Source organism: Pseudomonas sp. GL-B-12 (assembly GCF_019955895.1).
In the GTDB taxonomy this organism is placed as follows: domain Bacteria; phylum Pseudomonadota; class Gammaproteobacteria; order Pseudomonadales; family Pseudomonadaceae; genus Aquipseudomonas.
In genome coordinates, this window is record NZ_JAHBCX010000044.1 from 228,562 (window position 1) to 272,984 (window position 44,423).

Genomic DNA, 44,423 nt, shown 5'->3' on the forward strand with positions numbered 1-44,423 from the left:
GGTGCGCGACAGGATCAACTGCGGGCCGCGGTTCTCGGTGCGGATTTCCTTGAGCAGCGCACGCAGACGCACGCCAACCCGGAAAGTTTCGCGAGAAATGATGTCTTCACGGGCCAGCAACGCTTCAGCGTTGTTGCCCAGATCAACGATCACGTTGTCGCGGGTGACTTTTTTCACGGTGCCGGAGATGATTTCACCCAGGCGTTCGCGGTAAGCGTCAACAACCTGAGCGCGCTCGGCTTCGCGAACTTTCTGCACAATGACTTGCTTGGCAGTCTGTGCAGCAATGCGGCCGAACTCGATGGACTCGATTTTCTCTTCTACGACATCACCGACCTTGGCGCCAGGATGCGTTTCAGCAACCTTGCTCGGCCAGGTTTCGATGGCCGGATCGTCCAGGTCTGCTTCTTCGACGACCGTCCAGCGACGGAATGTCTCGTATGCACCCGTGTGGCGATTGATTTCCACACGCAGATCAACTTCGTCTTCGAAACGCTTTTTGGTAGCAGTGGCCAGAGCCAGCTCCAGCGCTTCAAAAATAACGTTTGCCGGTACGCCCTTTTCATTGGATACCGACTCAACAACCAGCAGTACTTCTTTGCTCATCGTACGCCTCGCCTTTCGCAAGCCATTGGATCCGCGGGATCCGCAGTATCTGGCACGCCTCAGTCAAAACTGGGAATAATGTTGGCCTTGTCGATCATATCGATCGGCAACAGGAACTCATGGTCTTCTACCTGCACCACGACATCCTGCTCTTCTACGCCGCGCAGAAGGCCCTGAAAGTTGCGTCGTCCTTCAAAAGGCGAGCGCAGCTTGATCTTCACTTGTTCACCGGCAAATTTTGCAAACTGCTCAAGAGTGAACAGCGGGCGTTCCATGCCAGGCGAGGAAACTTCAAGGGTGTATTCAACGGAGATTGGATCTTCAACATCCAGCACACCGCTGATCTGACGGCTGACGATGGCGCAATCGTCCACCAGCACGCCGCCTTCTTTATCGATATAAACGCGCAACATCGAGTGACGACCCTGAGCCGAAAACTCGATACCCCAGCATTCATAGCCTAGGGCCACGACCACCGGGGCCAGCAAGGCCTGCAACTCTTCTAGCTTGCTCGACACCTGAACCCCCTAGTGCATGTATGTGCATGCTATGCAAAATAAAAAAATGGGCGAAACGCCCATCCTTGAAACGCCGTTGAACAGCGGCGTTGAAAGTGTCCAGCTAACAAAAAGCCCCTGAAAAGGGGCTCCTTAAACTGGTTGCGGGGGCCGGATTTGAACCGACGACCTTCGGGTTATGAGCCCGACGAGCTACCAGACTGCTCCACCCCGCGACAAAGCTGGGGCGGAAGTATACGACCGATCCCCTACAGGGTCAATGTAACCTTCCACCTGCAAGAAAGCCCGCAACAGCGGGCTCTCCTGACTAATTGGTACCGAGAAGGGGACTCGAACCCCTACACCCTATGGGCACAACCACCTCAAGGTTGCGTGTCTACCAATTCCACCACCTCGGCAATACTACGTTTAAAACCCTTCTTACTTCTGCTCTTGAGCTGGAGGCACGTCAGTCGCTGGAGTAGCCGACTTTTGCTCTTGAAGCACCGGGACATCATCAGAAGCCGGTTGCTGCTTTGGAACTTCCAGTACCGCTGGATTTGGGAGACCTACTTGAGTCAGCTGGTGAGCCTTCTCTTTAGCAAAGTAACCTAACCCCAAGCTGGTTATGAAAAAACCTGCGGCAAGTATAGCAGTAAACTTACTAAGAAAGGTAGAGGAACCTTGGCTTCCGAACACAGTATTTGAAGCACCTGCTCCGAAAGACGCGCCAGCATCCGCACCTTTACCCTGCTGCAGCAAAACCAGAGCTACTACGCCCAATGCACCCAGCAGATGAAAAACGACTACGACTGTTTCCAGCATTTTTTCAGTTTCCCGCGGCGCGACAAATCGCACCGAACTCATCTGCATTCAGGGAAGCCCCACCAATGAGACCCCCATCGATATCCGGCATGCCGAACAGTTCGACCGCATTGGCCGCCTTCACGCTGCCGCCGTATAGAAGCCGCACACCTTGTGCGACCTCAGAATTCTCTGCCGCCAACTGGGCGCGAATGGCTGCGTGCACATCCTGCGCCTGTTGTGGCGTTGCAGTCAGCCCGGTGCCAATGGCCCAGACCGGTTCGTAAGCGATCACTGCCTTGGCAAAGGCACCGACACCCAGCTCCTCAATGATACTGCCCAGCTGACGCGAGACAACCTCAAGAGTCTTTCCGGCTTCACGCTGCTCAAGGGTTTCCCCTATGCACAACACCGGAATCAAGCCACATGCCTGTGCCGCTGCGAACTTGCGGATCAGCATTCCGTCCTGCTCGCCCATAATCTGGCGGCGTTCGGAGTGCCCGACAAGCACCAGGGAACAACCTGCATCCACCAACTGACTCGGTGCAACTTCACCGGTCAACGCACCTTGTCCGGATTCCACCGCAGAATTCTGCGCGCCGACCGAAATCGACTTTCCTTCCAGACCATCAATCACTTGATTGATATGCAGGCAAGGCGGGAATACCGCAACATCAACATCGCTCGGCAAGGCCAAGTCACGAAGGCCGTTGATCAGCTCAGCGACGCTGGCGCGGGTACCGTGCATCTTCCAGTTACCAGCTACCATAGGGCGACGCATGCTGTACCTCGTCGGTCAAAGTGGGCGCAGATGTTACCCAACACAATCATGGCTGGCAAGCCGAATTCAGGCAGAAACTTCAGTAACCAGTTTTGCCAGCTCTTCGGCGTAGCCACGAACCTGCGTTTCGTCTTCGCCTTCGACCATCACACGCACCAGCGGTTCGGTTCCGGACTTGCGCAACAGCACACGCCCCCGACCCGCCATGGCCTTGGTCACACGCTCGCTGGCTTCCTTGACCGACGGATGGTCGAGTGGGTTTGCGCCGCCACCGAAACGAACATTGATCAGCACCTGAGGGCATTTGCGCAGCGCCTGACGCGCTTCAGCCAAACCTTGCGCACGGGCTTTCAACGCCTTCAGTACCTGCAACGCGGCGATAATCGCATCACCAGTGGTGGTGTAATTGAAGCAAACGATATGACCCGAATTTTCGCCACCGACCAGCCAGTTGCGCTCCAGCAGATCAGCAATCACATAACGATCACCAACATTGGCGCGGACAAATGGAATCGCCAGGTCGGCCAAGGCCAACTCCAATCCCAGGTTGCTCATCAGTGTACCGACTACACCACCCTGCAGCTTGTCTCGCTCATGCAGGTCGCGAGCAATGATGAACAGCAACTCATCACCATCGACGATGGCCCCCGTGTGATCCACCATCAACACCCGGTCACCATCACCATCGAAGGCGATACCCAGATCGGCGTGTTCAGCCAGCACAGCGGCCTGCAGTTGCCCCATATGGGTCGAGCCGCAGTTATCATTGATATTCAAACCGTTGGGCTGCGCGGACAAGACCACGACTTCGGCACCCAACTCACGAAACACACTCGGCGCCACTTTATAGGTCGCACCATGGGCGCAGTCGATCACAATCTTGAGACCGGTAAAGCTGGTACCGGTCGGCACACTGCTCTTGCAGAATTCGATATACCGACCCGACGCATCATTGATTCGCGACACCTTGCCGATCTTGCTCGACTCAACCACAGTCATTGGCGTATCGAGCAACTCTTCGATCATATGCTCGACTTCATCCGGCAGCTTGGTGCCATTGCCGGAGAAGAACTTGATGCCATTGTCATCATGCGGATTGTGCGACGCACTGATCACGATGCCAGCTTCGGCATGAAAGGTACGCGTCAGGTAGGCAATAGCCGGGGTCGGCATAGGCCCAAGGAGCATCACATCAGCACCTGCCGACGTCAGCCCTGCCTCAAGCGCAGACTCGAACATGTAGCCGGAGATCCGGGTGTCCTTACCTACCAATACCTTGCAGGCGCCCATCTTGCGGAACGCCATACCTGCAGCCCAGCCGAGCTTGAGCATGAAATCAGGAGTAATCGGGTATTCACCGACACGCCCACGAATACCATCGGTGCCAAAATATTTTTTGCTCATAAGTGCTCCATCATTCTTATTCGGCTGATTCCACTGCGGCGATCATCCGCACCACATCCATTGTTTCGGCTACATCATGGACGCGCAATATACGCGCACCCTTCACCGAAGCCAGCGCCGCGAGCGCCAAACCACCATACAGTCGGTCCCCCACCGGACGATTCAACGCCTGACCAATCATGCTCTTTCGCGAAACCCCGACCAACAGGGGTCGCCCCAAGGCATGCAGGGTTTCCATATGTTTGAACAAACTCAGATTGTGCTGCAAGGTTTTGGCGAAGCCAAAGCCGGGGTCAAGAATGATCCGCTCAGCCGCAATTCCCGCCAATGAACACTGATGCATGCGTTCGGCGAGAAACTCACCGACTTCCCTTGTAACGTCCTGATACTGCGGATTGTCCTGCATATAGCCTGGCTCTCCCAGCATATGCATCAGGCAAACCGGTAGCCCGGTGGCCGCCGCAGCATCCAGGGCACCATCGCGACGCAACGAACGCACGTCATTGATCAACCCGGCACCCAGACGTGCAGTTTCACGCATGACGGCTGGCGTGGAGGTGTCGACCGAGATGATGACATCCAGTTCGCGACTGATGCGCTCGACAATGGGCGCTACGCGCTCCAACTCCTCCAGTGGCGACACCGCCCTGGCACCTGGACGGGTAGATTCGCCACCGACATCGATCAGCGTCGCGCCGGCTGCCACCATGGCTTCGGCGTGGCGCATGGCCGCGTCGAGCTGGCTGTATTGGCCACCATCGGAGAAAGAATCAGGAGTGACATTGAGAATACCCATGACATGCGTCTGGGCCAAATCAAGAACCCGGTTGCCGCAAGGCAACCGGGTCGAGGACTGAACAGAAGTCATTTCAAACCTTATACGTCAGCAGCAGGACCACCGATCGGTGTTTCCGGACGCTCATCCTGCACCACCGGAGGGGTGCCGGAAGTACCCGTGCCACCCGACCAGTCGCGTGGCTCGCGAGGCGTACGACCCGCCATGATGTCGTCGATCTGCTCGGCATCGATCGTTTCGTACTTCATCAAGGCATCGGCCATCGCATCGAGCTTGTCACGGTTGTCCGTGAGAATCTGCTTCGCCGTGCCGTAGCACTGATCGATGATGCTGCGCACTTCGGAGTCGATCAGCTTGGCTGTCTCACCAGAGAAGCTTGCACTCTGACCGCCACCGCCGCGACCGAGGAACACTTCACCCTCTTCTTCGGCATACATCAACGGACCGAGTTTTTCCGAAAGACCCCACTTGGTCACCATGTTCCGCGCAATCTGGCTGGCGCGCATGATGTCGTTGGAGGCACCGGTGGTCACGCCATCGAAGCCAAGGGTCATTTCTTCAGCGATACGACCGCCGTACAACGAGCAGATCTGACTGATCAACGCACGCTTGGACAGGCTGTAACGATCTTCTTCCGGCAGGAACATGGTCACACCCAGCGCACGACCGCGCGGGATGATCGACACCTTGTACACCGGATCATGCTCAGGCACGACACGCCCCACAATGGCGTGACCCGCTTCGTGATAAGCCGTGTTCTGTTTTTCTTTCTCGGACATGACCATGGATTTGCGCTCGGCGCCCATCATGATTTTGTCTTTGGCCAGTTCGAATTCTTTCATCTCGACGATGCGCTTGCCGGCGCGGGCAGCGAACAACGACGCCTCGTTCACCAGGTTGGCCAGGTCAGCACCGGAGAAGCCTGGAGTACCACGAGCGATCACGGCCGGAGCAACGTCGTCGCCCATCGGCACTTTGCGCATGTGGACCTTGAGAATCTGTTCGCGACCACGGATGTCCGGCAGACCGACTACAACCTGACGGTCGAAACGGCCCGGACGCAGCAGCGCAGGGTCCAGTACATCAGGACGGTTGGTTGCGGCGATCACGATGATGCCGTCATTCATTTCGAAGCCGTCCATCTCGACCAGCAACTGGTTGAGCGTCTGCTCGCGCTCGTCGTGACCACCACCCATGCCAGCACCACGATGGCGACCGACCGCATCGATTTCGTCGATGAAGATGATGCATGGAGCGTGTTTCTTGGCCTGTTCGAACATGTCGCGAACACGGCTGGCACCCACACCGACGAACATTTCGACGAAGTCGGAGCCAGAAATGGTGAAGAACGGCACTTTGGCTTCGCCGGCAATCGCCTTGGCAATCAAGGTTTTACCAGTACCAGGAGGACCGACCATCAGCACGCCACGAGGAATGCGGCCGCCCAAACGCTGGAACTTGCCCGGATCACGCAGGAATTCAACCAACTCGCCAACTTCTTCCTTGGCTTCGTCGCAACCGGCAACGTCAGCCAAAGTGGTTTTGACCTGATCTTCGGAGAGCAGGCGTGCCTTGCTCTTGCCGAAGCTCATCGGCCCACCCTTGCCACCTGCACCGCCCTGCATCTGCCGCATGAAGAACATGAACACGGCGATGATCACGAGGATCGGGAAGCTGGCGACCAGAAGCTGAGTCCAGATGCTTTGCTGTTCAGGCTGCTTGCCTTCGACCACGACGTGGTTATCCACCAGGTCACCGATCAGGCCGTTGTCCTGGATCGCCGGGCGAATGGTCTTGAAGCTGTCGCCATCGTTGCGCTTGCCGGTAATCACGTAGCCATCAACCGCCACGCGCTCGACCTTGCCATCCTTGACCTGCTGGATGAAGTCGGAATAGTTGAGGGTCTGCGGCTCGTTAGGGCTGGAGAAGTTGTTCATCACCGTCACCAGGACAGCCGCGATGATCAACCACAGGATCAGATTCTTTGCCATATCGTTCAATTAACTACCCTCTGAAGCAAGCTCCGCTACTGACGCGCGCTTCGCATGATATTCACCGGCCTAACTTACTACATTACCTACGACTTGGCAGGCGCCGTCTGTAACCCTTTGTGAAACACTTCCTACACAATATTCGCTAATTCTGACAAGGCGTAATACAAAAATCCTATCACCCCGATCGAAAATTCACTCAACCCTCACTGCGTCCGCGGAAACCGCGGCCCAGCAGGTACTGCTCGCGAGAACGGTCGCGCGACGAGGTCGGCTTGCGCATCTGCACCTTCTCGAACTGCTGGCGAACGCTCTTGTGGAACTCGTCGAAGCCTTCACCCTGGAAGATCTTGATCAAAAAATCACCACCGGGCTTAAGCACCCGAGTCGAGAGATCCAGTGCCAACTCGCACAGGAACATCGCTCGCGGCATGTCTACGGCCGGTAATCCACTCATATTGGGGGCCATATCGGAAATCACAAGGTCTACTTCCTTATTTCCGACGGCATCGAGGATCTGAGCCAGCACAGCATCCTCGGTAAAGTCGCCCTGAATGAAGGTCACGTCCGGGATGCTGTCCATTTCCAGAATGTCAGAAGCGATCAGTGTGCCCTGTCCACCAATCAGACGACTGGTCACCTGGGACCACCCACCGGGGGCCGCACCAAGGTCGATTACGCTCATGCCCGGGCGGATCAGACGATCCTTTTCCTGGATCTCCAGCAGTTTGTAGCTGGCGCGGGAACGGTACCCGTCTTTCTGTGCCATTTTGACGAATGGGTCGTTGAAATGTTCTTTCAGCCAGTTAAGGCTTGTCTTGGAACGGGCCACGGGATACCTCGGAAATAAAACGGGTCGTGATTAACTGGGCGGTCCCGGACTCGCTCGGGTAAACTGGCCGCCGCTTTTTACAAGATCAGACGCAGGGGTCAGATTATGCCGCTCACTCAAGAGCAGAAGAAACAGTACAAATCCATTGGCCACCATCTGAAACCAGTTTTGATTGTGGCAGACAATGGTTTGACTGAAGGTGTGTTAGCCGAACTCGAACGCGCATTGGCGGATCACGAGCTGATCAAAATCAAGCTCAACATCCTCGATCGCGAATCGCGCCTGGCGTCCATTGCAGAGCTCTGCAAGGTCGGCAAAGCGGATCTGGTTCAGGTCATCGGCAAGATGGCACTGATCTACCGCAAGAACTTCAGCGTCAACAAGCAGCTGTCGAACGTCCATCGCTTCAAGTGATGGCAAGGGTCAAGGGTGTGCTTCGCGCACCCTGCCACTCCATCCCGGCACCGGCTGCAACACCAGCACCAGCCCGGAAAAGCCCAGAACAAGATAGCTGAACGCCTGCCAACGATCGGCATCCGGCCAGCCGAAACGCACCGCGAAGTACATCGCGCACGCATACAGCGCCATCAACAGCAGTTGCCCGCGAATATCCCGCCATAGACTGACAAGGCCCTCGGCCTTAACCAGCACCAAAGCCTGAAAAATCACACACGCCGTAGCGAATCCCACTACCAACGTATTGAGCGTGCCTGCGATTTCATCGATCAGCAGCGGCGCCAGGCCAATTCGTCCCAGCACCGGCAACAGACCGATTTGCAACAGCCACAAGCCGCCGACCCACAACATCTGGGTCAGCTGCCAAAGCATGGCGCCCGCACGAAACGGGCGCCAGCCTTCAGATGTGGCGAACTTCGACAATCTCGTACTCGATAACGCCGCCAGGCGTTTTCACGGCGACCACATCACCCTCTTCCTTGGCAATCAAGGCGCGGGCCAGTGGAGAGCCGACCGAAATTTTGCCGAGTTTGAAGTCAGCCTCATCCTCACCCACGATGTGGTATGTAACGCGCTCATCCGTCTCGACATTGGCAATCTCGACGGTGGTGCCGAAAATCACTTTGCCGGTATGAGGAATGCTCGTGACATCAATGATGACCTGATTCTGAATCCGGCCCTCGATGTCACGAATGCGCGCCTCGACCATACCCTGCTGCTCACGAGCAGCGTGGTATTCGGCGTTTTCCTTCAAATCACCCAACTCGCGGGCCGTACCGATGTCCTGGCTGAGCTTCGGACGAACGACCTTGGTCAGGTGAGTGTGCTCTTCTTCCAGGGCGCGAGCGCCCTGAACGGTCATGGGGTACTTCGTTATGCTCATGCCTTCAATCCTGCGTGTAGATCCTGCAAGCGGCGCACAGTCTTCTCGGGACCGAACTTCAGCGCTTCACAGATGGCTTCGCCAGCAGCAATGGTGGTGGTGCAGTAAATCTTGTGCTGCAGGGCATTACGACGAATGGAGTACGAATCAGCGATCGACTGACGACCTTCGGTGGTGTTGATGATCAGCGTGACTTCGTCATTCTTGATCATGTCGACCACGTGCGGACGACCTTCGGTCACCTTGTTCACACGGCGCACTTTCAGGCCTGCAGCCTCGATCAGCTTGGCAGTACCGGCAGTGGCGACCACTTCGAAGCCCAAGTTGATCAGATCACGGGCCACGCCCGCAACCAGTGGCTTGTCGTCGTCACGTACGCTGATGAACGCAGTACCGCCGGTCGGCAGCACTTCGCTGGCACCCATCTGGGCCTTGGCGAACGCTTCACCGAAGGTGTCGCCAACGCCCATCACTTCACCGGTCGACTTCATCTCTGGGCCGAGGATCGGGTCAACGCCAGGGAATTTGGCGAACGGGAACACCGCCTCTTTCACGCTGTAGAAGTTCGGGATGATTTCCTTGGTGAAGCCGATTTCCTTCAAGGTCTTACCGGCCATGACGCGAGCCGCGATCATTGCCAGGGAAACACCGATGCACTTGGACACGAACGGCACAGTACGGGAAGCGCGCGGGTTGACTTCGATGACGTAGATGTCGTCGCCTTGCAGCGCCAACTGAACGTTCATCAGGCCGACCACGCCCAGCTCCAGGGCCATTTTCTTGACCTGTTCGCGCATCTCGTCCTGGATGTGCGCAGGCAGCGAGTACGGCGGCAGCGAGCACGCGGAGTCACCGGAGTGAACACCGGCCTGCTCGATGTGCTGCATGATCGCGCCGATTACCACGTCCTTGCCGTCGCAAACCGCATCCACGTCCATTTCGATGGCGCAGTTGAGGAAGTGGTCCAGCAGCACCGGGCTGTCGTTGGACACTTGAACCGCTTCGCGCAGGTAGCGCTTGAGTTCTTCTTCTTCGTAGACGATTTCCATCGCACGGCCGCCCAGTACATAGGACGGACGCACTACCAGCGGATAACCGATCTTGCTGGCGGCACGAATCGCTTCGTCTTCGCTGCGCACGGTGGCGTTTGGCGGCTGACGCAGGTTCAGGCGCTGGACCATCTGCTGGAAGCGCTCACGGTCTTCGGCACGGTCGATGGCGTCAGGGCTGGTGCCGATGATCGGCACGCCGGCGGCTTCCAGGGCACGCGCCAGTTTCAGCGGAGTCTGGCCGCCGTACTGGACGATCACGCCTTTCGGCTTCTCGACGCGGACGATTTCCAGCACGTCTTCCAGGGTCACCGGTTCGAAGTACAGGCGATCGGAAGTGTCGTAGTCGGTGGAAACGGTTTCCGGGTTGCAGTTGACCATGATGGTCTCGTAGCCGTCATCGCGCAGGGCCAGTGCCGCGTGTACGCAGCAGTAGTCGAACTCGATGCCCTGGCCGATGCGGTTAGGACCGCCACCCAGGATCATGATCTTGTCGCGACCCGATGGCGCCGCCTCGCACTCTTCCTCGTACGTCGAGTAGAGGTAGGCAGTATCGGTGGCGAACTCGGCAGCGCAGGTGTCGACGCGCTTGTAGACCGGGAAGATTTCCAGCTTGTGACGGTGAGCGCGCAGGCTCTTCTCGGTCACACCCAGCAGCTTGGCCAGGCGCATATCGGAGAAGCCTTTGCGCTTGAGGCGGAACATCAGATCGTGGTCGATGCTGGTCAGACCCAGGGTCTTGACCTTCTCTTCTTCCTTGATCAGGTCTTCCATCTGCACCAGGAACCAAGGGTCGATCATGGTCATGCCGAAGATGTCTTCGACGGTCATGCCGGCGCGCATTGCGTCGGCCACGTACCAGATACGCTCGGCGCCCGGCACGGTCAGCTCGCGCTTGAGTACGCTCATGCTTTCCGGGTTGGCCAGATCAACCTTCTCGTCCAGACCGCAAACGCCCACTTCCAGACCGCGCAGGGCTTTCTGCAGGGATTCCTGGAAGGTACGGCCGATGGCCATGACTTCACCCACCGACTTCATCTGAGTGGTCAGGCGCGCGTCAGCCTTGGGGAACTTCTCGAAAGCGAAGCGTGGCAGCTTGGTGACGACGTAGTCGATGGACGGTTCAAAGGACGCCGGGGTCTTGCCGCCGGTGATGTCGTTCGACAGCTCGTCGAGGGTGTAACCCACAGCCAGCTTGGCCGCGACCTTGGCGATCGGGAAGCCGGTGGCTTTCGAAGCCAGTGCCGAGGAACGCGATACACGTGGGTTCATCTCGATCACGACCATGCGGCCGGTGTTCGGGCAGATACCGAACTGAACGTTGGAACCGCCGGTTTCCACGCCGATCTCGCGCAGTACCGCCAGGGAGGCGTTACGCAGGATCTGGTATTCCTTGTCGGTCAGGGTCTGTGCCGGAGCCACGGTGATCGAGTCACCGGTGTGCACACCCATCGGGTCAAAGTTTTCGATGGAGCAGACGATGATGCAGTTGTCCTTCTTATCGCGGACAACCTCCATTTCGTATTCTTTCCAGCCGATCAGCGATTCGTCGATCAGCAGCTCTTTGGTCGGCGACAAGTCCAGACCACGGGCGCAGATTTCTTCGAACTCTTCACGGTTGTAAGCGATACCGCCACCGGTGCCGCCCATGGTGAAGGACGGACGGATGATGCACGGGAAGCCGAGCTTCTCGAGGACCGCATTGGCCTCTTCCATGCTGTGGGCGATACCGGAACGCGGGCACGCCAGGCCGATGGATTTCATCGCCTTGTCGAAACGCGAACGGTCTTCAGCCTTGTCGATGGTGTCGGCGTTAGCACCGATCATCTCTACGCCGAACTTCTCCAGAACGCCTTCGCGCTCCAGGTCCAGGGCGCAGTTCAGAGCGGTCTGGCCACCCATGGTCGGCAGCAGAGCGTCCGGACGCTCTTTCTCGATGATCTTGGCAACAGTCTGCCACTTGATTGGCTCGATATAGGTGGCGTCGGCCATGGCCGGGTCGGTCATGATGGTGGCCGGGTTGGAGTTCACCAGGATGACGCGGTAGCCCTCTTCGCGCAGGGCTTTGCAGGCCTGGGCGCCGGAGTAGTCGAATTCGCAGGCCTGGCCGATCACGATCGGGCCAGCACCAAGAATCAGGATGCTTTTAATGTCTGTACGTTTTGGCATGGGTTTGTCACTCAAATCCGCAGGTCAGTCGGCAAGCCGTCTTGTTCAATCTCTGAAGCCTTGAGGGGGCCGCCGGTGTCGGGACCACCCTCAAGCTTTGCTACATCAGGGCGAGCGATCAGCGTCGCTTGGCCATCTCGGTGATGAAGCGATCGAACAATGGCGCTACGTCGTTCGGGCCAGGGCTGGCTTCCGGGTGACCCTGGAAGCTGAAGGCGCTCTTATCGGTACGCTCGATACCTTGCAGGGTGCCGTCGAACAGCGATTTGTGGATCGCGCGAACGTTGGCCGGCAGGGTCGCTTCGTCTACGGCAAAACCGTGGTTCTGGCTGGTGATCATCACCACGCCGCTGTCCAGGTCCTGGACGGGGTGGTTGGCACCGTGGTGGCCGTGACCCATTTTCAGGGTCTTGGCGCCGGAGGCCAGGGCCAGCAGCTGGTGACCGAGGCAGATACCGAAGACCGGGATCTCGGTTTCCAGCACGTCCTTGATCGCCTGGATCGCGTAGTCGCAAGGCTCCGGATCACCAGGGCCGTTGGACAGGAACACGCCGTCCGGCTTCAGCGCCAGAACGTCGGACGCTGGAGTCTGTGCAGGGACTACAGTCACGCGGCAACCGCGCTCGACCAGCATGCGCAGGATGTTCACCTTGACGCCGTAGTCGTAGGCAACCACGTGGTACGGCAGCTCGGAGGCTTCGATGGTCGCGTGGCTGTCGGTTTTCAGATCCCAGACAGTCGAACGCCATTCGTAGGTGTCCTTGGTGCTGACAACTTTCGCCAGGTCCATGCCTTTCAGACCAGGGAAACCCTGCGCGGCGGCAATGGCGGCTTCTTCGGAAATGTTGTCACCGGCCATGATGCAGCCGTTCTGCGCGCCTTTTTCACGCAGGATGCGCGTCAGGCGGCGGGTGTCGATACCGGCGATGGCCACAACATTGTTGGCCTTCAGGTAGTCGGACAGGGACATCGTGTTACGCCAGTTGCTCGCCACCAGTGGCAGGTCACGGATGACCAGGCCGGCAGACCAGACGCGGTTGGACTCGGCGTCTTCCGGCGTGGTGCCGGTGTTGCCGATGTGCGGGTAAGTCAGGGTAACGATCTGTTGGGCGTAGGAAGGATCGGTAAGGATTTCCTGATAGCCGGTCATTGCGGTGTTGAACACCACCTCACCAACGGTCTGACCGTCGGCTCCAATGGCTTCGCCGCGAAAAATGCTGCCATCAGCAAGGGCGAGTATGGCTGGCTTAGTCAAGAAGACCTCCCGTAAATAAAGCCTGAAAGGGCGATCGCAGGTTGTAAAAAAGCGGAGTGACGTATGGACACGTCACCCCGCTTCTTCACTGAATTATTCTGCGCGCTTTTAGTGGACACACTAAAGCTGTAGCTTACAGAAAAAGGCATTTTTGGTCTACCGCCAATGAGCCTTAAAGGCTGGAGAATGCGACAGGACGTCGCTTGGCGGAACAAAACCGGGCTCAAACGCTGTGCGCGAGCCCGATTTCGGGTGCATCTTAACGCAGATCGAGCACGTCTTGCATGTCGTAAAGGCCAGGCTCGCGCCCGTCCAGCCACAAAGCAGCACGTACCGCGCCCTTGGCGAAGGTCATGCGACTGGACGCCTTGTGAGTGATCTCGACACGCTCGCCGTCGGCGGCGAACAGCACAGTGTGATCACCAACGATGTCGCCAGCGCGCACAGTGGCGAAACCAATGGTCTCGCGATCACGAGCGCCGGTCTGGCCCTCACGACCATACACCGCCACCTTTTTCAGATCGCGACCCAGAGCATCGGCAATCACCTCACCCATGCGCACGGCAGTGCCGGACGGCGCATCGACTTTATGCCGATGGTGAGCTTCGGTGATTTCGATATCGACATCGTCACCCAATACGCGAGCGGCTGTGTCGAGCAACTTCAGGCACAGGTTGACCCCGACACTGAAGTTGGCCGCGAAGACAATCGGAATGTCCTTGCCCGCTTCCGCCAGCAACTGCTTTTCTTCAACGCTGAAACCGGTGGTACCGATGATCATCGCTTTGCCGTGTTTACGGCAGAAAGCCAGGTTCTTCAGGGTCACCGTCGGGTGCGTGAAGTCGATCAGCACGTCGAACTCGTCGACCACCCGATCCAGATCACCGGACAGAGGCACACCGATACGACCCAGCGCAGCCAGCTCGCCGGCATCCGCGCCGACCAACGTGCTGTCGGGACGATCCACCGCCGCCGTCAGACCGGCGCCCGGAGTTTGCTGCACCGCTTCAATCAGGGTCTTGCCCATGCGCCCGGCGGCGCCCATCACTGCAATACGTCGCATGCCTGCCTCCTTACAAATCGCCGAAGAAGCGCTTCACGCCTTCGAACCAACCAGTGGTTTTCGGCGAGTGGCTGTTGTCATCCGCCAACGAACTACGGAATTCCTCGAGCATTTCACGCTGGCGACGGCTCAGGTTGACCGGAGTCTCGACCGCAACACGGCACATCAAGTCGCCAGCACCACCACCACGCACAGGCGCGACACCCTTGCCACGCACACGGAACTGCTTGCCGGTCTGAGTCCCCTCAGGGATCTTCAGCTTGACCCGGCCATCAAGGGTCGGAATCTCCAGCTCGCCACCCAGCGCCGCATCGACGAAGCTGATCGGCACTTCGCAGAACAGGTGCTTGCCATCGCGCTGGAAAATCGAGTGCTCGCGCACATTGATCACCACGTACAGGTCGCCCGTCGGGCCACCGTGAGCGCCCGCCTCGCCTTCGCCGGACAGACGAATGCGGTCACCGGTATCGACACCGGCCGGCACTTTCACCGACAAGGTCTTGTACTCTTCGACACGACCTTCGCCGTGGCAGGAATCGCACGGATCGGAAATGATCTTGCCCTGGCCATGGCAGCGCGGGCATGTCTGCTGCACCGAGAAGAAACCTTGCTGCATGCGCACCTGGCCGATACCGCCGCACGTCGGGCAGGTCACCGGCGCAGAACCTTTCTTGGCGCCGGAGCCGTCGCAAGGCTTGCAGTTGACCAGCGTCGGAACGCGAATATTCACGGTCGTACCGCGCACCGCCTCTTCGAGGTCCAGTTCCAGGGTGTAGCGCAAGTCACTGCCGCGCTGAGCGCCGCCACGGGAACCGCCGCGACCGCCACCGAAGAAGTCACTGAAGACATCGCCAAAGATGTCGGAGAAGTTCTGACCGCCGAAACCGGCACCGCCACCACCCATGCTTGGGTCGACACCGGCATGGCCATACTGGTCGTATGCCGCGCGCTTGCTGGAATCGGACAGCACTTCGTAGGCCTCGTTGGCCTCCTTGAACATATCTTCCGACGCTTTGTCATCGGGATTACGGTCCGGGTGGTGCTTCATCGCCAGGCGACGGTAAGCCTTCTTCAGGTCCGCTTCGCTTGAGCCACGCTCAACACCCAACACTTCGTAATAGTCACGCTTTGCCATAAGTCTTTGCACTCTTGAGGACGTCCGACAAAACCCTCCTGAGCTTGCCGAACTCGTTGAGCCCCAATACAGGCCCGGACCCAACTCACGTCAATTCAACGATCCTGGTCTTTGATTCTTGCGGTACTTGCGGCGCGAAAAGCAGGAGCATTTCCGGCCATACCACCAACATGCTGGGGCGGACTGAATGGTTTGTTCGTTAGGCAACTCCGGCGCCTGAGCACCATACCCTGCGTTGCCGCTCCTCCCCATAGCGCGCTATGAGTCGTCGCAGCGCCTTGGTTATGGCGTTCAGTCATCCGAACTTGCTCTAACGAACAAGCCACTCAATCCGCCGCTGTCGCATGCTGTAAAAATTCGCGTATTCCAGATACGCCAACGCGGGAGCAAGCTCCCGCGCGGCGACATCCTACCAGTCACCGCCTGAAGGCAGTCAACCGGCCGACCAACAACTTACTTGTGGTCTTTGACTTCTTCGAACTCGGCGTCGACAACGTCGTCAGCCTTTTCCGCCTTGTCGTCGTGCGGTGCCGCGCCTTCAGCAGGCTGAGCCTGTTCGGCGTACATCTTCTGCGCCACTGGAGCGGAGACTTTCGACAGCTCTTCAACCTTGGCGTCGATAGCAGCCTTGTCGTCGCCTTTGACGGCAGCTTCCAGGGCAACTACGGCCGCTTCGATTGCAGTCTTCTCTTCAGCGGTCACTTTATCGCCGGCATCGACAACCATTTTGCGCGTCGAGTGAACCAGTGCATCACCCTGGTTACGGGCAGTGGCCAACTCTTCGAACTTGCGGTCTTCCTCGGCGTTCGCCTCGGCATCACGCACCATGCGCTCGATTTCTTCGTCGGACAGACCGGAGTTGGCCTTGATCACGATCGACTGAGTCTTGCCGGTAGCCTTGTCCTTCGCACCTACGTGCAGGATGCCGTTGGCGTCGATGTCGAAGGTCACTTCGATCTGCGGCACACCACGTGGAGCTGGTGGAATGTCGGCCAGGTCGAACTTGCCCAGGGACTTGTTCTGTGCGGCTTGCTTACGCTCGCCTTGCAGCACGTGAATGGTCACGGCGCCCTGGTTGTCGTCGGCAGTCGAGAACACTTGCGATTTCTTGGTAGGAATCGTGGTGTTTTTCTCGATCAGCGCAGTCATCACGCCCCCCATGGTTTCGATACCCAGGGTCAGCGGGCTGACGTCGAGCAGCAGAACGTCTTTCACGTCACCGGCCAATACCGCGCCCTGGATGGCAGCACCCATGGCAACCGCTTCGTCCGGGTTGACGTCTTTACGAGCTTCTTTACCGAAGAACTCGGTCACCAGCTTCTGAACCAGCGGCATACGGGTCTGACCGCCCACCAGGATCACGTCGTTGATCGCGCCAACCTCGATACCGGCATCTTTCATTGCGATGCGGCAAGGTTCGATGGTGCGCTGAACCAGGTCTTCCACCAGCGCTTCGAGCTTGGCGCGGGAGATCTTCACGTTCAGGTGCTTAGGACCGGTGGCGTCTGCAGTGATGTACGGCAGGTTCACGTCGGTCGACTGGCTTGAGGACAGTTCGATCTTGGCTTTTTCAGCGGCCTCTTTCAGGCGCTGCATGGCCAGCGGGTCGCCCTTGAGGTTCATGCCGCTTTCTTTCTTGAATTCGTCGACGAGGTAGTCGATCAGACGAATGTCAAAGTCTTCACCGCCCAGGAACGTGTCACCGTTGGTGGCCAGTACTTCGAACTGGTGCTCGCCATCGACTTCAGCGATCTCGATCACGGAAACGTCGAAAGTACCACCACCCAGGTCGTAAACGATCACGGTGTGATCGCCCTTGGCCTTGTCCATGCCGTAAGCCAGAGCGGCTGCGGTTGGTTCGTTGATGATACGTTTTACGTCCAGGCCAGCGATGCGGCCGGCGTCCTTGGTGGCTTGACGCTGGCTGTCGTTGAAGTAGGCCGGAACGGTGATCACCGCTTCAGTCACGGTCTCGCCGAGGTAGTCTTCGGCGGTCTTCTTCATTTTTTTCAGGATTTCAGCCGAGATTTGTGGCGGTGCCATTTTCTGGCCGTTCACTTCAACCCAGGCGTCGCTGTTGTCAGCCTTGACGATCTTGTAAGGGACCATCTGGATGTCTTTTTGCACGACTTCTTCGTCGAAACGACGACCGATCAGACGCTTCACCGCATACAGGGTGTTATGCGGATTGGTCACAGCCTGACGCTTGGCCGACTGGCCAACCAGGATTTCGCCATCGTTGGCGTAAGCGATGATCGACGGCGTGGTACGCGCGCCTTCAGCGTTTTCAATAACTTTTGCCTTGCCGTTTTCCAGCACGGAGACGCAGGAGTTGGTAGTCCCCAGGTCGATACCGATAATTTTGCCCATGTTCACTCTCCCGAAACTTTGGATTTGGTTGCCGCAGCAGTGGTGGCTAACTGCGGTAGCACTTAAACGCTTGACTTATAAATGGGGGCCTTGCGGCGGATTTCAAGCCTGCTCGTCAATCGAAGGCGAAACCGGCGCAGGCGCCTTGCTGACCACGACCATCGCCGGGCGCAGCAGGCGACCATTGAGCTGATAGCCCTTCTGGAACACCTTCAGAACACTGTTCGGCTCGACATCGGCGCTTTCCTGCATGGCCATTGCCTGATGGTGAACGGCGTTGAACGGTTCACCATGCGGATCGATCGCTTCAAGCTGATAACGCTTGAGAGTGTCGTGGAACATTTTCAGGGTCAGCTCGATGCCTTCGCGCATCGGACGGATGCTTTCGTCGTCCGGGCTGGACAGTTCCAGGCCGCGCTCCAGGCTGTCGACGATCGGCAGCAGGTCGCTGGCGAATTTTTCCAGCGCGAACTTGTGAGCCTTCTCCACATCCTGCTCGGCGCGACGGCGGACGTTCTGCAGATCGGCGGCTACACGCAAAGCCTGATCCTGAGCGCCTGCCAGTTGCTCTTCGAGCACTTGTACACGAGCCGCCAGGTCATCACCCGAAGCCTCGGGCGCCTGGTTGGCGTCTGGGTTTTGCGTATCCACTGTCTGTTCGTCAGCCATAGATTTCTCCTTTCAATTTCGTCCGCGAGCTCAACTCGCGCTTCTGCCCAGCTATATGGGGCCGCAAAATCCGGCTTCAAGGGGCGCCGACGATTAACCCTACAAATAACAACTGCTTTGTCATTCCCGGTCGCGATAAGGCTTTCGTCGGACCGAGCGAATCGAGCTAACGAGGGGCATTGTCAGCCAGAAACAAAACACTGTATAAATAACCAGACCTAACACCTGGGAGCGGCCCATATGCTGGTGCACCTGTCCGTACACAACTACGCCATCGTTGAACATCTCGATCTCGAACTCGATCGCGGGATGAGCGTTATCACCGGGGAAACCGGCGCGGGCAAGTCGATCATGCTCGACGCGCTGGGCCTTACCCTGGGCGATCGCGCCGACAGCGGCGTGGTCCGCCCCGGCGCCGACAAAGCCGACATCCTGGCCACCTTCGATCTGGTCGACATTCCGGAAGCCAGCGCCTGGCTGGCCGAACGCGACCTCGAAAACGACGGCCCGTGCATCCTGCGCCGAGTGATCACATCCGAAGGGCGCTCGCGCGGCTACATCAACGGCACGCCCTGCCCGCTTGGCGACCTCAAGGCGCTGGGCGAGCTGCTGATCGACATTCACAGCCAGCACGAGCACCAATCCCTGCTCAAGACCGATACCCACCGTCGCCTGCTCGATGAATATGCCGGCGCGACCGACCTGGCCCGCCAGGTTCAGCTCGCCGCCCAACGCTGGCGCCAGACCCGCCAGGAACTGGAGCGACTCTCCAACTCCGGCGACGAGCAACGCGCCCGCCATCAGTTGCTCAGCTATCAACTCGAAGAACTGGAAAACCTTGGCCTTGGCGACAACGAGCTGGAGCAGCTTGAGCAGGAACACAAGAACCTGACCAACGCCGAGACCTTGCTCGGCATCTGCCGACAAGTCGTCGAGCAATGCAGTGAAAGTGATTCCGGGAATGTACTGAATGCCCTCACCGCCAGCCTCAACCGCCTGTCGAGCGTGAACAGTTCGATCGGTGCGCTGGGCGAAGCCAGCAGCTTGTTGACCAGTGCACAAATCCAGGTTGAAGAGGCCGTTGGTGAACTGAACCGCTTCCTCGACAACTTCGACGCCGATCCGTCGCGCCTTCAATACCTCGAAGAGCGCCTCGACGCGATCTACACCCTGGCGCGCAAACACCGCATCCGGCCGACCGAAGTCGCCGAGATGCAACAGAAACTGCTGGATGAAATCGAAACCCTCAACGCCAACGACGAATCCATCGAGCGGCTAAGCGATGAGCTGTCTTCATACGCTCGCCATTATCAAGAAAAGGCTCGTAAGCTGAGCGATCTGCGTCATCAAGCCTCAAGCAGCCTGGCCAGCGCCGTGGAACTGGAGATCCAGCGCCTGGGCATGCCTGGCGGGCGCTTCACCATTGAGTTGCGCCCAAACAGCAGTGACGAACTGCTGCCGAATGGACTTGAACAGGTTGAATTACTGGTCAGCGCCAACCCGGGCCAACCATTGAAAGCGTTGGCAAAAGTCGCATCCGGAGGCGAACTGTCGCGGATCAGCCTGGCGATTCAGGTCATCACCGCGCAGACATCTCGCGTTCCCACTCTGGTGTTCGACGAAGTGGACGTTGGTATCGGTGGTCCGACTGCAGAAATCGTCGGCCAGTTGCTGCGCAGGCTCGGCGAGCGCGGGCAGGTACTGACCGTGACCCACTTGCCGCAAGTGGCAGCGCAAGGTCATCAGCATCTATTCGTGCATAAAGTGCGCGGCGAAGATGCCACCCGCACGGCCGTTTCCAAATTGAGCAAAAACGACCGCGTCGAAGAAGTCGCACGAATGCTGGGCGGCATCGATCTCACCAAGGAGTCACTGGCTCACGCCAGGAAAATGGTGGTGGGCGCAAAAGCCTGAATAAAGGCAGAAAGCACGAAGGCGACCCTGGGGTCGCCTTCGTTCGTATCGCGAACCTCAAGTTCGCGCGACATGCTTACTTTTTCTTGCGCACGTACAGCACCAGATTGTGATCAACCATCTCGAAGCCATACTTGTCGACGATTGCTTTCTGAAGCCGCTCGATTTCTTCGTCGAAGAATTCGATCACTTCGCTGGTTTCGACGTTGACCATATGGTCGTGATGCTTTCCGTCGTCCAGTTCGAAGACCGCATGGCCTCCGTCGAAGTTGTGCCGCACCACAAGGCCAGCTGCCTCGAACTGGGTCAGAACACGGTAAACCGTGGCCAGACCGACGTCCTCACCAGCCTCCATAAGGGCCTTGTAGACATCCTCGGCACTCATGTGGCGCTGCTCGGCGGAATCGAGCATTTGCAGAATTTTGACCCGTGGCAGGGTCACTTTGAGGCCGGCTTTGCGTAGTTCGCTATTTTCAACCATGGTCAGCTTTCTCGCGATGCTGCTTCGCAGCTTCTCTTAATGCGGGTATGATCGGCGTTTACGTTGTCCCAGCCAAGATAGTGGAAGTCGCCCACCGATGCAAAACACCAAGCTCTTGCTAACCAGTTTCACCTTTGTGGGACTGCTCGCACTCGCCGGTTGTTCATTCCCCGGGGTTTACAAAATCGACATCCAGCAGGGCAATGTCGTCACGCAGGACATGATAGACCAGTTACGCCCGGGAATGACCCGTAAGCAAGTACGGTTTATCATGGGCAACCCTCTGCTCACCGACACGTTCCATGCCGATCGCTGGGATTATCTGTATAGCCTGCAACCGGGTGGCGGTGAACGCCAACAAGAACGCATTAGCGTTATCTTCAACCCAAATGATCAGCTTGTCAGCCTCTCCGGTGATTTCATGCCAGGCGTGAGCCGTGACGAAGCCATTCTCGGCAAGGACAGCGGCACGACAGTGGCTGCCCCGGCAGAAAACGTCGAGAAGCCAAAACCGGAAAAACCGGTCAAGCCAGGTTCGTTGCTGGATCAGATCCAGAAGGACGTCGACGGCGTAGAAGCCGTTCCGGTCCCGACGCCGCAACCGCTGGAAACCTCGCCGCAATAATTTGCGACGCAATAAAAAACCCGGCATGTCCGGGTTTTTTATTGCCTGGTGCTCAAGCCACTCACTGATTCCGCGCTTTGGCCTCGGCAGCTTTTGCCGCGCGCAGTCGGCGCACCTCTTTCGGATCGGCCAGCAGTGGTCGGTAAATCTCGATACGGTCCCCTGCCTGGACAGACCGACGCTCTGGATCGGCTACAACCTTTCCGAAGATCCCCACAGGGCAATTGGCCAGATCCAGCTCCGGAAACTCCTCAGCCACGGCAGACCTGAGCAAGGCTGCCCGCACGCTCGTCCCGACCGGCACCGCCAGCGTCAGTAGCACCTGACGGTCTACGGCCGCGTAGACCACCTCGACTTCAATCATGACCTCAACCATGTATCTGCTTGGCGCGCTGGCAGAATGCATCCACCAGGGTATTGGCCGCCTGGTTGAAAAGTGGCCCCAGAGTGGCGCGAACCAGCGGCCCGGCATAATCGAACGACAGATCAAGACTGATCTTGCAGGCCTTCTCGCCCAGCGGCTTGAACACCCACACGCCATGCAACTGATTGAACGGGCCTTCCTCGAGGTTCATTTCAATCGACTGACCGGGAACCAGGGTGTTGCGCGTCACGAAATGCTGACTGAGGCCACCCTTCGCCACGCCAACGCTCGCCCGCATATGCTCAGGCGAGCTCTCCAGGACTTCGGCCGCCGAGCACCACGGCAGAAACTCCGGATAGCGTGCCACGTCGTTGACCAGGTCATACAGCGCCTGCGCCGGGTACGGCAGCAAGGCCGAACGTGAAATGTGTGTCGTCATGTCAGCGTCACTTCCACAGCTGGGCGGCAAACACTACGAGAATGCCGATGGGCGCCACATAGCGCATCAAGAACAAGGACAGGCCAAACAGCGCAGGGTTACGGATCGACAACTCGTCGCGCACCGCTTCACGCCCCATGATCCAGCCCGCAAACACCACGAAACACAAACCGCCAAGCGGCAACATGAGTCGCGAGGTGAAGAAATCGATCACGCCAAAGAAGTCGAGACCACCGGTTGCTCCCCATTGGTAGAGGTGGAACATCCCGCCTTCGTTCACGAAAAACTTGGCCTCCTTCCAGATATTGAAGGAGAACACCGTACCCAGGCCGACAAACCAGCAGCTGAAAGCCAACCAGAAGGTGACCCAGGCACGACTCACTTTGGTGCGCTCGACCAGGTAGGCCACCATCGGTTCAAGCAGGGAAATCGCCGAACTCCAGGCAGCGACCGCCACCAGCACGAAGAACACCACACCCATCAATTGCCCGAACGCCACGTTACCGAAGGCAAACGGCAAGCTGACGAACATCAGCCCCGGCCCTTCGCTCGGATTCAGGCCCGCTGCGAACACAATCGGAAACAATGCCAGGCCGGCCACCAGGGAAACGAAGGTGTCGAGCAGCGCCACGCCGACGACCGTCCCTGAAATCGACGAGTTCTTTGGCATGTAGGCGCCGTAGATCATGATCGAGCCGACGCCCACGCTCAGGGAAAAGAACGCATGCCCCATCGCGGGCAACAAGCCGTCCAGGACCTTTTCCGGGTGGAAGTCGAACATGAAATGCACGCCTTCCATGAAATGCCCGGTGGTCATGCTGTAGCCCAGCAGCACCAGGATCATCACGAACAGCAGCGGCATCATGATGCGCAAACTGCGTTCAAGCCCTGCAACCACGCCCCTGGCGATCACCACCGCTGACAACAGCATGAAAATCGTGTGCCAAAGTGTCAGGCGCCAAGGATCGGCGATCACATTGCCGAAGTAAGCCCCCACCTGATCCGGCGTCACACCCTGGAAGTCGCCATGCCCCATGTCGATGATGTAATCCAGCGACCAGCCGCCAACCACACTGTAGAAAGACAGGATCAGCAATGCCGTGATCATCCCGGCAAATGCGCCCCAGGACCATTTGGCCGAGTGCCCCGCCTCGACCGCCAGTACCTTCAAGGCATTGGCCGGGCTCTGCCGGGCACGCCGGCCGATCAGGGTTTCCGCCAGCATGACCGGCACGCCGATCAATGCGATACAGGCCAGGAACATCAGCACGAAGGCACCGCCGCCATAGACGCCGACCATGTACGGGAATTTCCAGATACTACCCAGCCCCACGGCCGAACCGGTCGCGGCGAGTATGAAGACCCAGCGGCTAGCCCAACTGCCGTGGACAGAAACCTTGTCTGTCGACATCGTTATCACGCCCAAGCGTTCAAAAAAGAGGCCGCATTGTCCGGGATTCAATCAACCTGCTCAAGCACGTAGCAACCCCATAGCCGACTCTGTTGTAACTCCCTATAATGCCGCCCCTATGGCTAAACAGAAGAAACACCCAACAGGGACCATCGCGCAAAATAAAAAGGCGCGACACGATTACTTCATCGAACATCGGTTCGAGGCTGGTCTGGTCCTGGCCGGCTGGGAAGTAAAAAGTCTGCGGGCAAGCAAGCTGCAGCTGGTTGACAGCTACGTACTGCTCAAGGATGGCGAAGCCTGGCTGCTCGGCAGCCACATTACGCCCCTGACGACCGCCAGTACCCACGTCATCGCGGATCCGGTGCGCACCCGTAAATTGCTGCTCAACCGGCGCGAACTGGAAAAGCTGGCTGCTGCCGTGCAGCAAAAGGGTTACGCCTGCGTGTGCCTGTCCTGGTACTGGAGCAAGCACATGGTCAAGTGCGAGATTGCTCTGGGCAAGGGCAAGAAGGAATACGACAAGCGCGATACCGAGCGCGAACGCGACGCCGGTCGCGAGTTGCAGCGCGCGGTGCGCAACAAGGGCAAGGAAGAGTAATTCTCCTGTCCTGACGCGACTTTGTGGCGAGGGAGCTTGCTCCCGCTGGGGTGCGAAGCACCCCTTCGCTTGACGGCGTCCATCACTATTTCTGCTGACGACTGCTGCGCAGCCGAACGGGAGCGAGCTCCCTCGCCACAATCAAGCTACCGCCTCACATCCCCTTGCGCCGCTCCGCCCGGGCCATGCGCTGCACTTCCTGACGCACTTCTTCCAGCACCTCCTGCACATACAGAATGTGCCGACTGGAAACTTCCCGCGCCTGCTCCGCCCGCCCTTCGATAATCGCCTGATACAACTCCCGGTGCTGCGTGATCAACATGTCGCGGGTTTCGGTGCGCTGCTTGTACATGCCACCGATGTTGGTCACCACGTTGCGCTTGAGCAGGTCGAACAACCCGCGAATGGTGTGCAGTAACACGGCATTGTGGCTGGCCTCGGCGATCGCCAGATGAAATTTGGCGTCCGCCGCACCCTCTTCGGCACGACTCACCTCTTCGTGACGCGAATAACAGTCCTGCAATTCGTTGAATGCCGCGGTCAGCCGCTCGCGATCCACCTCCGTGGCACGCAGCGCCGCGTAGTAGGCGCAAGACGCTTCCAGCGTATGGCGAAACTCCAGCAGATCGCGTTGCGCCTCGGGATTGCTTTCCAGCAGATGCAACAAGGGATCACTGAAGGTGCTACCCAGCGACTCCACCACGTAGTTGCCGCCACCCTGGCGGCTGACTAGCAGGCCCTTGGCGGTCAGCTTCTGAATGGCTTCGCGCAACGAAGGACGTGACACGCCAAATTGCTCGGCCAACGCGCGCTCGGCCGGCAAGCGCTCGCCCGCTTTCAGCGTGCCCTCGAGGATCATGCCCTCAAGCTGCTCGACAATATCGTCTGACAAACGGCGCTGACGAATCTGATCAAACCCCATAACTCGATTACTCCACGATCCGACGGCTCGCCGGGGCTCTATTCTGGCCTATCGGCGCCGTGCCAGCACCTGCCACAACGCATTTGGTCATACCAGACAGACGACCTGCGCACTTTGCATTCGACAAAAGTTTTAGGGCGGCAAATTGACACACCGCCTACAAGGCTTTTACCCTAGCCAACAGCGATTGTAAATTGGTCTTACCAATTATCCAAAAACGCTGATCAGTGCCTGACCAACAACAATTAGGGGCCACCCCATATGCAAACCTGGCAACAGCTCTATACCCCGCTCGGCAGCCTCGGCCTGTCCGCACTCGCCGCCGTCATCCCCATCGTGTTTTTCTTCCTGGCTTTGGCCGTATTCCGCCTCAAAGGGCATGTGGCCGGCAGCATCACCCTGGCTTTGTCGATTCTGGTGGCGATCTTCGCTTTCCAGATGCCGGTCGATATGGCGTTCGCCGCCGCCGGGTATGGCTTCGCTTATGGCCTGTGGCCGATTGCCTGGATCATCGTGGCAGCGGTGTTCCTCTACAAACTGACGGTCAAGAGTGGCCAGTTTGAAGTCATCCGCAGTTCGGTTCTGTCGATCACCGATGACCAGCGCCTGCAGGTCCTGCTGATCGGTTTCTGCTTCGGCGCCTTCCTCGAAGGTGCGGCCGGCTTTGGCGCACCCGTGGCGATTACCGCTGCACTACTGGTAGGTCTTGGCTTCAACCCGCTGTACGCCGCTGGCTTGTGTCTGATCGCCAACACCGCGCCGGTGGCCTTCGGCGCCCTGGGCATTCCGATCATCGTTGCCGGGCAAGTCACCGGCATCGACGCGTTCAAGATCGGCGCCATGACCGGCCGCCAATTGCCGCTGCTGTCGCTGTTCGTGCCGTTCTGGCTGGTGTTCATGATGGACGGCCTGCGCGGCGTGCGGGAAACCTGGCCGGCAGCCCTGGTGGCCGGCTTGAGCTTTGCCGTGACCCAGTACTTCACCTCGAACTTCATCGGCCCGGAACTGCCGGACATCACCTCGGCTCTGGCCAGCCTGATTTCCTTGACCCTGTTCCTGAAAGTCTGGCAACCAAAACGCGCCGCCGGCCAACACATCGTGGGCGCTGTCTCGGCCTCCGTGGTGAGCGCCAGCGTCGGTGGTTTCGGCCAGAAGCGCACAACCGTGGCTTCGCCTTACAGCCTTGGGGAAATTTTCAAGGCCTGGTCGCCGTTCCTGATCCTGACCGTACTGGTCACCATCTGGACCCTGAAGCCGTTCAAGGCGATGTTCGCCGCCGGCGGTTCGATGTACAGCTTCGTATTCAACTTCGCCATCCCGCACCTGGACCAGATGGTAGTCAAGGTCGCACCCATCGTGGCCGCGCCAACCGCCATTCCGGCAGTATTCAAACTGGACCCGATTTCCGCCACTGGCACAGCGATTTTCTTCTCGGCACTGATCTCGATGCTGGTCCTGAAGGTCAATCTCAAAACTGGTCTTACCACTTTTAAAGAGACCTTCTACGAACTGCGTTGGCCAATCCTGTCCATCGGCATGGTGCTGGCGTTTGCCTTCGTCACCAACTACTCGGGCATGTCTTCGACCATGGCCCTGGTACTGGCTGCGACTGGCGCGGCGTTCCCGTTCTTCTCGCCGTTCCTTGGCTGGCTGGGCGTGTTCCTCACCGGTTCCGATACCTCGTCCAACGCCCTGTTCAGCTCGCTGCAAGCGACCACCGCGCATCAGATCGGTGTCAACGACACCTTGCTGGTGGCGGCGAACACCAGCGGCGGCGTGACCGGCAAGATGATCTCGCCACAATCGATCGCCGTGGCCTGCGCCGCGACCGGCCTGGTGGGCAAAGAATCTGATCTGTTCCGCTTCACCCTCAAGCACAGCCTATTCTTTGCAACAATTGTCGGCTTGATCACGTTGGCCCAGGCCTACTGGTTCACCGGCATGCTGGTGCACTGAGGACTACAAGCAACACGATAAAAACCGACGCCGGGCCACGCCCCCGGCGTCCGCTATTCACACCCCGGTCTGTAAGGCTGCTGAAAGCTTCCGGCTCTATATTCAGCAGCCTCAACAGACGAATAACCGGGACCACCCGGAGACCGCCTGATGAGCGAGCTTTTTTACAACGCCGTGCCGAATGCGACCCGTGTCGCCCCGCCACTGCCCGAGCCTCGGCAGTACCCCAGCGAGAAACCGTCACGGGTCTACCTGTTCGGGACCTGCGTGGTCGATTTGTTCTACCCGGAAGCCGGGATGGACGCGATCCACCTGCTGGAGCGCGAAGGCATTCGTGTCGAATACCCGCAAGGGCAAAGCTGCTGCGGCCAACCGGCCTACACCTCCGGTTACACCGAACAGGCACGGACCGTGGCGCGCTCACAACTGGCGCTGTTTGCCGGGGATTATCCGGTGGTGGTGCCGTCAGGTTCTTGCGCAGGCATGCTGCGCGAACATTACGCCGACTTGTTCAAGGACGAGCCGGACACGTTGAAACAGGTTCAAGCCCTGGCGGCCAGAACCTACGAACTGGCCGAGTTCCTGTTGTTTGTCTGCAAGGTGCAGCTCAAGGACAGCGGCGAGCCCGTAAAAGTGGCGCTGCACACCTCGTGCTCGGCACGCCGCGAGATGAACACCCACCTGCACGGTCGCGAATTATTGGCGCAGTTGAGCAACGTGGAACGGGTCAATCACGATCACGAAAGTGAATGCTGTGGCTTTGGTGGGACATTCAGCGTCCGTATGCCAGAGATTTCCGGCGCGATGGTGGCTGACAAGACCCGGGCGCTGAAGGAATCCGGCGCACACAAGGTATTGAGTGCCGACTGCGGCTGTTTGATGAACATCAACGGCTCGCTGGAAAAACAGCAGGAAGCGTTGCGCGGCCAACATCTGGCTAGCTTCCTCTGGCAACGTACCGGAGGTGGTCAATGAGCACCTCGACGATTATTCCTACGGTCGCCATAGAAGAAGATTTCCGCACCCGCGCCCACAAAGCGCTGGGTGACGCGCAATTGCGAGGCAACTTTCGCAAGGCGATGGATTCACTAATGACCAAACGGGCAGCGGCGTTCAGCGATGCCCATGAAAGAGAACATTTGCGCGCGCTGGGCAATGCTGTCCGCGCCCGTGCGTTATCCAAGTTGCCCGAGCTGCTCGAACAACTTGAACAGAACCTGACCCGCAACGGTGTGACAGTGCACTGGGCGGAAACGGTGGACGAGGCCAACGGCATCGTCCTCTCGATCATCCGCGCTCACGAGGGGCGGCAAGTGATCAAGGGCAAATCGATGGTCAGCGAAGAGATGGAGATGAACCATTTCCTCGAGGCTCAAGGCATTGAATGCCTGGAGTCCGACATGGGGGAATACATCGTCCAGCTCGACCACGAGAAGCCTTCACACATCATTATGCCGGCGATCCACAAGAATGCCGGTCAGGTCGCGTCCTTGTTCCACGACAAACTTGGGGTGGAATATACCAAGGACGTTGACCAACTCATTCAGATCGGTCGCAAGGTCTTGCGGCAGAAATTCTTCGAAGCGGACATCGGTGTCTCCGGTGTCAACTTCGCCGTGGCCGAAACCGGCACCCTGCTGCTGGTAGAAAACGAAGGCAACGGTCGCATGACCACTACCGTGCCGCCCGTGCATATCGCCGTTACCGGTATCGAAAAGGTTGTGGAAAACCTACGCGATGTGGTGCCGCTGCTGTCGCTGCTGACCCGCTCAGCCCTCGGTATTCCAATCACTACCTACGTCAACATGATCTCCGGCCCGCGCAAGGAACATGAACTCGACGGCCCGCAGGAAGTACACCTGGTACTGCTCGACAACGGCCGCAGCCAGGCCTTTGCCGACAGCGAACTGCGCCAGACCCTGAACTGCATTCGCTGCGGCGCCTGTATGAATCATTGCCCGGTGTATACCCGAATCGGTGGTCACGCCTATGGGGAGGTTTACCCCGGGCCTATCGGAAAAATCATTACCCCGCACATGGTTGGCCTGGCGAAAGTGCCAGATCACCCGAGCGCTTCTTCACTGTGCGGTGCTTGCGGTGAAGTTTGCCCGGTGAAAATCCCGATCCCTGCTTTGCTGCGGCGCCTGCGGGAAGAAAACGTCAAGGCCCCGGACAGCCCCCATCAAGTGATGCGCGGTCAGGGTAGCAAGTATTCGCGCAAGGAGCGGTTCATCTGGAATGCCTGGGCGAAGCTTAATAGCTCGCCGACGCTCTATCGCCTGTTCGGTTTCTTCGCCACCCGTTTGCGCGCCCTCACGCCGAGCAACGTCGGCCCGTGGACGCAAAACCACAGCGCACCGAAACCCGCTGCCCGCTCGCTGCATGACATGGCCCGCGAACATTTGGCCAAACAGGGAGACCGTTGATGAGCGCCAAGCAAAATATCCTCGCCAAACTGCGCAAAAGCCTGACAGGCACCACGCCGGTGGCTGACAACTTCGATGTCGACCTGGTGACCCAGCCTTACACCTACGCTCCTGAGCAGCGCATTGCGCAACTGCGCAAACTGATGGAAGCGGTGCACACGGAAATTCATCTGACGTCCGGCGAAGAGTGGCCGACGCTACTCGCGCACTTGCTGCGGGACCGCCAGTTGCCGAGTCTGCTGATCGCACCGACGACACCCCACGGTCAACGGATCACACAGCACTGGGCGAATAATCCCGGCCTGCCAATGCTCAAGGCCTACGACCGCCCGGTTGAAGAATGGAAAGCCGAGCTGTTCAACGACACCCCGGCGAGCATCACTGGAACCCTCGGCGCCATCGCTGCCACGGGCAGCCTGATTCTCTGGCCGACCCGGGAAGAACCACGCCTGATGAGCCTCGCGCCACCGGTGCATTTCGCCTTGCTCAAGGCCAGTGAAATCCGCGACAACTTCTATCAGGTGCAACAGGAATTCGAATGGGCCCAGGGCATGCCGACCAACGCGCTGCTGGTATCCGGCCCATCGAAGACCGCCGACATCGAACAAGTGCTGGCGTACGGCGCCCACGGTCCGAAGGACCTGGTGGTACTGATCCTGGAGGACCAATGAGTCTACCGGCCGCTTTCCTGCGTGATGCACAGCAACTGATTCCTCAAGAGCGACGTTTCGACGACCCGTTGTCGACCCTGGCCTTCGGCACCGACGCCAGCTTCTATCGCTTGATTCCGCAACTGGTGATCCGCGTCGAGTCCGAAGACGAAGTGGTGGCACTGCTGCAACTGGCGCAACGTGATCAGGTGCCGGTGACCTTCCGCGCCGCCGGCACCAGTTTGTCCGGCCAAGCCATCAGCGACTCGGTGCTGATCGTACTGGGGGATAACTGGAACGGTCGCGAGATCCGCGGCCATGGCACGCAAATCCGCTTGCAACCGGGCGTGATCGGCGCTCAGGCCAACGCCTGGCTGGCACCGTTCGGGCGCAAGATCGGCCCGGACCCAGCCTCGATCAACGCCTGCAAGATCGGCGGCATCGTCGCCAACAATGCCAGCGGCATGTGCTGCGGCACCGCGCAAAACACCTATCACACCCTGGCCGGGATTCGCCTGGTGCTGGCCGACGGCAGTCGTCTCGACACTGAAGATACCGCCAGCCTCGCAGCGTTTCGCCAAAGCCACGCCGCCCTGCTGGAGCGCTTGGCGACCCTGGGCCGCGAGACCCGCGCAAACGCCGAACTGGCTGCGAAAATCCGCCACAAATACCGTCTAAAAAATACCACCGGCCTGTCGCTCAATGCCCTGGTGGATTTCGACGAGCCTGTGGATATCTTGAGCCACTTGCTGGTGGGCTCCGAGGGCACGCTCGGGTTCATCAGTGCCGTGACTTACGACACCGTGATCGACCACCCGAATAAAGCCTCGGCGTTGATCGTCTTCCCGGACGTGGAAACCTGTTGCAACGCAGTGACAGTGCTGAAAAGCCAACCGGTGTCGGCCGTGGAACTGCTGGACCGGCGCAGTCTGCGTTCAGTGCAGGACAAACCCGGCATGCCGGCTTTCGTACAGCATCTGTCGAACAATGCCTGCGCCCTGCTCATCGAATCCCGCGCCGCATCGTCGACATTACTGCACGAGCAACTGGCGCAAATCATGGCTTCACTAAGCCCGTTTCCGGTGGAGAAACAAGTCGACTTCACCGAAGACCCGCAGGAAAACGCCCGTCTCTGGGCCATCCGCAAAGACACCTTCCCGGCCGTAGGCGCAGTGCGCAAGACCGGCACCACGGTGATCATCGAAGACGTCACCTTCCCGGTCGAACAGCTGGCCATCGGCGTCAACCGCCTGATCGAACTGTTCGACAAACATCACTACGACGAAGCGATCCTTTTCGGACACGCGCTGGAAGGCAATCTGCACTTCGTCTTCACCCAAGGCTTCAACAACCCAGAAGAAGTCGCACGCTATCAGGCGTTCATGGACGACGTGGCGCAACTGGTGGCGGTGGAGTTCGGCGGTTCGCTGAAAGCCGAACACGGCACCGGGCGCAACATGGCGCCATTTGTTGAACTGGAATGGGGCAGCGATGCCTACCAGTTGATGTGGCAGCTCAAACGACTGCTCGACCCCAACGGCATTCTCAACCCGGACGTGGTGCTCAGCGTAGATCCACAGATCCACCTCAAGCACCTCAAGCCCTTGCCTGCCGCTGACGAGATTGTGGACAAGTGCATCGAATGCGGCTTCTGCGAACCGGTCTGCCCGTCGAAAGGCCTGACCCTGAGCCCGCGCCAGCGCATCGTGATCTGGCGCGACATTCAGGCGAAGAAACGCGCGGGCATCGATACGTCCGAACTCGAAGCCGCCTACGACTATCAAGGTATCGATACCTGCGCCGCCACCGGCCTCTGCGCGCAACGTTGCCCGGTCGGCATCAATACCGGCGAGCTGGTGAAAAAGCTGCGTAGCCGGAAGGCGACGCATACGAAAACCGCCAACTGGCTTGAAGGACATTTCGCCACGGCACTGCAAGGTGCGCGCTTCACCCTGCACGTGGCCAATGGCGCGCGGATGTTGCTGGGGGCACCAAGATTGGCGAAATTGTCGGCGACGTTGACGCGCCTGTCCAAGGGTCAGGTCCCGCAGTGGACCAACGCGATGCCGCAACCGGAAAAAGCCATTCGCTTCAGTCCGGCGGTGACGGACGCGCGCCCGCGCGTGGTCTATCTTGCGGCCTGTGTATCCCGCGCCATGGGGCCGGCGGCGGGCGACACGGAGCAAATGTCGCTGCACGACAAGACCCGTGGCCTGCTGGAAAAGGCCGGCTATCAAGTGGTGTTCCCGGACAACCTGGACAGCCTTTGCTGTGGTCAGCCGTTCGCCTCCAAAGGCTATGTCGAACAAGCCGAGCACAAACGACAGGAACTGATCGGCGCCCTGCTGCACGCCAGCCGCGGCGGTCTCGACCCGATCTACTGCGACACCAGCCCCTGCACCTTGCGCCTGGTTCAAGACCTCGGTGAAGTCCGTCTGGACCTGTACGACCCTGTGCGGTTCATCCGCACACACTTGATGGATCGCCTGACGTTCACGCCACAGGACGCACCGATTGCCGTGCACGTGACGTGCAGTACGCAGCACCTCGGGGAAAGCCAGGCGCTGATCGATCTGGCGCGCAAGTGCAGCAAAACCGTGGTGATTCCCGAAGGCATTCACTGCTGTGGCTTCGCTGGCGACAAGGGTTTCACCACGCCGGAGTTGAACGCCCATTCGCTGCGCACGCTCAAGGACGCGGTGCAGCAGTGCAGCGAGGGGATATCGACCAGCCGCACCTGTGAGATCGGTCTGACGCAACATGGCGGCATTGACTACCACGGACTAGTCTATCTGGTGGACCGCGTTACCCAGGCTAGGGTGCCCTCATAGCAGGATCTATAGGAAGGTGCATAGACGTGCATTCCTTAACGCTACTTGCCGGAATCGACAGCTCTACAGTAGAAAAGCAGAACCCTGACGTGCCGCCGCAGTCCACTGATCAAGTCCCGCTAATGTGGGACCTCCTAAAACTCGGTAGACCGTTTTGATGGCCAGCAATGCCTGGTCCTTCAGTCCAAGGAGATACACATGAATCGTTCTGTGCTGTTAGGTTTGTTCGTTGTTGCTTCCATGATGGCTTCCACTTCGTTTGCGGCCGAAAAAGACCAATGCGCGGTCAACCTGCAAACCATCGAAAACGGCAAGGCACAGATTCCCGGGGAAATGCTTGACCAGGTGGAGGCCTCCATCAAGAAAGCCAAAGCCGACCAGGCAAAAGGCACCAAGGCAGGTATTGATGATTGCATCGCCGAGACCAACCAAACCATTATGGACGTCACGAACGCGCACAAAGGCGGGAAATAACGCTCAGCTCAGGGCCAGCCTTCGGGCTGGCCTTCCCGGCCTTGTTGGCGTACATCAACAACCGTGTACTGGCAGCCGGGAGTTCAAAGCCCGGCAGCATCCGATACGAAGCAAACCAAAACCCGCCAATTGCGGGTTTTGTTGCATCCGGGGTCTGGAAATGTGTAACCGTCCGCATCGCTGGAAAAGCTCGACACCTTTTCTGAAAAAACCGAATTCTTGCGTTGAATCGTAGTCTTTGAGGTAGGCCACATCAGATCGTGGCTGATTTTTCGGGCTCGGCTTGGCCGTCCGCCAATACGGCAGCATCGAGACCATCAGCTCAAGGAGATATCCATGAAACGTACCGCACTCGCTGGTCTGTTCATTTCTGCTGCAATGTTGGCCTCTCCTGTATTTGCAGCGGACAACAACCTTTGTACGAGCAAGTTGCAAGAGCTCAAAGGCAGAGTGAATGCACTGCCGGCGAGCTCTGGAAACACCACGATGGAGATCAAAAGACTGATGTCCAGCGCCGAAGCCTCACAAGCCTCCGGAGACGACAAAAAATGCGTCACCGAAGCCACCCAGGCATTGGCACTCGCTGACAAACAGAGCAACGAACCCAACCCATGATCTGTGGTGGCCAACCTTCGGGTTGGCCTTCCGGCTCGCGTTGGCGTACACTGTACAGGCTTGTTGCTCACTTGATTCAAAGAGCACCAGGCTCGGGGCCGTTTAGGATTCGACGCCGGTTGCGAAACTTTAGGTGCATGCCGAGTTGGTAACAGAACTCGTAAATCCACTGTTGCAACTTCCTATAGTTGCCAATGACGAAACCTACGGGGAATACGCTCTCGCTGCGTAAGCAGCCTTAGCCCTTCCCTCCTGGTACCTTCGGGTCCAGCAATCATCAGGGGATGTCTGTAAACCCAAAATGATTGTCATATAGAACAGAATCGCCGTGCAGTACGTTGTGGACGAAGCGGCTAAAACTTACACAACTCGCCCAAAGCACCCTGCCCGTCGGGTCGCTGAGGGTTAACTTAATAGACACGGCTACGCATGTAGTACCGACAGCGGAGTACTGGCGGACGGGGGTTCAAATCCCCCCGGCTCCACCACTTCATCATCTAAAGACGTCCACGGACGTCTTTTTTTGTGCCTGCGATCCAGTAAATACGCGGCCTCCAGCGCTTTTTCGGTCTTCTGAGATTTTTTGAGTTCCAGCCATTCGGGTATTCCAAACGGTATTCCAACCCATTCGGTGCTAACCTTTGGAATACCAAATCAGTGCCTGAGGAAAATCTCATGCCTGCTCCAGCCCTCCGTCTATCTGATCGACAGCTCAAGGGAGTCAAACCCGCGTCCAAGGATTACGTCCTCACCGACGGTGACGGTTTGCAACTCCGTGTACGCAGCAACGGCTCTCTGCTGTGGAATTTCAATTACCGTGAACCGGTGACCAAGAACCGCATCAACATGGGCTTGGGCACCTACCCAGAGCTCTCGCTGGCGAACGCCCGAAAGATGGCGGTCGAAGCACGCGAGCTGCTCGCCCAAGGCATCGATCCGAAGGTGCAGCGCGATACGCTGAATGAGGCCAAGCGCGCAGAAACGGAACATACCTTCGAGAACGTGGCCACCGCCTGGTTCGAGCTTAAGAAAGACTCGGTCACGCCGGCCTACGCCGAGGACATTTGGCGGTCGCTCACGCTGCATGTATTTCCAGACCTGAAAGCAACGCCGCTTTCAAAAATCAGCGCACCAATGGTCATCGAACTGCTTCGCCCAATCGAGGCCAAAGGCAGCCTCGAGACAGTGAAGCGATTGAGCCAACGGCTCAACGAGATCATGACCTATGGGGTCAATTCAGGACTGATCTTTGCTAACCCCCTCAGTGGCATTCGCGCAGTATTCAAGAAACCCAAGAAACAGAACATGGCCGCGCTACGACCCGATGAGCTTTCCGAGCTCATGATCGAAATCGCAAACGCCAGCATCAAGCGGATCACCCGCTGCCTGATCGAATGGCAACTGCACACCATGACCCGCCCTGCCGAAGCGGCTACCACCCGATGGGCAGACATCGACTTCGACAAACGCATCTGGACCATCCCGCCGGAGCGCATGAAAAAGCGTCGTCCGCACACCGTCCCACTGACCGAACAGGCACTCGCGTTACTGGAGACGCTCAAGCTCCACAGCGGCCACAGGGAATACGTGTTCCCGGCAGATAGAAACCCGCGCACCCACGCCAACAGTCAGACCGCCAACATGGCGTTGAAACGCATGGGCTTTCAGGACCGCTTGGTCAGCCACGGCATGCGTTCCATGGCCAGCACCATCCTGAACGAACATGGGTGGGATCCGGAGCTAATCGAAGTCGCGCTGGCGCATGTCGACAAGGACGAAGTCCGAAGCGCTTACAACCGAGCGGACTACATCGAGCGCCGGCGTCCGATGATGGCTTGGTGGAGTGAGCACATCCAGAAAGCGGCCACTGGCAACCTGTCGGCATCTGCGATCAATCAAACCAGGGACCACAACGTCGTGCCGATACGGTGAGCGCTCACCGAACGCCGCAGGTAACCGAAAATGACTCCCAAGATAGAGTGATGGTTGATTTGGCGACAGCGGCGACACTGGCGACAACCCGCGTAATTCCTGGTCTGCAGCATGGCGACTGGTGTGGCGACTGTCGCCATTGCAAGCCTCGATCTTGGGGCTTTCTCGGCCAAGCCCACGCGAGCGGGAAGGCTCCGCATTCCCACTCGCATGGGCTCACATTAAAAACCGACGAACGACCACCCGGTCATGGAAAACCACCGGCCGCCAAGGTCTTCCAGCGCTACCAATGGACGCAAGAGTCACCCCCAAAATACGGTTGACCGCCAACAGAACGAGCGCTAAACCAGAACCGTACCAGCGCTGTCCTCGACAGCACCCAGGTAGCCAGAACCTTTGAGGCTACGCCACATCGTGGTGGTTCTCCCCAAGTGCGATTAGCGTCCGGCGGCTCGCACGCTCACAGTGATGTGATGGATGCCTACTTCTACCAGAGTGCCACTGCGGCAACTCATACCCCTTTATAGCTGCCCTGCAGCAACCTTTCCGCTTGGCCATTTCCTTGCGCCAACCTGTTGCCCGTCTCTTTGCCCCCTAAAGAGACGGGCGCTCCTACCACTGCTGCAGCCCTGCTCACACGGGCCTTTGCGGCTTTCCCCCTCGTGACAATCGGCGTGACAAACACCGAATGCTCACTCGCCACAGCGATGCCGATGATGGTGCCGCAGCCCAAGGAATGGACTGCACCTGACTGACAGTCAGGCATGCCCCAGTCATCGCCTCACTGCCTTCACCTGACTCAGGATCTCGCGGTCGGTCTCGTCAGCCAGTGCAGCCTCCACCCGCCCACTTCTTCGGAAGTGCTCAGGAGGCCAGATCATGAGATGCCCAAGCTCCCGGTCGTAAGGAGCCGCCAGTCCCGCGTGAGAGGACAACCCTCACAGGTCGCAGGGGCCTTGATCCCTGATAACACTCAACAACCGTGGCGGGATGAGTGAGGAGGAAGTCGATAATCTGAGGAGAATAGCGATGCAACTGTGCGAAGCGTTCGAGCCACCACAACCATTGCTGGAATACCAGCAGGCGCCACTGCCCTACCCCGTCGAAGCCCTCGGAGAACTGTTGGGCCCTACGGTCCAACGACTGGCCGAAGTGATCGGCGTGCCCTGCGCCATGGCCGCGCAATCGGTGCTGGCTACCACTGCCTTGGTGAGCCAGGGTCATGCCAATGTCCAACTCGACGGCCGAACTTATCCGCTGTCCCTTTACCTACTGACGGTGGCGTCCTCGGGTGATCGCAAAAGCGCGGTGGATCATCTGGCACTGAAGACGGCGCGCGAATGGGAACGACAGCAGTGGACCCTGTATGCGGAAAAGCTCAAAGCTTATCGCGCCGCTACCAGCATCATGGCCAAACCCAAAACCTCAAAGAAACACGCGGAGGCGGAAGGCAGAGAACTATCTGAGCCGGTACCGCCGAGGCTGATCATTGCCGAGCCCACCATTGAGGCTCTGATCAAAAGCCTGTGCCAGGGCTTGCCCAGCATGGGCTTGTTCAATGATGAAGGTGGCCAGTTCCTGGGCAGCAGCACCATGAGCAAAGAGAATCTGCTCAAGGCGATCACCACCTTGTCGACACTGTGGGATGGCAGCCCGATCGACCGGGCGCGCTCCATGGTTGGGGAAAGCCTGCGTGCCTATGATCGCCGCCTCAGCCTGCATTTGATGCTGCAGCCCTACCTGGCCAACCAGCTGTTCAAAGACCCGGTGATCAATGGCCAAGGCATCCTCGGCCGCTGCCTGATCAGCTGGCCCGAACGTCTGGTCGGTCGGCGCTTGTACAAGGCAGTCGACCTGACGCGAGATGCCAAGGTCCAGCGCTACCAAACGCGCATCACCGCCCTACTGGATAAGCCATTGTCGCTGCACAAAGACGGTTCACTTAACCCCGCCAGGCTGGAACTGACGCCCAGCGCTCGCACTGCCTGGATTGATATTCACGACACCATCGAATGCCAGTCCGGCGAGTTCGGTGAGCTGGCGGGTGTCCAATCCGTCGCAGGAAAAGCGGCGGCGAATGTGCTGCGCATCGCCGGTGTGCTCGCGGTAATTGAAGATGCGAATGTAGTGAGTGAGGCCCATATTCAACGCGCCTCAACACTGATGGATTACTACCTGGCGGAGATCCAACGCCTGACCGAACAAGAGCCAATCAACACTTTACGTGAGGAAGCGGATCGACTGCTGCGCTGGCTGACGCAAAAAGGCTGGACCCAATTTACCATCCGCGACCTCAATCGCAACGGCCCTCGTTTTGCCCGCAAGAGCAGCCATCACACCGCCACACTGCTCGTCGAGCTGATCACGCATAACTGGCTGAACAGTCGCGATGCCAAAACTTTCGAGGTCCGCCATGTTTCGCCTCAATGACGCGGTGCGCCGCTACCAGGCGCAACATCAATCGCCACTAGAATCGCGACGTGTCGCCGCCTCTGTCGCCAACCTGTCGCCACGTGCCAGGCCAGAAACGACGCGGGTTGTCGCCACTGTCGCCGCTGTCGCCACACCACCAATTGACCCTGACAACCTCGCCCTGCTGATCGAGCAACTGCGTGAGGAAGGGGCATTGCTGCAACACCAGGAGAACACCCTTCTGATCCGCCCGACACACTGGCGACAGATGGACAGGCTCAGCCCTCACTGGAAAGCCCTACTGCTCTACCTGCAAGACAACGAAAACGGTGATGATGATGGCTCTGGTCGGTCGGCGTGATGGACGCAACTTTGGCTATGGCCGCCAACTGAGCTACGCCGGTCCACAAGCGCTCAACGATCTGTTTGCCGGCGGCCATTTCACCACGGTCAAAGCACATAGCGATCGCTGGCAAGCGTTCGTGCGTTGGTGTCGATCAGTGGACGGCCCAGGTTACAACGATGCGCGCCAGATTGATCGACAGACGCTGCATGACTACGCCGCGTATCTACGCCAGCAGATCCAGCAAGGTGAACTCTGCATCGCTACCGCGCAGAACCGCCTGAGCAGCGTCAACCGTACCCTCGCGGCGCTGCGCGGTGATCAGGATGTCAGGATCGCCAGTCCGAGCCAGGCGTTAGGCAAGCAGCGCTCAAGCGTACGCACCCGCGCGCCGGATGGCCAGAACCGCCAACAGGTTCAACGAGTCGTGGAAGTGCTCGGCGAACAGCACCACGAGCGGGTGGCCGCGATTGTCCTGTTGGCCCGAGCAACCGGCATGCGCCTGCGCGAAGCGATCCTGGCTGACCTGCCACGACTGCAGCGCGAAGCCGAACACTTAGGCCGCATCAACATCCAGGACGGCACCAAAGGCGGTCGTTCAGGGGCTTCAGCGCCGCGATGGGTCGTAGCCAATGCAGAGGTGAAGGCGGCGCTGCAGTTGGCCTGTCATGCGTCGCCGACCCACAGCCGCAACTTGCTGGCCCGAGACGAAAGCTACTCCGTGTTCCTGCAACAGACTGTACTCCCCGCCCGCGAAACGCTGCATGAACACGGGCTGAAGGGTTTCCATGAACTGCGAGCGGCCTACGCTTGCGAACGTTACGAGCAGCTCACTGGCCACGCCGCACCGGTCAATGGTGGTCACTGCTATCGCATTGACCGCGCCCTTGATCAGCAGGCGCGCCAACAAATCAGCGTTGAACTCGGGCATAACCGGATCGATGTGGTTTCGGCCTACATTGGAGGGAGAGCGTGACCAAGCCCTTCGATATGACGCTGTTCCTGAGCGGCGTACTGACCGGTTCTAAGGCCACTCAGCAACGCCACCTACGGCAAGCCCGTACCATGCAAGCGGCCATTCAACAGCGATGGCAGCGAGATAATCCCTGGACCTGGCAGCTCAAGCATGTGCGCTGGTTTCTCGCTCAGCACCTGAAAGACCATTCCGACACCACCCGGTATTACTATCGACTCACCACCCTATTAATCTGGAAGAGATTAGGGAACGACCGCGAATTGCTGATCTGGCATCTCGAGATTACAGCCCCCCCTTCAGAGCAGACCAAGAGACCATAGATAGTTTCTAACCTCTCCCATGCCTCTGGTGGCCACACCTATTAAATAATCACGAGACTGGCGGTGGAGTGGAAGCGGGCCGGATTGACGCACCCATTTCGCGACATCCTCTGCGGGCAATCTGCGGGCCGCCAGGATCATGGCCATCAGGTCATCTCTGGCATTCGCATCCCGAACTACTGAAGTCAGATCCGCTCCTTTGGCATGGTACGCGGTGCCGTCCGTTATTCCGGCAGCGTGGAACGAGGCGCGTCGGATGATGCACGGGACGCACTTACCACACTGCTGGTGTGTCCGCTTCCACTTACCACACGATACCGTTTCCGATGCCAGGATCCTCAAGTTCGCTTGATCTAAGCACCCTGAAAGCATCTCTCCCTTCGTCTGAAGCGCGTACGGATTCTCGACTCGTACAGGCAGGCCGACCGTGTCCAGGATTTGTTGGAATAGACCTAAAAAATGTGGGTGCGTCGTCCTAGTACTCAATGCGCCAATGCGGCGAGCAGTCATTGGAGGGTTCAGCGCAATGAGCCCGTTCTCGGGAACGAAGAGTTCTACTGGTGTGCCAGCGACTCGTAGCTGCGCCAGTGTGGCTCCAACCAGTGCACCATAGGCGAGGAAGTTGAAGCTTCGAGTGCGCATCTGCACATCGGTTTTTCTCCCAGTCAAGGACACCGGATTTGCCACCGCAGCGAATCTTGAGACCTCCACCGGTAGATGATCCCGAACCATGATTTGCTTTTCCGAGTCCCCCCGGTATGCATGACTTATCAGCAATGGGCGTCTGCCCTCAGCTAATAAATTCAACGCTCCAATGCCGCTATCCATACCCCCCGAAAACAAACTGACACAATCGTGGCCGGCCATAACGGTGATGCGACCACGGTTCTGAGATGTGAGCTGCCTGGGTCCATCAGGCAATAGGATGATCTCCCAAAGATCGCCGCTTAAGAAATGCAGAGCCTTCTGTAAAAGCGGTATCGCGGGCTGCCAAAGTTGCGGATCAGCGATAGGGATGAATAAACGAAGGTCCCGTGCCCAACCATCATCAGCTTCTGCTTTATCAACAAAAGTATCTGCGGCCGTTATAGCCATGGCTATGGTCAACAAATCGAACCCGGTTCTACTGACTGGAGCACCCAAACGCCTCACTGCGGCGCGAACCGGCCCCCCGATAGAGCAAGTGCCCCGCGCCGGTGGGCGACTGCCGTACATCAGTACGGGAATTCCATTAGCCGTTTGCGAGCGAAGCTGATCAACTTCGTGATGGAAAATGAGGTCTGTCACTCTTGGTACGCCTCCCATTCACTCCACACTTCGCGGATGGCGGCCATCTGAATCTTTTCAATTTGAGTGCTGGAGAACGCTTTCAGGCTGCCTCCCAACAAGGGACGCATGTGCTTGTCGGTCACCGACTCAACGAGGGAGTACAGTTCCTTTTCGGCCTGCTCGACTTGGCCAGGTGATTCAGCTTTTGCGAATGCATCGTTCGAATCGAGCACCACTTGCCCAAACACGCATTTGGTGACGTACACCAGCATCATCTGTACAAGCATCTCGTCAGTGATGCTCGCGAAATCAAACTCTTGGTAACCCTCTAGGCATTCAGAGAGCGCCTCGTTCATCGCAACCCGAACGCGATCAGAATCGCCGTCCTCAGTGGCAAGCGCCTGCACGAGCATGTCGATAGCAATGTCCGTGTCCTGGCCGTTCAACGCAGCGAGATCCAGTCCCGGGGGGGATTGCCCTTCCCTCAGTGCGGCCATCGCACCAAATAAGGCTCCACCAGCTCCGGCCATGGAGCCAAACCGGGCAGGTCCGATGCCACTGCCACCGGTTGCACCGCCTGCATAGCTGCTTATCGCAGACCGAAGGTAATCACCGTCTCCTGTGGAGACGAATCTCCCCAGATTTGTACGGAAGTCTTTAAATCGCTGCGGAGGAGCTTCCGGTACCTGCTGCCCGTCGGTGTCCACCCACCCTGGCACAAATGGAGAATTGCCCCCAGGCCCTTTGCTTGACGTAGAGGTTCCCATTATTTCTTCTCCCGCTCCTTGTACCAGCTCGCGCCCTTAAGCTTGCTGCTGAGCCAAGGCCGAATTTTGTCCGGCATAACGGTGTGAATGAAGTCCGACAGCAGTGCACCGGCTTCTGGCGATTTTTCGGCAAGCAACTGCGCACCGTCGAAGCCAACAGGCTTGCTTGTCCACTCAGAATGCGCCCGCATCGATTCAATCAGCTGGGTCATGACGGCCGCCTGCTCACCGCCGGAGATCGTCTGTAGAACAGCTTTGGCAGAAGGCGACGAGGTGTTGGACGTCCGTTTGAGCACGGCAAGCGCTTCGGCTGCATCAGCAGAAAGACCTGCACGCAACACCCGTAAGGGAGTGGTTTCCCTGCTCAGATAAACGACCGGACGAAGGTCTACAGTCGAAAGCTGCGGTTCAAGCCTGATCCAATCTCGCACGAGATCTACTTTGGTCCATAAATCCGGACAAGCCCCCGCAAACTTCACGGGGTCTTCCAGCAGGCCCTCCAGTTCGGCCAGCACTTCAGGTTTGCCACCGGCAGCACCATTGATCATCGAGTAAAGATGAGCGACCGCTTTCTCCTCCATGCAACGTTCAAAAAGAGCCACCTTGGCGATTAGGGCCTCGTCTACAGGCATTTCACGCAGTGCCGCTACCCGTACCCTCATTCGAACGACGTTGAGCATACGCTTCACGATCCTGGGGTTACCCAACACGGAGCTGGAGCTTGCGAGCATTGGCGCAATTCGATCAGCAATCGGCAAAGCTTCGGCAACTTCCACTGGCACATTAGAGCCCAGCAGCTCCAAGGCCCTCTCTGTGCTGATGGGCTCGTCTCTCCATGCCTTGCGCAAGTTATCTTCAAGTCCGACTCTCAAGGCCTCGATGCGCTCGCCAGGGACCTTGTTACCGGCCGAGGCAAACAGCATGAATAGGTACGCCCGAACTTCCTGAACGCCCAACCTTGGCACACGAACAGGCACTTGAATAAGTTTGTCCAAGTAATCAGTGACATGACGATCACCAGGATCTTTGAAATGTTCACTGACCGAATGGCGAACCATTTCCTCATCTGCCGCCACGACAAAAGCCGTATGGTTCATGAAGAGGAATAGACGCAGAGCCTCCAAGGTATGGATCGTCTGCTTGGGCAAGCAGCGATCTAAGTTGTCGACAAAAACGACCAACGTTTTGTCGAGACCGATGAGGACATCTGAAAACTCCTTCCGGAACGCCTCGATCTGTTTGGGGGGAGTTTGCTGCTTTTCTGGGCCAAGCAGCCCGGTAAAGCTGTCCTTCGCCTTACCACCTTCATCTTTGAGAGTTCCTAACGAGTCATGATCCGCTTCACCGGAAAAGAGCTTCCCCAGAGCTTCCACCCCTTTCGCCCCAAAACCGAAAGCAGGCATACCAAAAGCAAGCGCTCCGCCTTCGACCATGAGACCAAGCATTCGCATTTTGTTAGCCCGCGCAAAAAGCTTCTTCGCCTCAGGTAGAAAGCTGGTTTCTTCGGCAGCGTCGATAAGGGTGGAGGCGATGACCTCCATCAGCGCGGCGCGGGAGTCATCGAAGCCCTGATACAACCAGGCGTCAAAACGAACGACGACGAATTCAGATGCTCCCTGAGGGGGGTTCAGTCCATGCTCGATCAGATTGAGCAGCGTGGACTTCCCAGTACCCCAGGAACCGAACACGCCTACTGTAACCGGACGCATGGACGGATCACGGATGACGTCCACAACCAGATCCGCCACTTCTGAGTAATTCAGAAAATCGTTTTTTGTATCGACATCAGCCCACATCTGAGCCTCCTTGCTTGCGGACCATCCCTTGCTTACGAGCTGGACTTTCTGCCACAGACACGCAGCATCGCCTTCATAACCGCCATCATTCGTTAAAAAGCGATTCAATGCCACTATTTAGACATCTAGTGGATAACAC

The 44,423-nt window shown here is 58.3% G+C and carries 40 protein-coding genes, 2 tRNA genes and 1 other RNA gene (1 of these 43 running past the window's edge); 17 read left to right on the forward strand and 26 right to left on the reverse strand.

Annotated features, from left to right (window positions below; genetic code table 11):
• From nusA to rlmE, 10 genes are all read right to left on the reverse strand, one after another.
• Positions 1–606: the 5' portion of a transcription termination factor NusA gene (nusA, locus tag KGA85_RS23425; RefSeq protein WP_008057419.1), read on the reverse strand. Its footprint begins 876 nt before the window's first position; only the first 606 of its 1,482 coding nucleotides appear in the window; its start codon is at positions 604–606; the stop codon falls past the left edge of the window.
• Between the two features lie 59 nt (positions 607–665).
• Positions 666–1,124, reverse strand: coding sequence for a ribosome maturation factor RimP (gene rimP / locus KGA85_RS23430; RefSeq protein ID WP_007973115.1), 459 nt, complete (start codon positions 1,122–1,124; stop codon positions 666–668).
• Between the two features lie 138 nt (positions 1,125–1,262).
• A tRNA-Met gene (locus KGA85_RS23435) sits at positions 1,263–1,339 on the reverse strand.
• Between the two features lie 97 nt (positions 1,340–1,436).
• Positions 1,437–1,522: transfer RNA gene (locus KGA85_RS23440), tRNA-Leu, on the reverse strand.
• Positions 1,523–1,544: 22 nt separating this feature from the next.
• The gene (secG, locus tag KGA85_RS23445; RefSeq protein ID WP_017336473.1) at positions 1,545–1,928 is read right to left on the reverse strand and encodes a preprotein translocase subunit SecG; all 384 of its coding nucleotides are present in this window, start codon (positions 1,926–1,928) and stop codon (positions 1,545–1,547) included.
• Between the two features lie 4 nt (positions 1,929–1,932).
• Positions 1,933–2,688, reverse strand: a complete 756-nt coding sequence (tpiA, locus tag KGA85_RS23450) for a triose-phosphate isomerase (RefSeq protein ID WP_150727489.1) — start codon at positions 2,686–2,688, stop codon at positions 1,933–1,935.
• 66 nt (positions 2,689–2,754) lie between these two features.
• Positions 2,755–4,092 (reverse strand): phosphoglucosamine mutase, encoded by a 1,338-nt coding sequence (gene glmM, locus KGA85_RS23455; RefSeq protein WP_108218140.1) that lies wholly within the window; start codon positions 4,090–4,092, stop codon positions 2,755–2,757.
• Between the two features lie 16 nt (positions 4,093–4,108).
• The gene (gene folP / locus KGA85_RS23460) at positions 4,109–4,960 is read right to left on the reverse strand and encodes a dihydropteroate synthase (RefSeq protein WP_223454171.1); all 852 of its coding nucleotides are present in this window, start codon (positions 4,958–4,960) and stop codon (positions 4,109–4,111) included.
• An 8-nt stretch (positions 4,961–4,968) separates the two neighbouring features.
• Entirely contained in the window at positions 4,969–6,879 is a 1,911-nt protein-coding gene (ftsH, locus tag KGA85_RS23465; protein ID WP_057716478.1) for an ATP-dependent zinc metalloprotease FtsH, read from the reverse strand.
• A gap of 199 nt (positions 6,880–7,078) precedes the next feature.
• Entirely contained in the window at positions 7,079–7,711 is a 633-nt protein-coding gene (gene rlmE, locus KGA85_RS23470; RefSeq protein ID WP_095942403.1) for a 23S rRNA (uridine(2552)-2'-O)-methyltransferase RlmE, read from the reverse strand.
• Between the two features lie 105 nt (positions 7,712–7,816).
• Here rlmE and KGA85_RS23475 point away from each other — a divergent pair, with 105 nt between their 5' ends.
• Positions 7,817–8,125 carry a YhbY family RNA-binding protein gene (locus KGA85_RS23475; protein ID WP_007942889.1) on the forward strand — a complete coding sequence of 103 codons (309 nt, stop codon included), beginning with the start codon at positions 7,817–7,819 and terminating at the stop codon, positions 8,123–8,125.
• Between the two features lie 9 nt (positions 8,126–8,134).
• Here KGA85_RS23475 and KGA85_RS23480 read toward each other — a convergent pair whose 3' ends face one another.
• From KGA85_RS23480 to grpE, 8 genes are all read right to left on the reverse strand, one after another.
• Positions 8,135–8,539 carry an MFS transporter gene (locus KGA85_RS23480; protein WP_150727522.1) on the reverse strand — a complete coding sequence of 135 codons (405 nt, stop codon included), beginning with the start codon at positions 8,537–8,539 and terminating at the stop codon, positions 8,135–8,137.
• Positions 8,540–8,567: 28 nt separating this feature from the next.
• Positions 8,568–9,044: a transcription elongation factor GreA gene (greA, locus tag KGA85_RS23485; RefSeq protein WP_108218328.1), complete on the reverse strand. Its 477-nt coding sequence runs from the start codon at positions 9,042–9,044 to the stop codon at positions 8,568–8,570.
• A gap of 2 nt (positions 9,045–9,046) precedes the next feature.
• Positions 9,047–12,268, reverse strand: a complete 3,222-nt coding sequence (gene carB / locus KGA85_RS23490) for a carbamoyl-phosphate synthase large subunit (protein WP_223454173.1) — start codon at positions 12,266–12,268, stop codon at positions 9,047–9,049.
• 118 nt (positions 12,269–12,386) lie between these two features.
• A complete protein-coding gene (gene carA / locus KGA85_RS23495) occupies positions 12,387–13,523 on the reverse strand; it encodes a glutamine-hydrolyzing carbamoyl-phosphate synthase small subunit (protein WP_223454175.1) in 1,137 nt (378 codons plus the stop codon).
• A gap of 259 nt (positions 13,524–13,782) precedes the next feature.
• The gene (dapB, locus tag KGA85_RS23500) at positions 13,783–14,586 is read right to left on the reverse strand and encodes a 4-hydroxy-tetrahydrodipicolinate reductase (protein ID WP_057716481.1); all 804 of its coding nucleotides are present in this window, start codon (positions 14,584–14,586) and stop codon (positions 13,783–13,785) included.
• A gap of 10 nt (positions 14,587–14,596) precedes the next feature.
• Positions 14,597–15,721 (reverse strand): molecular chaperone DnaJ, encoded by a 1,125-nt coding sequence (gene dnaJ / locus KGA85_RS23505; protein WP_223454177.1) that lies wholly within the window; start codon positions 15,719–15,721, stop codon positions 14,597–14,599.
• A gap of 453 nt (positions 15,722–16,174) precedes the next feature.
• Positions 16,175–18,091, reverse strand: coding sequence for a molecular chaperone DnaK (gene dnaK, locus KGA85_RS23510; RefSeq protein WP_223454179.1), 1,917 nt, complete (start codon positions 18,089–18,091; stop codon positions 16,175–16,177).
• A 102-nt stretch (positions 18,092–18,193) separates the two neighbouring features.
• Positions 18,194–18,760, reverse strand: coding sequence for a nucleotide exchange factor GrpE (gene grpE / locus KGA85_RS23515; protein WP_056728221.1), 567 nt, complete (start codon positions 18,758–18,760; stop codon positions 18,194–18,196).
• A gap of 240 nt (positions 18,761–19,000) precedes the next feature.
• Here grpE and recN point away from each other — a divergent pair, with 240 nt between their 5' ends.
• Complete coding sequence (gene recN, locus KGA85_RS23520) at positions 19,001–20,674, forward strand: DNA repair protein RecN (RefSeq protein ID WP_223543395.1); 1,674 nt, start codon at positions 19,001–19,003, stop codon at positions 20,672–20,674.
• Between the two features lie 76 nt (positions 20,675–20,750).
• On the opposite strand, the gene fur is transcribed toward recN, so the two are convergent.
• Entirely contained in the window at positions 20,751–21,155 is a 405-nt protein-coding gene (fur, locus tag KGA85_RS23525; RefSeq protein WP_003197684.1) for a ferric iron uptake transcriptional regulator, read from the reverse strand.
• Positions 21,156–21,252: 97 nt separating this feature from the next.
• Between fur and KGA85_RS23530 the strand changes: the two genes are divergently transcribed.
• Positions 21,253–21,780 carry an outer membrane protein assembly factor BamE gene (locus KGA85_RS23530; protein WP_150727496.1) on the forward strand — a complete coding sequence of 176 codons (528 nt, stop codon included), beginning with the start codon at positions 21,253–21,255 and terminating at the stop codon, positions 21,778–21,780.
• A 61-nt stretch (positions 21,781–21,841) separates the two neighbouring features.
• On the opposite strand, the gene KGA85_RS23535 is transcribed toward KGA85_RS23530, so the two are convergent.
• Genes KGA85_RS23535 through KGA85_RS23545 form a run of 3 tightly spaced genes read right to left on the reverse strand, consistent with a single transcriptional unit; the run spans position 21,842 to position 23,994 of the window.
• On the reverse strand, positions 21,842–22,156 hold the full coding sequence (locus tag KGA85_RS23535) for an RnfH family protein (RefSeq protein WP_223454183.1): 315 nt from the start codon (positions 22,154–22,156) through the stop codon (positions 21,842–21,844).
• Positions 22,149–22,583 (reverse strand): type II toxin-antitoxin system RatA family toxin, encoded by a 435-nt coding sequence (locus KGA85_RS23540; protein WP_007988702.1) that lies wholly within the window; start codon positions 22,581–22,583, stop codon positions 22,149–22,151. The genes KGA85_RS23535 and KGA85_RS23540 overlap by 8 nt, the downstream gene beginning before the upstream one ends.
• Positions 22,584–22,590: 7 nt before the next feature.
• Positions 22,591–23,994: a sodium-dependent transporter gene (locus tag KGA85_RS23545; protein WP_223454185.1), complete on the reverse strand. Its 1,404-nt coding sequence runs from the start codon at positions 23,992–23,994 to the stop codon at positions 22,591–22,593.
• A gap of 118 nt (positions 23,995–24,112) precedes the next feature.
• On the opposite strand from KGA85_RS23545, the gene smpB reads away from it, so the two are divergent.
• A complete protein-coding gene (gene smpB / locus KGA85_RS23550) occupies positions 24,113–24,595 on the forward strand; it encodes an SsrA-binding protein SmpB (protein WP_007993569.1) in 483 nt (160 codons plus the stop codon).
• 154 nt (positions 24,596–24,749) lie between these two features.
• Here the strand turns inward: smpB and KGA85_RS23555 are convergent, their stop codons facing one another.
• Positions 24,750–25,517 (reverse strand): GntR family transcriptional regulator, encoded by a 768-nt coding sequence (locus KGA85_RS23555; RefSeq protein ID WP_223454187.1) that lies wholly within the window; start codon positions 25,515–25,517, stop codon positions 24,750–24,752.
• A 261-nt stretch (positions 25,518–25,778) separates the two neighbouring features.
• Here KGA85_RS23555 and KGA85_RS23560 point away from each other — a divergent pair, with 261 nt between their 5' ends.
• From KGA85_RS23560 to KGA85_RS23620, 13 genes are all read left to right on the forward strand, one after another.
• Positions 25,779–27,473 carry a lactate permease LctP family transporter gene (locus KGA85_RS23560; RefSeq protein WP_223454189.1) on the forward strand — a complete coding sequence of 565 codons (1,695 nt, stop codon included), beginning with the start codon at positions 25,779–25,781 and terminating at the stop codon, positions 27,471–27,473.
• 150 nt (positions 27,474–27,623) lie between these two features.
• Positions 27,624–28,448: a (Fe-S)-binding protein gene (locus tag KGA85_RS23565; RefSeq protein ID WP_223543396.1), complete on the forward strand. Its 825-nt coding sequence runs from the start codon at positions 27,624–27,626 to the stop codon at positions 28,446–28,448.
• Positions 28,445–29,899, forward strand: coding sequence for a LutB/LldF family L-lactate oxidation iron-sulfur protein (locus tag KGA85_RS23570; RefSeq protein WP_223454192.1), 1,455 nt, complete (start codon positions 28,445–28,447; stop codon positions 29,897–29,899). Before KGA85_RS23565 ends, KGA85_RS23570 begins: the two co-directional genes overlap by 4 nt.
• Complete coding sequence (locus tag KGA85_RS23575) at positions 29,899–30,570, forward strand: lactate utilization protein C (RefSeq protein WP_223454194.1); 672 nt, start codon at positions 29,899–29,901, stop codon at positions 30,568–30,570. The genes KGA85_RS23570 and KGA85_RS23575 overlap by 1 nt, the downstream gene beginning before the upstream one ends.
• Positions 30,567–33,380: an FAD-binding and (Fe-S)-binding domain-containing protein gene (locus KGA85_RS23580; RefSeq protein ID WP_223454195.1), complete on the forward strand. Its 2,814-nt coding sequence runs from the start codon at positions 30,567–30,569 to the stop codon at positions 33,378–33,380. Before KGA85_RS23575 ends, KGA85_RS23580 begins: the two co-directional genes overlap by 4 nt.
• A gap of 198 nt (positions 33,381–33,578) precedes the next feature.
• Positions 33,579–33,854, forward strand: coding sequence for a hypothetical protein (locus tag KGA85_RS23585; protein WP_223454197.1), 276 nt, complete (start codon positions 33,579–33,581; stop codon positions 33,852–33,854).
• Between the two features lie 336 nt (positions 33,855–34,190).
• The gene (locus KGA85_RS23590; RefSeq protein ID WP_223454199.1) at positions 34,191–34,469 is read left to right on the forward strand and encodes a hypothetical protein; all 279 of its coding nucleotides are present in this window, start codon (positions 34,191–34,193) and stop codon (positions 34,467–34,469) included.
• Between the two features lie 94 nt (positions 34,470–34,563).
• Positions 34,564–34,957: a transfer-messenger RNA gene (gene ssrA, locus KGA85_RS23595) on the forward strand.
• A gap of 187 nt (positions 34,958–35,144) precedes the next feature.
• Positions 35,145–36,401 carry an integrase domain-containing protein gene (locus tag KGA85_RS23600; RefSeq protein WP_223543397.1) on the forward strand — a complete coding sequence of 419 codons (1,257 nt, stop codon included), beginning with the start codon at positions 35,145–35,147 and terminating at the stop codon, positions 36,399–36,401.
• Positions 36,402–37,430: 1,029 nt separating this feature from the next.
• Positions 37,431–38,831 (forward strand): YfjI family protein, encoded by a 1,401-nt coding sequence (locus tag KGA85_RS23605; protein WP_223543398.1) that lies wholly within the window; start codon positions 37,431–37,433, stop codon positions 38,829–38,831.
• Positions 38,815–39,174 carry a hypothetical protein gene (locus KGA85_RS23610; protein WP_223543399.1) on the forward strand — a complete coding sequence of 120 codons (360 nt, stop codon included), beginning with the start codon at positions 38,815–38,817 and terminating at the stop codon, positions 39,172–39,174. The genes KGA85_RS23605 and KGA85_RS23610 overlap by 17 nt, the downstream gene beginning before the upstream one ends.
• Complete coding sequence (locus tag KGA85_RS23615) at positions 39,152–40,132, forward strand: integrase domain-containing protein (protein WP_223543405.1); 981 nt, start codon at positions 39,152–39,154, stop codon at positions 40,130–40,132. Before KGA85_RS23610 ends, KGA85_RS23615 begins: the two co-directional genes overlap by 23 nt.
• The gene (locus KGA85_RS23620; protein ID WP_223543400.1) at positions 40,129–40,452 is read left to right on the forward strand and encodes a hypothetical protein; all 324 of its coding nucleotides are present in this window, start codon (positions 40,129–40,131) and stop codon (positions 40,450–40,452) included. Before KGA85_RS23615 ends, KGA85_RS23620 begins: the two co-directional genes overlap by 4 nt.
• On the opposite strand, the gene qatC is transcribed toward KGA85_RS23620, so the two are convergent.
• The 3 genes from qatC to KGA85_RS23635 form a co-directional block, all read right to left on the reverse strand.
• Positions 40,429–41,757 carry a Qat anti-phage system QueC-like protein QatC gene (qatC, locus tag KGA85_RS23625; RefSeq protein WP_317850336.1) on the reverse strand — a complete coding sequence of 443 codons (1,329 nt, stop codon included), beginning with the start codon at positions 41,755–41,757 and terminating at the stop codon, positions 40,429–40,431. The two genes, KGA85_RS23620 and qatC, sit on opposite strands and share 24 nt — an antisense overlap.
• Complete coding sequence (locus tag KGA85_RS23630; protein ID WP_223543402.1) at positions 41,736–42,251, reverse strand: hypothetical protein; 516 nt, start codon at positions 42,249–42,251, stop codon at positions 41,736–41,738. Before KGA85_RS23630 ends, qatC begins: the two co-directional genes overlap by 22 nt.
• Positions 42,252–42,487: 236 nt before the next feature.
• Entirely contained in the window at positions 42,488–44,398 is a 1,911-nt protein-coding gene (locus KGA85_RS23635) for a P-loop NTPase fold protein (RefSeq protein ID WP_223543403.1), read from the reverse strand.
• Positions 44,399–44,423: the final 25 nt, after the last annotated feature.

Coding starts and splice junctions, on each gene's coding strand:
- secG (WP_017336473.1), bottom strand. CDS start 1,928: ATGCTGGAAACAGTCGTAGTCGTTTTTCATCTGCTGGGTGCATTGGGC.
- tpiA (WP_150727489.1), bottom strand. CDS start 2,688: ATGCGTCGCCCTATGGTAGCTGGTAACTGGAAGATGCACGGTACCCGC.
- glmM (WP_108218140.1), bottom strand. CDS start 4,092: ATGAGCAAAAAATATTTTGGCACCGATGGTATTCGTGGGCGTGTCGGT.
- folP (WP_223454171.1), bottom strand. CDS start 4,960: ATGACTTCTGTTCAGTCCTCGACCCGGTTGCCTTGCGGCAACCGGGTT.
- ftsH (WP_057716478.1), bottom strand. CDS start 6,879: ATGGCAAAGAATCTGATCCTGTGGTTGATCATCGCGGCTGTCCTGGTG.
- KGA85_RS23475 (WP_007942889.1), top strand. CDS start 7,817: ATGCCGCTCACTCAAGAGCAGAAGAAACAGTACAAATCCATTGGCCAC.
- KGA85_RS23480 (WP_150727522.1), bottom strand. CDS start 8,539: ATGCTTTGGCAGCTGACCCAGATGTTGTGGGTCGGCGGCTTGTGGCTG.
- carB (WP_223454173.1), bottom strand. CDS start 12,268: ATGCCAAAACGTACAGACATTAAAAGCATCCTGATTCTTGGTGCTGGC.
- dapB (WP_057716481.1), bottom strand. CDS start 14,586: ATGCGACGTATTGCAGTGATGGGCGCCGCCGGGCGCATGGGCAAGACC.
- dnaJ (WP_223454177.1), bottom strand. CDS start 15,721: ATGGCAAAGCGTGACTATTACGAAGTGTTGGGTGTTGAGCGTGGCTCA.
- dnaK (WP_223454179.1), bottom strand. CDS start 18,091: ATGGGCAAAATTATCGGTATCGACCTGGGGACTACCAACTCCTGCGTC.
- grpE (WP_056728221.1), bottom strand. CDS start 18,760: ATGGCTGACGAACAGACAGTGGATACGCAAAACCCAGACGCCAACCAG.
- recN (WP_223543395.1), top strand. CDS start 19,001: ATGCTGGTGCACCTGTCCGTACACAACTACGCCATCGTTGAACATCTC.
- fur (WP_003197684.1), bottom strand. CDS start 21,155: ATGGTTGAAAATAGCGAACTACGCAAAGCCGGCCTCAAAGTGACCCTG.
- KGA85_RS23530 (WP_150727496.1), top strand. CDS start 21,253: ATGCAAAACACCAAGCTCTTGCTAACCAGTTTCACCTTTGTGGGACTG.
- KGA85_RS23535 (WP_223454183.1), bottom strand. CDS start 22,156: ATGGTTGAGGTCATGATTGAAGTCGAGGTGGTCTACGCGGCCGTAGAC.
- KGA85_RS23540 (WP_007988702.1), bottom strand. CDS start 22,583: ATGACGACACACATTTCACGTTCGGCCTTGCTGCCGTACCCGGCGCAG.
- KGA85_RS23545 (WP_223454185.1), bottom strand. CDS start 23,994: ATGTCGACAGACAAGGTTTCTGTCCACGGCAGTTGGGCTAGCCGCTGG.
- smpB (WP_007993569.1), top strand. CDS start 24,113: ATGGCTAAACAGAAGAAACACCCAACAGGGACCATCGCGCAAAATAAA.
- KGA85_RS23555 (WP_223454187.1), bottom strand. CDS start 25,517: ATGGGGTTTGATCAGATTCGTCAGCGCCGTTTGTCAGACGATATTGTC.
- KGA85_RS23560 (WP_223454189.1), top strand. CDS start 25,779: ATGCAAACCTGGCAACAGCTCTATACCCCGCTCGGCAGCCTCGGCCTG.
- KGA85_RS23565 (WP_223543396.1), top strand. CDS start 27,624: ATGAGCGAGCTTTTTTACAACGCCGTGCCGAATGCGACCCGTGTCGCC.
- KGA85_RS23570 (WP_223454192.1), top strand. CDS start 28,445: ATGAGCACCTCGACGATTATTCCTACGGTCGCCATAGAAGAAGATTTC.
- KGA85_RS23575 (WP_223454194.1), top strand. CDS start 29,899: ATGAGCGCCAAGCAAAATATCCTCGCCAAACTGCGCAAAAGCCTGACA.
- KGA85_RS23580 (WP_223454195.1), top strand. CDS start 30,567: ATGAGTCTACCGGCCGCTTTCCTGCGTGATGCACAGCAACTGATTCCT.
- KGA85_RS23585 (WP_223454197.1), top strand. CDS start 33,579: ATGAATCGTTCTGTGCTGTTAGGTTTGTTCGTTGTTGCTTCCATGATG.
- KGA85_RS23590 (WP_223454199.1), top strand. CDS start 34,191: ATGAAACGTACCGCACTCGCTGGTCTGTTCATTTCTGCTGCAATGTTG.
- KGA85_RS23600 (WP_223543397.1), top strand. CDS start 35,145: ATGCCTGCTCCAGCCCTCCGTCTATCTGATCGACAGCTCAAGGGAGTC.
- KGA85_RS23605 (WP_223543398.1), top strand. CDS start 37,431: ATGCAACTGTGCGAAGCGTTCGAGCCACCACAACCATTGCTGGAATAC.
- KGA85_RS23610 (WP_223543399.1), top strand. CDS start 38,815: ATGTTTCGCCTCAATGACGCGGTGCGCCGCTACCAGGCGCAACATCAA.
- KGA85_RS23615 (WP_223543405.1), top strand. CDS start 39,152: ATGGCTCTGGTCGGTCGGCGTGATGGACGCAACTTTGGCTATGGCCGC.
- qatC (WP_317850336.1), bottom strand. CDS start 41,757: ATGGGAGGCGTACCAAGAGTGACAGACCTCATTTTCCATCACGAAGTT.
- KGA85_RS23630 (WP_223543402.1), bottom strand. CDS start 42,251: ATGGCCGGAGCTGGTGGAGCCTTATTTGGTGCGATGGCCGCACTGAGG.